Raw genomic sequence first — 57,671 nt, forward strand, 5'->3', positions numbered from 1 at the left:
TTACTACCGCGGCAAGCTCGCAGTAGCACAGGAAGAAACAGCTGAATAATCAGATTCTCAATTAAAAGGTCTGACGTTTAGAGCAAGAGGCAAAAATCATATTTAATACTGTCCTATTTCTCTATACGTCAGACCTTAAATTTTTTGTAATATCTCTATGGAAAAAATCAATGCTACAATCACCGGTGTCGGTGGCTATATTCCAGATTATATTCTAAACAACGACGAACTCTCGCGCATGGTTGATACCAACGATGAGTGGATTATGTCTCGCGTAGGTATTAAGGAACGTCATATTCTACAAGAAGAAGGGCTCGGTACGAGCTACATGGCTCGTAAAGCTGTCAAGCAGTTGCTCCAAAAGACAGGAACAGATCCGCTTGACGTGGAGGCCCTCATCGTGGCAACAACGACTCCAGACTACAAAGTACCTTCTACATCCTCTATTGTTATTGGTCGTACAGGCATGACAAATGCTTACGCTATCGACTTGCAGGCAGCTTGCTGTGGTTTCCTCTTTGCGATGGACCAGGCTGCATGTATGATTCAAAGTGGACGTTATAAGAAAGTGATTGTTTGTTGTGCTGAGAAAATGTCCAGCATTGTTGACTATACAGACCGATCCACTTGCGCTCTCTTTGGCGATGGTGCTGCAGCAGTATTGGTGGAGCCAACAACAGAAGAAGTAGGTTGGACAGATTCTATCCTCCGCACTGATGGTTTAGGGCTTCCTTTCCTTTGCATTAAGGCTGGTGGCTCTGTTTGTCCTCCTTCTCACTACTCCATTGACCGCCGCATGAACTATCTCCACCAAGAAGGTCGCACGGTATTTAAGTACGCCGTTACTTATATGAGTGACGTTAGTGCTCAGATAGCAGAACGAAACGGATTGAATAACGAAACATTGAATTGGGTGCTTCCCCATCAAGCTAATATCCGCATTATTGAAGCGGTAGCCAATCGTCTTGAGATTCCAATGGAGAAAGTTTTGGTAAACATTCAGCGTTATGGTAATACTTCTGCCGCCACTCTACCTTTAGCTTTGTGGGACTTTGAGAAACAATTAAAGAAAGGAGATTCCATCATCCTTACAGCCTTCGGAGCAGGCTTCACATATGGTGCAGCTCTACTCAAATGGGGCTATAACGCTAAATAAATCAAAGTTTTTAGCTCTTTTCCAAAGCCCTCTACAGCCTTTTTCTTCCCTAATAAAGGGCTGTAGGGGGCTTCTCTAAAAATTTATCGCGATATGAAAAGTGGTTTTGTAAACTTAGTGGGAAATCCAAACGTTGGTAAATCATCTTTGATGAATTTATTAACGGGAGAACGTATCTCCATTGCTACTTTCAAGGCCCAAACGACGCGTCACCGCATCATGGGAATTGTCAATACAGATGATGCTCAGATAGTTTTTTCTGACACACCTGGAGTGCTAAAGCCGAACTATAAGATGCAGGAAGCCATGCTTGCTTTCTCTGAATCCGCTCTGCAAGATGCAGACGTTCTGCTATATGTCACAGACGTGGTTGAGCGGGCAGATAAAAATGCAGATTTCTTGGCAAAAGTTCGAGAAATGTCTGTTCCCGTACTCCTTCTTATCAATAAGATAGACACTTCCAACCAACAAGACCTTGAGAGGCTCGTTAGCGAATGGCACGAACAACTGCCAAAAGCTGAGATTTTCCCCATATCAGCAAAGGCGAAATTTAATGTAGATACAGTCCTACGCCGTATCAAAGAATTACTACCTGACGCCCCACCGTATTTCGAACGCGATCAATGGACCGACAAGCCTGCCCGTTTTTTCGTTACAGAAATCATTCGAGAGAAGATCCTACTCTACTACGATAAAGAGATACCCTACGCTTGCGAGGTTTCTGTAGAACGTTTTAAGGAGCAAGAGAAGTCCATACATATCAACGCCATTATCTATGTGGAACGTGAGAGCCAAAAAGGCATCATTATCGGACACCAAGGAGTAGCGTTAAAAAAAGTATCTACAGAAGCACGCAAAGAGATGGAACGTTTTTTTCAAAAGAATATCTTTTTGGAGCTCTTTGTGAAAGTTGATAAAGATTGGCGCAATAATGACCGCCGTCTCAACGCTTACGGATACCATAATATCTAATTTTTTCATTTTTTATCAATTCAAAGCTTTCTCAGGTAGCTCCACAGGAGAAACTACCCCGTTCGTGAAGAACGAGTTGGAGAGAGCCGCTAACTAACTTTCTTATATATGAGCAAATTAGTAGCCATCGTAGGCCGCCCAAACGTAGGAAAATCTACCCTCTTTAACCGGTTAACGGGAACTCGTGCTGCCATCGTTAGTGAACATGCCGGTACCACACGTGACCGACAATACGGAAAATGCGAGTGGTGCAACCGTGAATTTTCTCTCGTTGACACTGGTGGATGGGTAGTAAATTCTGATGACATCTTTGAAGAAGAAATCCGCAAACAAGTACTTGTTGCCACAGAAGAGGCAGACTGTATCTTGTTTGTAGTAGATAACGACAATGGCATTACTGACCTCGATCAGCAAGTGGCCACCATCCTCCGACAAACCAAAGTCCCCGTCATTCTTTGTGCCAATAAGTGCGATGACAATAAGGATATTTACCAAAGTGCTGAATTCTACGGACTCGGTCTTGGCACCCCTTACTGCATCTCTGCGGCAACTGGTAGCGGCACGGGCGACTTGCTCGACCTCGTTCTTGAAAAGCTCGGTCCTGAAACTCGTCTGGAAGAGGAAGCACGTATTCCTCGCTTTGCCATCGTAGGCCGTCCAAATGCTGGCAAGAGCAGTCTTATCAATGCTTTTATTGGAGAAGATCGTCATATCGTTACGGACATTGCAGGAACCACGCGCGACAGCATTCTGACACGCTATGACAAGTTTGGCTTCGATTTCTATCTTGTCGACACGGCAGGTATTCGAAAGAAAAGTAAAGTAAGCGAAGACTTGGAGTTCTACTCTGTTATGCGCTCTATTCGCGCCATTGAAAATTCCGATGTCTGTATTTTGCTAATTGATGCCACACGCGGTATTGAGAGCCAAGATATGAACATTTTCCAGCTCATTCAGCGCAACCAAAAGAGCCTCGTTGTTGCCATCAATAAATGGGACCTCGTAGAAGACAAGAGCCAGCGCGCCATCGATCATTTCCAAGACACTATTCGCGAACGCATGGCTCCATTCGATGACTTTCCCATCATCTTCACGTCAGCACTCACTAAGCAGCGTATCTACAAACTTCTTGAGACAGCTAAGAATGTCTACATTCAGCGTCAGGCACGTATCACCACAGCCAAACTCAACGAAGAGATGCTACCGCTCATCGAGGCCTATCCACCACCTTCAATCAAAGGTAAATACATCAAAATCAAATATTGTATGCAGCTGCCCAACACGCAGATTCCTTCTTTCGTGTTCTATGCCAACTTGCCACAATATGTAAAAGAACCCTACAAGCGATTCTTAGAAAATAAGATACGCGAACGATGGAACTTCTCCGGCACACCTATCAACATCTTCATTCGTCAAAAATAATGCGTCCACTATTTGCTTTCTTCGCGGGCTTGCTGCTTCTTTCTTGTGGAAACAAGAGCAATACAAGCATAGAGAAAAATGGACCTAAGGAGGAAGAAATTCTTTCGCTCTATAAACTCTACACTTCGGGCAACTATAATGCGTATGTTGATGCCATGCAGTCCTGCGATGATAAGCCAGAAACTTATCGGCAAGAAATGAAGGATGCACTCAAGCAACACGCGCGTTATATTAATGAAGAACACAAAGGCGTAAAGCACGTAAAGCTAGAGCGTACGGAGGTTCACGATAAGGGGAATATGTCCAATGCTTTTCTCAATGTGTCTTATGGTGATGGAAGTACGGAAGAAATTATGATCCAACTAGTGCGCAATAAGAATCGTTGGCGAATCAGATAAGAATAGAATTCTTAGAATCAAAGTGAATGTTTATGAGTGCTACTCACTGAAGTAACCCCATAAACATTCGCTTTTTTAGACAATTTGTAAAAGGTATTCAATAGCAGTCAAGTCAAGGTCCTCCATCATTCTTTTCAGGTTACTCTTGAGTTCTTCGCGTTTTGAGCCCCATCTTCTTGTCATCGCCGAAAAGCTGGGCGAGCTTGCCGATGTTTTTCACACCATCAGCGCCGAGGTCTTCGCCCAGTGCCACATTGAGCTGGTCGGCCGCGGCCACGAAGTCGAGCACGTCTTTCTTCGACTGTATGCCCAAGCGTCCCGCGTCGGCTGCCAGTGCGTTGAGCTGTTCGCGCGGTGTGCGCGTTTCCATCTTTTTGAAACTCTCGTTTAGGCTTTCCACTTCGCTGCGTGCGAGGCCCGTGTATTTTATGACTTGCACCTCCGCCTCGTCCATCCGCGCAAAGGCATCCACAAATTGCATGGCGCGGGAGTAGGCCCCCGCCGCTGCGTCGCCTATGCCTCTGATGATGGTGGTGAGCGCTCCGAGTTTTACAATAGAGTTGGATTTTTCCTCTATTTTCCCCTCTTTTTCTATTTTCTGAATTTCGCTTTTTGTCGATTTGATGGCTTCTACAAGATTCTCCCAGTCTTTAGTATTCCTTTTGATGGCTCCTGAATCCATCAATCTTTCCAGGCTTTTCAGGTTGCCCTTGAGCTCTTTCATGCTCGACCCGCTGAGATTGTCGAGCACTCTTTTTATTTGGTCGGCGCTGTTGCCCCATCTCTTGAGCTGGCGTTCTCCTTTTCCGATGGTGGAGTTGAGTTCTCTCCACTGTTTTTCTTGTTCTTTCGTCCACGAGGAAGCATCTGGGGCATTTTTCAAAAACGCTTCTTTCTCTTTTCGTGCTTTTACAATGTTTTGCTGGATTTTCTTTAGTTCTCTTTCGGCGTAATCACCATTGACCTTGAGAACTATTTCTTTTACTGCTTCGCTATTCATAATAAAAAAAGGTGTTACTCTGTTTTTAGCAAAGTAACACCTTTATGTATGTGTATTAAAAGACTTAGAACTAATCACCCCATAAGGCTTTGTCTATAGATCTGTTTTCTCTCATTTTCCTTTTTTTTCGTTCCCATTCAGCATCCTTTAAGAAATTAGCAAATTCTTGTGGGTCACGAAAATGTTTCCACGCATAAATGAGACAGTATAGGTGAACTAAAAAGATGACGAGCATCAATACTCCGAAAAATATTCTAATTCCAAGATCCATTCCAGACATAATCAACATCCTTTAATTGTTTCTATATCGCAAACATACAGAAAGATTTTAGAACATACAAATAGTTGTAGTGTTTTTTTTGTTCTCATTTTATAACGGAAGTTTTTGGCCTTGGGCCTGTGAATCGTCCTCCTCGGGGATAGCTTCGGGGCTATCGTCCCCCTCGAGATTGATATGATAGAGTTTCTCCAGCTCATCATAATCGAAGATCCAGCAGCGCGTGCGACGGTATTTGTCGCGGCTGTGGCCGTTCTCCACGATTTGTTCTGGATAGCCCGCTTTGTTGAACACTTTCATGCGTGTCACATAGGAGCGCGAAAGGAAGTAGGGCTCGTTCTTGAGGTATTCGATGAGCGAGTCCTCTGGGAGAGGCGTGTTGCCCACGCTGAGCGCCGCTTTGCGGTAGAGCGTGAAAATGCGGTTGGTGGAGATGTAGAGCAAGCGGTGGGGTTTTGCATAGACCTTGTAGATGTCTTCTCCGCGGAACTCTTTCTTCAGGCGCAGGTAATAATCGCCACCGTAGAAGATTTGGCTGTCTTCGCGCAGGAACTCGACGGCGCGCCAGAACTGTGCCATCTCGTTGCCCGTGCCCGAGAGCGTGTAAGCTTTTAGGAACACTATCTGAATCTCGGAGTTTTTCCATTTACTCACCCTTTATGAAATATCAAAAAGAAAAAGAAAACAGTATTTTAAGGAAAAAAGAAACTTCATCTCATCTATAATCGACATTTTACTTAAAAAAATAAAATAAAGTTGCACTTAAGTTTATTCGTACTTATATTTGCAATATTATAACATCCGCATATTCTAGAATGCGAAATTAAAGCAAAATCCGAAAAGCTTATAGAGTAGGAAACGATTCAACCTAAAAAACTTATGAAACATTATTTCATTTCTTTTACACTGCTGACACTCGTTCTGATTAGTGGAATAGGGTGCAGCCAAAATGATGAGAGAGACAGTTTTAAAGACTCTACTAAAGAAGTCCTCACAAAACGAATTTCTTTGGCATTAGACCAAATCATCCAAAATGAGAGCGAAAAGTATAATGATGGAGGCTATATTGCATACGACGCAGGATTAGATAGCATCGTTATTTGTGACGAATTTGCGTATAATATGGGCAACATCGTATACGACCATCTACAGAAATCTACAGAAGTCAAGAGCTACGCCATAGGCACTCAGCATAAAATATCCAAGCCTATTTGGATTTACATTGGACAATGCAAAACTAAATGGGGGGCTTATAGACTAGCTAACACTCTCATGTATAAAATACCCAATAATGCTGATTTTGAGATTCATGTAGAACATCAAAAAGATGGATCTTGGAAAGTATGGTATAGGATTCTTCCCCCATCAAAGCCGAAATAATAGCATTTTTCTTGATCAGCTAAAAAGAACAAGCCGATAATAATTCATTAAGAACGGACTGCCTCATCTTCTCCTTAATAAAGGAAAAAGAGGCAGTCCGTTTTTAGTGATAAACTTACCAATAAGAAAGTAGCTCAGTTATTAGATAAGATACTGAGAAGAAATACTTTCGTTGTTTTCTACTCGACGAATAGTTTCAGCAAAAACTTCGCTCACGCTGAGCTGCTTCACTTTGGAACAAGTTCCGCGGTATGGAATACTATCCGTAAAGATGATTTCCTGCAATGGAGAATTAGCCACACGCTCATCAGCAGGACCAGACATGATACAGTGGCTTGCCATGGCACGAACAGAATGTGCTCCATTGTCGATCATCAGTTGAGCTGCTTTTGTGATAGTACCTGCCGTATCAACAATATCGTCAATTAGAATGACATCCATATCGCGCACATCACCAATAATCTGCATATCCGCTACCACATTAGCTTTCTTACGCGTTTTGTGGCAAAGAACGAGAGGCACATCAAGGAATTTAGCGTAAGCACTGGCACGCTTCGAACCACCAACATCAGGACTGGCCATGCAAAGGTTCTTCAAGTTCAAACTCTTAATGTAGGGCATGAACACCGTAGACGCATAGAGATGATCAACAGGAACATCGAAGAATCCCTGTTCTTGATCGGCATGGAGGTCCATTGTAAGCAAGCGGTCGATACCCGCTGCGCTGAGCATATCAGCTACAAGTTTTGCACCGATAGATACACGCGGCTTATCCTTGCGATCTTGTCGCGCCCAACCAAAGTAAGGGATCACTGCATTGATACTCTTAGCACTCGCGCGCTTTGCAGCATCAATCATCAGGAGCAGCTCCATCAGGTTGTCAGCACTGGGAAATGTGGACTGCACTAAGAAGACATCGCGGCCACGAATGGATTCCTCGAAGCTTACTACAAATTCGCCATCGGCGAAATACGTGATGACCAAATTGCCAAGCGGGCAGTTAAGGTCCTTACAGATTTTCTCGGCCAAATAGCGAGTCTTGGTGCCAGAGAATACCATGAATGAATCAGAGCTCATATTAGAAAGATATTTAACGAGTTACAAAGGGCTACGGACAACTGCCTCAAAGGCCAGAACACAAAAGGAGTAGCATCGTTCTTTTTAAGTTGACTACCATAGTTCACGCCTTGTATATTTTTAGTCTTGTCCATAATTATCATTTCAGCAATTTACGAAAATGTAGGATTAACTCCTGATAGTCTTGCTGAGAGTAGATATTAAACCTGTTCCAAATGTCGCCATAAACCACGACACCTCCAAAGCCCAAACTGCGCAAGCGAGGCAGATCGTCCAGCGTGATGCCCCCCGAAACATAGACCTTCTTGAGTTCTTTTTCCGACATCTGATGTGCAGCATCCTCCCAGAGTTCCCATGAAGTTTCGCGGGACTCAGGAACATTAAAATCCGTGGATTGTAGAAAGACATAGTCCATCTTCCTACGGCGCGCTTCGATTTCTTCTACCGTATAGCAGGAACAACTAATCGTTCCTTTGAAGCCATCCGGCAACTCTAGATTACGATCATTTAAGTGTACACCACGCAGTCCATATTCATTCTTCAAATAAAAATGGTCGTGAGTAACAATGCGTCGATGATAAGATTCGGGGATAAGTGATAAAAGGCGTTCAGAAAAAACCGGCTCAGTATCCGGTTTACGAAGATGAAGCAACTCAAGACCCTCATCGAAGAGTGCCGTTAGTATTTGGCTTTCCTCGACAAAGAAAAATGGCGTTGTCATCAATACGATTTTCATCAATTCGTAGAAGTTGTTGCTTTCTTCAAGTGCAAAGTTAAGACTATTTTTGCAGAATACAAAATAAGCTAAAGCTTGTAAAAGCTCACGAATGAAGGCAAATGAAGTACATGGACACTTTTTTCATTCCCTCTCTCTCTTTCTGAACAGTAAAATAGATTTGTAAAAAAATATCCTCAGGTATTCCTTCCTTCAGCCGTGACAACTGACAATCACAGTCTAGGTTTCAAAACAAGAATTTTCTTTACAACAGACTTCTCTAATCTAGAAGCAAAAATTATTGAGAAAAACTTAAAAAGGTTTGAAAGCAACGAAAAACGAATCTATCAGCTAAAAATGTCACTCCATAAATCGGTAAAAAACATAAGGGAAGCTATGATTTTTCATAGAATGAACGACAAAAATGCTTCAAAGAGCCAGTTTTTTCCTTATTCTATCAGTTTATACAATAAAGATGTCAGCCAACAGCCTTATTATTTTTGAAAATTGCAGTATTGTTTTTTCAACTCCTAGTATAGAAAATAAAATTCCTAGTAACCTTTTTCAAAATCCCCCTATTAGCGTAACAGCTCCTCCTTGCGTTATTTCCTCCCGAAGAATTTAAATTTGATTTTCAAGCTATTCTCAATGCAATAGAATACGAAAAATATTGACAATATGTAGCGTTTTTTTGATAATGACGCAATATACCAAAACATCTTTAAGCTTAGGAAAGGGATGGTGAAGATAGACAAGATTACCAACCTCAATGTAAATATCTGCCAAAATCTTTTAGTTTGAGCCGTACACTTACGAACTTTCCGCAACCACAGCTTCTTATTCAATAAATAATATATCCACGTTCATCCGCATCCATAAGTGTTTCCCCTATGGGAGTAAAATCATTAGTATAAGGATAAGTTGAATATTAACATCAAAAACACCTTCAATCAAATATCCCATATTGTAGCTAAAACTGAAAACTGCTCCTTCAAGACAACATTGGGTTACACCAACCAAATCTTAGAATTTCACCTACATGAAACAAAATTATTTAAAAGCTTATTTTTTTGCAAAAATCTCTTTAATAAATAATTCAAAGGACGTGTCTTTGTACTTGTTTTTGTGCTATTCTTGGAATTATGGCTTTCTCTTTGTAATTTTGCACATACAATAATATAAAGAAACAAAAAAATCACATGAACGTATTTGAACTAAGCGAACAGGAATTGGGTCGCCGTGAGGCCCTAAAGGAACTTCGACAAATGGGAATAGACCCCTACCCCGCAGCTGAATTCCCCGTTGATGCTTACAGTACAGACATCCGCAGCGAGTTCGACGAAAACGCTGAAACTCCTCGCCGCGTCTGCATCGCTGGCCGCTTAATGAGCCGCCGCGTGATGGGAAAAGCCAGCTTTGCTGAACTCCTTGATTCTAAAGGACGTATACAAGTATATATCACCCGTGACGACATTTGCCCTGGTGAAGATAAAGACATCTACAACAAATTCTTCAAAAAGTTGCTTGATTTGGGCGACTTTATCGGTGTTCGTGGCTTTGTATTCCGTACGCAGACTGGCGAAATCAGTGTACACGCTGAAGAAATCACACTACTCTCCAAGAGTCTCCGCCCCCTTCCTATCGTGAAGGAGAAAGATGGTGAAGTTTATGACGGTTTTTCCGATCCAGAAATGCGCTATCGTCAACGCTACGTTGATCTCATTGTTAATCCCAATGTGAAAGATACATTCTACAAGCGTTCTATCGTGCTGCGCACTCTCCGCAACGTGTTGGACAGTGCGGGCTACACAGAGGTAGAAACTCCTACACTACAGAATATTCCGGGTGGCGCAAGTGCACGTCCATTTATCACGCATTTCAATGCACTCGATCAGGATATGTATATGCGTATCGCTACCGAATTGTACTTGAAACGTCTCATCGTGGGCGGCTTTGAAGGCGTTTACGAAATAGGAAAGAACTTCCGCAATGAGGGCATGGATAAGAACCATAACCCTGAGTTCACTTGCATGGAGCTCTATGTGCAGTATAAAGATTACAACTGGATGATGTCGTTCACGGAGAAGATGCTCGAAACTATTTGCATTGCCGTGAATGGCAAGAGCGAATGCGTTATCGACGACAAGACAATCAGTTTTAAAGCTCCATTCCGCCGCCTGCCTATCCTTGAAGCTATCAAGGAAAAGACGGGTTACGACTTGGAGGGCAAGACAGAGGATGAAATCCGCGAGATTTGCAACAAGTTGAACATGGAGATTGATGAGACAATGGGCAAGGGCAAACTGATTGACGAACTCTTTGGCGAATTTTGCGAAGGTACCTACATCCAACCCACGTTCATCACGGACTATCCTGTAGAAATGTCACCACTCACTAAAATACATCGCTCCAAGCCAGGTCTTACAGAACGCTTCGAGTTGATGGTTAATGGTAAGGAATTGGCAAATGCTTATTCGGAGCTAAATGATCCTATAGACCAAGAAGAACGTTTCCGCGACCAAATGTCTTTGGCTGATAAGGGTGACGATGAAGCTATGGTTATAGACGCCGACTTCCTCCGCGCACTCCAATATGGTATGCCTCCCACTTCTGGTATCGGTATTGGTATTGACCGCCTTGTCATGCTTATGACAGGGAATCCTTTCATTCAGGAAGTTATCCTCTTCCCACAGATGAAGCCAGAAGCCAAAGCTCCTCGCGACAACGCTGAAGCTTACACGCGTATTGGTATTCCCGAGGATTTGGTTCCAGCTCTCCAAAAAATTGGCTACAATCTCGTTAGCGACCTCAAAGAGGTGAACCCGCAGAAAATCCTGCAACAGCTGAGCGAATTGCAGAAGAAATACCGAAACATTGTCGAGATACAAAAGCCATCACTAGAAGAAATCACTAAATGGGTTTCTGCCGACAAATAAACGGTCACTAAGAAAATATCTCCGTCTTTCTCATAAAGTAAAGAGACTTTATCTACGCTCTAAAAACATGAGAGAGAAGCAATAGCTCTATGAAGAAGACGGAGAATTTCTCCCATATCTTCAAAAATAAAATGGAAACAGGAAAGATAGCAATAATGGGTAGTGGCAGTTGGGCCACCGCTATTGCCAAAATGGTACTGGAGAAAGTCCCCAGCATCACGTGGTATATGCACAGAACGGACGCCATCGAAAGCTTTAAACGTCTCGAGCACAATCCCTCCTATCTCACCGGTGTCCACTTCGATACTCATCGCATCCACTTTACGGCCGATATCAACAAAGCTGTACGCGATAATGACACCTTAATTTTTGTCACCCCTTCTCCTTACCTAAAGAGCCATCTCCGCAAGCTCAAAGAGAAACTCTATGATAAATATATCGTTACGGCTATCAAAGGTATTGTTCCAGATGAGGACTACGTGGTCAGCGAATACTTTCGACAAGCTTACAATATTCCAGATGATCATTTAGCCGTTATTGGAGGTCCTTCTCATGCAGAAGAAGTAGCGCTCGACCGCCTCACCTATCTCACAATAGGTAGCGTGAGCCAAGAATATGCTCAAGCCTTTGCCTCTATGCTCGCTTCTTCGTATGTCAAAACTAAGACTTCAGATGACATCATCGGCATAGAATATGCCAGCGTATTGAAAAATGTCTATGCCATAGCAGCGGGTATCTGCAATGGATTGAAATATGGAGACAACTTTCAGTCGGTTCTTATGGCAAATGCTGTACAAGAAACCGACCGTTTTCTGCGTGCTGTTTATCCTATTCCACGCAATGTTTACGACAGTGTATATATTGGTGACCTCCTTGTGACGGGATATTCCAACTTTTCGCGTAACCGCGTCTTCGGCACGATGATTGGTAAAGGCTACAGTGTAAAGTCGGCACAAATCGAAATGGAGATGATCGCTGAAGGCTACTACGGCACAGCGTGCATGAAGCAACTCAACAAGCACTTTCATGTGAATATGCCTATCCTTGATGCTGTCTACAATATCCTCTATGAACGAATCTCTCCTGCCATCGAAATAAAACTTCTTACAGATTCATTTCGATAAATGGCCATTCATTACGTTTTTAACCATCGGCTCTAAAACGCAATAGGAGAATAAAAAAAGGCTCACAACATAAAGAAATATGTTGTGAGCTTTTTTACAAGATAGCAGAAAGATTAAAAAGACACATCTCTAAAGCTAGTTAACTTTCTTAAAATCTCACACTCATTCCTAATAAATATCTACAGCATTAGGCTCATTTGCCTCCGACTTCTTAGGCTTAGTAGCCGGAGCTACGTAATTACCATTTTTATCAAAGAGACCATATGTTGTACGAAGAACACGGAACTCTGTTCTACGATTCAAAGCATTGGCAATCTCTTGCTGAGCTGGACGTAACGAACTGATACGCTCTGCAGTGAGAGTATCACCAACAGCAAGGAATGGGTATTCGGTATGCAACTTTGTTGTAACAACTTTAGGACGGCGTTTTCCATATCCCATAGGTGTCAAACGATCACGCGCAATACCTTGCTTCACAAGATAAGCCACTACAGCCTCAGCGCGTTGCTGAGAAAGGTGGTCATTATAAGCATCTGTCCCTCGATAATCACAATGTGCTGCCAATTCTATGGTAACATTAGGATTCTCTTTCAATAATGTAACCAACCGATTGAGTGCAACGCTGCTGCTATCCGTAATAGCAGCTTTATCAAACTGGTAATAAATACCGCGGACTAAGACTGGGATACTAATATTAGGAAGAGGAAACTGCAAAACATATTGCGTAACATCTTTTCGAAGATTTTTATTTTGACGAGCTATTGCTCTCTCCACATCTGCTAGGGAAAGCGTATCAAGGCGCAACTGTTGCCGAACATTCAAATATCCATTGCACACAGCCATCAAGAGATAATTAACCCCAGGCTGCACAGGGGCTTCAAAAGAACCATTAGGTAGCACACTAATTTTTTGGTTCGTCCCGTCTGTACCTACAATATACACTTGGGCAGAAGGTAGCTCATAGCCATCTTGTTCGTAAACCCAACCTTTCACGGTCAGTAAGCGTTCAGGATAACTAAATTCAAATATCTTATCCCAGCCACGACCTCCCGTACTACGAGAGGAGGAAAAATAGCCGCGGTTATGAAGACCATCAAACGTAATACCAAAGTCATCCCCTTGACTATTCATAGGAGTAGGAAGATGATCTACAATAAGTTGTTGATAAAGAGTATCTACCAGCCCAGTCTGTTCCGCATCAAATAATACATCCTCTCCTCTAAAGCGTTTGGTAAACTGAGGAACACAATAAATATCTAATCCGCCCCAATTAGGCGTACGTCCATCTGAAGAAAAATAGAAATCGCCATTAGGGCGAAATGTAGGAAATTCTTCATTACCATCAGTATTGATTTCTGAACCAAGATTCTCAACACCTCCAGCTCCATGTTCACCTATACGTATGCGCCACAAATCGTATCCCCCAAAACCTCCCGGCATATTACTGGAAAAATAAAGCCATTTACCATCAGGAGAAACTGCTGGATGAGCATAGTCGGAAAGTGTATCTGCAGAAATCTTTACTTGTGTAGGTTTCGACCAAGTTGCATCAGAACGAGTAGATTGCCAAATCTCCGCCATACGAGGATATTTTGCATCAGTTCTACATACCGTGAAATACATCGTTGAGCCATCCGGAGAAAAACAACAAGCTCCTTCATCATCAGTAGTATTGATTCCTCCTTCTGCAGGTTCTACACGCTTCCAATTTCCCTTCTCGTCTTTGCGCGAATAGAAAATATCTCCCGCCTTCATTCCCGTAATGCCACTAATATCATTACCCTGTGTCTGACGGCGCGTTGTAGAGAAATAGATTTGATCATATTCTGTAGGAAGAAGAGCCGGAGAATAATCTGCGCGCGGAGAATTGAAAAGAACTGCTTGGCGAACTGTATAAGCAGAGACGTCTTTCTTATTTTCTATGGCTGCTTCACAATTAAGTAATCCCCTGTGAGCTATTTCAATATACTTTGAATCTACATTCTTAGTCTTCAGGGTTGAAGTAGCCACAGACAAAGTATCAGAATTTGTCGTCTCCTTCGTTTTTCTATTGCCACGTTTAGACTTACGAACACTTACCACTTTCTTAGAGGGTTGACTAAATATTGCTTTTGGGGGAGATAAACTTTCTGTTATAAAATTCTGATAAGACTTACTTGCTTCTCCATACTCCCCCATAGCTCTTTGCATATCTCCAAGGCGAAGCCAAGTGAGCGTATCAGTATAATAATAGCGAGCAGCATTTGCATAATTTCCAACAGCTTTTGCCACATTCCCATAACAACGATAAGCATCTCCCATTTTGTAACTGAGTCGGCCTCGTTGTTCTCGCTCTTTCGCAGGAGTTTGCCTATACGCTCTCTGATATAAAGCTGCAGCCTCTGCATATTCTCCAATAGCAAGCGCATTATCACCGCGACGGATAAGTCGATCAACAGGTGAGCAGGCACTCACACCTATAAATATAAGAAGGAGTAAAGATATATTCTTCAGCATAATTATTTTCAATCTGATAAACACGCAATGCGCAAGAAGTTTCAGCCACACATAAAGAGGCTTTCTACATCTATTCTATAACCGCAAAAACCCTCTCTTTATTGTATATAGTCAGAAGAAATGCTTACTTTTGCATAAGAATACTAAACCTATTGCTACAAATGAAACAGATATTTAATGGACGGATCCTCACTCCAGAAGGCTGGCTAGAAGGTGGCTCTGTGATTGTTGAGGGCAACAAAATTCTTGAAGTTTCAAATAGCGACCTCCCCATTGCTGGAGCTGAGCGCATAGATGCTAAGGGAGGCGACATCGTCCCTGGTGGAATAGAACAGCACTGCCATGGCGGTGGTGGCCGTGACTTCATGGAAGGTACCGAAGAAGCTTTTCGGGTTGCGATAGATGCGCACATGCAGCATGGCACCACGGCTATCTACCCCACTCTTTCGTCTTCAACGATGCCCATGATTTATGCGGCAGTAAGCACAACGGAGAAGATGATGAAAGAGGAAAATACGCCTGTCATGGGACTTCATCTTGAAGGACACTACCTTAATATAGATATGGCTGGTGGCCAAAACCCTGCAAATATTAAGGATCCAGATCCTGAAGAATATATTCCTCTCCTCGATAGCACTAATTGCATTAAGCGCTGGAGTGCTGCCCCTGAACTTCCGGGTGCTTTAGAATTTGGTAAATGCTGTCGTAAGCATGGAGTGCTCAATGCTATTGCGCACACAAAGGCTGACTTCGACCAAGTGAAGGCAGGTTTACAAGTAGGTTTCACACATGCCAATCACTTCTATAACGCCATGCGTGGTTTCTACAAAGTACGTGAATTTAAGCATGCTGGAACTGTTGAGGCCATCTATGATATGGATGAAATTACGGTAGAGATGATTGCGGATGGCATTCATGTCCCCCCCGTCATCCTCAATATGATTTACAAGTTCAAAGGCGTAGAAAGAACTAGCATGATTACCGACTCTTTAGCAGTTGCTGCCAGCGACACTACTAAGTGCTTCGATCCAGGAACTATTATTGAAGACGGTGTTTGCAAGTTAGCCGATCGCTCTGCCATAGCAGGATCTGTAGCTACAATGGATCGCCTCGTTCGCACTGCTGTTCAGCAAGCTCACATACCAATGGAAGATGCCATTCGCATGGTGAGCGAAACGCCTGCAAAAATCATGGGCATCTACGATCGCAAAGGCTCACTCCAAAAGGGGAAAGATGCAGACATTGTCATCTATGACAAGGAGCAACAACTCCACTTCGTTATGGCAATGGGGCGTATCGCTCGAAATGATTTATAATACTAAGAAAAACGGGAGACACAAGTGCTCCCGTTTACTTATCACTCTATTTCTCACATATTCATGAATTCTTTCCTTTACAGCCAACCAGTGCTCGACTTGATTACCATTGCGACAGAATATTGCAAGCAAGTGGAGCAGACAGAAGGAGAAGAACGCAACCACTTTATTGATGTGATGCGCGGTATTCTACCTATGATTTACCTCAAAATGTCTCTATTGGGAGATATTCCAGAAATTCCTGGTTTCAATGAAGGAAAACTAACCGAAGCGGACTACGATTATATCCGCCACAATGTCGCAGCTATTTTAGCTGAACGAGACGATTATTTGGATGTATTTGTAGAGGATTTCAAATACTCAGACCAACCAGTACTTTGTACTATCAGTGAGAATTTAGCAGATATTTATCAGGTTCTTAGAGAATTAGTCGAAACTTTCCGTGAAGGTTTCGAAGAACCTATGCAAGTAGCTCTCTTCGATGCAGTTGAAAAATTCAAACTTTACTGGGGACAGACGCTTCTTAATGCTCTTCGAGCTTTGCATGATGCTCAATTCGGAGGAAACTATCAAGAATGAAACAACTCTTCATTAAGACCGATAAAAAATTCATTGCAGGATTGCCGCGCTTCAAGTATGAAGGGCGCATCGTTGTCATTCAAAGTGAAGCAGAAGCAGAACGAGCTGTGGCTGCACTTGAGAAATCCAAGATTTTAGGAATAGATACTGAAACTCGCCCATCTTTCCGTAAAGGCGTGTTTCACCAAGTTGCACTGTTGCAAATTGCAACCGAAGACATTTGCTTTCTTTTTCGTCTCAACTCCTTTGGCTTTATTTCTTCATTGCGCAAATTATTAGCCAACAAAGAAATCTTAAAAGTTGGTCTTTCGTTAAAAGACGACATCCACATGCTAGCTCAACGACATGCCTTTGTTCCTGGCCAGTTTCTTGATTTGCAAGACTATGTAAAAGAAATGGGTATTCAAGACATGAGCCTTCAGAAAATCTTTGCAAATGTTTTTCATCAACGGATTTCAAAGAGCGCTCAACTTAGTAATTGGGAAGCTGATATTCTTAGCCCCGCGCAAAAAACATATGCAGCTACGGATGCGTATTCTTGTATCATGCTCTACAACGAACTTAAACATTTACGCGAAACAGGCTTTACACTGCTAAAACCTCAGCCTGCCGCAGAAACACTCCAATAAGCCTTTAATAACAGAAACGAAAGATAGGCAAAACAATTATTTTCGTTTCATCCTTCCTTTTGTAAACTATTCAAAAATATATGTATCCAACCATCCAATTACGTCACGGAAAAGCCGAAAGTCTTAAACGTTTCCATCCTTGGATATTCTCTGGTGCCATCCAAAGAATGCCCGACAATCTCACTGAAGGCCAGTTAGTAAGAGTCATTGACCACAAAGGAGATTTTTTAGCTATCGGACATTATCAAATTGGATCTATCGCTATACGCGTATTGTCCTTTGTTGAACGTAAAATCGATAATGAATTCTGGAAAGAACGTCTTTCCGAAGCGTTCAATATGCGTTGTTCAATTGGATTGGTAGGGCGTGAAGATAACAACACTCTTCGTCTTGTTCATGGAGAAGGTGACCAACTACCAGGTCTCATCATCGACTTATATGGTAAAACAGCTGTGATGCAAGCCCATTCCGTTGGTATGCACCTCTATCGTAAAGAAATAGCAGCTGCGCTCATTGACGTTTGCAAAGGAATTATCGAAAATGTCTACTATAAGTCCGAAACCACACTTCCCTTCAAGGCAGATCTACACGAGAAGGACGGTTTTATCATTGGGGGCAACGAGGATAACATAGCCATAGAATACGGACTCAAGTTCCATATCGATTGGCTTCGAGGGCAAAAAACAGGCTTCTTCATTGATCAGCGAGAGAATCGAAAGCTCTTGGAGCAGTACTCCATAGGAAAGAACGTGCTTAATATGTTTTGCTACACAGGCGGATTCAGTGTTTACGCACTCCGAGGTGGAGCCACACGCGTCACTAGTGTAGATAGTAGTGCTAAAGCTATAGATCTGACGCGAGCAAATGCAGAACTCAATTTCCCAGGTGACAGCCGACATGATGCTTATGCAGAAGACGCGTTCAAATTCCTTGAAAGGGCAGGCGACGATTACGAACTTATTGTCCTTGATCCTCCAGCATTCGCGAAACACAAGGGTGCGCTTCGCAATGCACTCAAAGGCTACACGCGCCTTAATGCTATTGCCATTTCTAAAATCCGTAAAGGCGGAATCATCTTTACTTTCAGCTGTTCGCAGGCCGTGAATAAAGACCAATTCCGCTTAGCAGTCTTTACAGCAGCAGCACAAGCTGGCCGCCATGTCCGCATCTTACATCAGCTGCATCAACCAGCCGACCATCCCATCAATATCTATCACCCTGAAGGGGAGTATCTAAAGGGACTTGTTTTAGAGGTAGAATAAGGGAAATTACATTTTTTTTGAAAAATCCTTGGTTGGTCGAAAACTTTATACTAACTTTGCACTCGCAAACGGGAGATAACATCCTGAATATCGCGGAGTGGAGCAGTTGGTAGCTCGCCAGGCTCATAACCTGGAGGTCGTTCGTTCGAGTCGAGCCTCCGCAACTTCAAAAGCATTCAACAGTTTTAAGTTGAATGCTTTTTCTTTTTATAGTTCTCCAAGCTTTTCTCAAAAACAAAAAGGAAAGAGGAAAATTACTCTCTATTTTTATAAATATTGAACTGTTCTATTGCCACAATCGTATCGAAACACAGATTAGGAAACAGACGCCAAAGGTCTCTGCATCCTTATTCTCTCTGAAAAATCAATAAGGATAGCAGCCAACAACCTTATTGTGATTAAAAATCCTCTTATTGTATTTCCAATCTCTATAATAGAAAAATAAATATCTCCTTTAAAGAGCTGAAGAAAAGAGTATTTCAGTAACATCTCATTGCTGCACTATCTCCACCCTCATACACTAATCTTGGATTTCAATGCATTCTCAGCTCCATAGAGTAAGAATTATTTCTACAAAAAAAAACAAGTCAAAAGATAGTATTTTACGCTGTGTCATCATCTTGCGTTCATCCTAGGCCTCATTGTAATTCCAGAAAAAAATAAAAAGCCGTGGTTGTAATAACCACGGCTATATTATGCTTTACAAAGTTCTTTACTGTGCGCCTTTACCAGCCATTAAGCGCTGAAGCTGCTGGTTGAGATTCTGGCACATTGATCCATTTCTCATCTCTTTGTAACGATTGATACGATACTGCAGCATTTCAATTAATTTTTTCTCTTTCATAATTTTCGTCTTTTTAGTGGTCTCCCGTATCGTTAGGAAGTCCTGTTTTTATGTCTATTTCTTTTCTCAGTGCAAAAATACTAAGATATTGCGAAGTATCAGATAGCAAAAGCATATAAACAGTTCTTTATTGGCTTTTTTAGCATTTAACTTTATGCTCTGGGAAGTCAAGTTTACAATTTTCCGATATAGTTATGCTCCATTTTAGAGTTTTTTCGTATGTTTGCACGGAAGGATGGAATTTGCACCTACTCAACTATCACATAAATATGGAATCTAAACATATCGAAATTCAATATAAAAGTGCTAAGGAAGAAGAACTTAGCGCAGAAGACTTTCAGCTAATAGAACAAGCTAAAAAAGCCACTCATACTAGTTATTCTCCTTTTTCTCATTTTAGCGTAGGTGCTGCAATTTTGCTTGATAATGGGGAAATCATTAAAGGAAGTAATCAGGAAAATGCAGCTTACACTACAGGAACTTGTGCTGAACGTTGCGCAATGTTTTATGCCAATGCTCAATTCCCCGAAGTTGGTATAAAAACTTTGGCAATTGCTGCAAGAGGAACAAACAAATCCTTTACACCCTCCCCTATCTCTCCATGTGGAGCATGCCGCCAAGTTTTAGCAGAAGTAGAACATAGATTTCATCCTTTTCGCGTTCTACTCTACGGAAAGGATAAAATCTATATTTTTGAATCTTTTGCAGATCTGCTTCCGTTTCAATTCAACGAAAGCTCACTATAAAAACCTTGGAATAATTCAAACTTGAGCACTTAATCCATGTGCATAACATCAATATTCCGCATCTGACGCTGAATCCAACGTTGCCGACTTCGCATAAAAGGTCCAGGATGTTTACTACTAAAACGTCTCGGATTTGGAAGAGTTGCTGCTATCAAAGCACAATCTGAGCGCGTCAGCTGATTGGCTTCACAATCAAAATTCTGAGCAGCCACTGCAGCTACTCCATATATCCCATCTCCCATTTCAATAGAATTGAGATATACTTCCATAATCCGTTCTTTTGACCAAAACAACTCAATTAATACAGTAAAGTAAGCTTCAAATCCTTTACGAATCCATGTTGAGCTAGGCCATAGGAAGACATTTTTTGCAGTCTGCTGACTGATAGTACTACCTCCTCTCCGGCGCTTACCTTCCATTTTTTCTTTTGCTGCGTCGACTATAGCATTCATATCAAATCCATGATGATGACGAAAGTTTTGATCTTCAGAAGCCATCACAGCAACCGGCATGTACACGGACATTTCATCTAAAGGTATCCAATGATGATAAAGCTTTGGCGATTCTCCATTCGCTACACTCTGCACACAACGAATCAGCATCAGAGGAGTAACATATACTGGAATCCAGCGATATGCTATTACTGCTATTATTGAAGAAATAAAGAAACTAGCAACAATCCAGCGTAAAACCTTCGCGATAAATTTGATTTTCATAACTCACAAGATAAAATAAGCGGATGAAACTGTACTTACGTCAGTTTCATCCGTATAGGAAATATCTTACTTTAAATTAGAAAGGCAGATCATCTACTTTGTCCTCACTAGCAGGAGCTACATCTGCTGTAGGAGCAGGAATATCTGTAGCAGGGGTTATAGGAGCTGCATCTACAACAGGAGGGACTGCATTTTCTGAGGCAGCAACTACACGCCACGCACGGATATTATTAAACCAACGTCCTTGATATTCATGAGCATCTACATCGAAAGAAACCGTAAGAGTCTGACCTACTTGAATGTTCATCTGCGAAATACGATCTTCACCAAACACATTGAACACCATGTGGCGAGGGAACTGGCTATTGCCGTCTACAAACTCAAGGACATAATCCTGAGAGGCCCAAGCATTTCCGCTACGACTAGAAGTACCACTACGTTTTTCAAGAACTTGAATAATTTTACCTGTAATTTCCATTTATATCTATGTTTTATTTTCTACGACCGCGAAATTACAATTAAAATCAGAGCTATAGGGATTTTAAGATTAAAAAAAAAGCATTTTCTTACTCATATTAGAATTTTATGTAACTTTGTCAGCACAATAAAATTAAGAAATACAAATCATAAACATACATGAAATTCGTACTCAATAGTTCATTGCTTTCACAGCGTCTACAACTTACCGGCCGCGTGATTACAGCAAAAAACAGTCTGCCTATTCTCAACAACTTTCTTTTTGAAATTGAGGAGCAGAAGCTCCGTATCACAGCCTCGGACAATGAATGTACACTAAAAACGACGATCGAACTCATCGAGAGCGAACAAGACATCCGCTTCACGGTGAACGCTAAGACTATCCAAGATGCAATGAAGGAAATTCCAGACCAACCATTGGAATTCTTCGTTGGTAGTAATCTCGATGTTACTATCCAATACCAAGGAGGTCACTATAACTTCATGGCACAACCTGCCGATGAATATCCCGTCACTCCTGAAATGCCTAGCGATGCCTCACGACTGACCGTAGGTGCAGAACTACTTTATGAAGCTCTAGGACGCGCTATCTTTGCAACAGCCAACGATCCTCTTCGTCCTGTAATGAATGGCGTATTCTTCGATATAGCTTCCAACAACGCTACCGTTGTTGCAACAGATGCACAAAAGCTGACGTGCAATAAAATATTGAATACTCAAGCTTCAAAGGAAGGAGCTTTCATTCTCCCTAAGAAACCTGCTGGACTCTTAAAGAATGTTTTACAAAAAGAGACGGGCGATGTTCGTATCCTCTTCAATGAGCGAAATGCTGATGTTTACACAGAAAACTTCGAAATGACATGCCGACTCATCGAGGGAAAATTTCCGAACTATAGTGCAGTCATCCCAAAGGATAATCCAAACATCGTAACTGTTAATCGCGATGCGCTGATGGCAACCCTCCGTCGTGTTTTGATTTTCTCTGGTGCAGCTAGCACACTTGTAAAACTTCAGCTATCACCTAGCAAGTTGACAATATCTTCTCAAGATATTGACTTTGCAATGTCAGCAGAAGAATCTCTACTCTGCGAGTACTCTGGTAATCCCATGAGCATTGGATTCAAAGGTCCGTCTCTCCTTGAGATTATCAATAATATTCAAGGCGAGGATGTGATTGTCCGATTGGCCGACGCAAGTCGTGCAGGGGTCATCATTCCTGCCGAGCAGAAAGAAAACGAAGAGGTTCAGATGATTCTGATGCCTCTCATGCTTCCAGATTGATACATATAACAGATAAAAGAATTATACATTGCGTTCAATTAGACTGTAATGTATAATTCTTTTCACCTAAAACAGAATGAAACTTCAACTTACACGTCCCATTATATTCTTCGACATTGAAGCCACAGGCCTTAAAATATCCAGTGACCGCATTGTCGAACTTTGTTTTATAAAGGTTTACCCAAATGGTAACGAGGAATCACAGGTCATTCGCTTTAATCCTGGGATTCACATATCAGCTGAGGCATCGGCCGTAAATGGTATCTATGATGCCGATGTTGCAGACTGCCCTTATTTCAAGGATAAAGCAGGAGAACTAGCAGCTATCTTTCAAGGGGCTGACTTAGCAGGATTTAATTCCAATAAGTTTGATGTTCCTCTCCTCGTAGAAGAATTTGCACGCGCTGGCGCCGACTTTGACATTTCCAAATGTCGCTTAGTAGACGTCCAAACTATCTACCACAAGATGGAACAGCGAAACCTTTCAGCTGCCTACAAATTCTATTGTAACCAAGACCTCACGAACGCTCACACGGCTTTGGCCGACACTAAAGCTACTTACGAAGTTCTTCAGGCTCAGCTCGACAAGTACGGAGAAGAGCTTCACAATAATATAGAGTGGCTTGCAGAATTTTCACGTCAGAACAGAAATGTAGACTTGGCTGGTCGCTTTGTCTACGATGAGCAAGGTACTCCGGTGTTTAACTTTGGAAAATATAAAGGACAGCCTGTTGCCGACGTTTTGCAACGAGATTCCGGCTATTTTGGCTGGATGATGCAAGGCGATTTCACACAAGACACTAAACAAACTCTTATGCGCTTACGTCTGAATACAGCTACACGATGAAAGGTAAGCACATCCTTCTCGGAATATCTGGCAGCATAGCTGCCTATAAAGCATGTACACTTATACGTCTGTTCATCAAAGCAGGAGCAGAAGTGCAAGTTGTCATCACACCTGCTGGCAAGGAGTTCATCACGCCTATCACCTTATCTGCTCTAACGTCTAAACCAGTGATCAGCGACTTCTTCTCACAGCGTGATGGCACTTGGCACAGCCATGTAGACCTCGGATTGTGGGCGGATGCAATGATTATTGCACCTGCAACAGCTGCTACACTTGGGAAAATGGCTCACGGCATTGCCGATAATATGCTCATCACAACATACTTGTCGATGAAGGCTCCAGTTTTTATAGCTCCAGCAATGGACCTGGATATGTTTGCCCATGCTTCTACACAAGAGAACCTCGAAATTCTGAAGCAACGTGGCAACTATATCATAGAACCCACACAAGGAGAATTAGCCAGTCATCTTGTAGGAAAAGGAAGAATGGAAGAGCCTGAAAAAATATACGAGACTCTCAAAGCTTTTTTCAACGGACAGCAACGCTTGACAGATAAAACAATTGTCATTACAGCAGGTCCCACCTACGAAAAGATTGATCCTGTACGCTTCATCGGCAACTACTCAAGTGGAAAAATGGGTTTTGCATTAGCAGAGGAATGTGCAGCACGAGGAGCAAAAGTTGAACTCATTGCTGGCCCTGTGAATCTTACTACGCATCACCCGAATATCTTTCGTACAGATGTTGAAAACGCACAGGAAATGTACGAAGCGACTACAGAGAAATTCAAAAAAGCAACTGCAGCAATTCTTTGTGCGGCAGTTGCAGATTTTACCATGGCACAAACAGCCAGTGAGAAGATAAAACGCAAGGGAGAGAATCTAACTCTCGAGCTAAAACCTACGCAAGATATTGCAGCAGCTCTTGGAGCAGCAAAAACTCCTTATCAAAAACTTGTGGGCTTTGCGCTTGAAACAACGGATGAACACAATAACGCTCGCCTGAAATTAAAGAAAAAGAATTTAGATTTTATTGTACTGAATTCTCTCAATGATAAAGGTGCGGGGTTCCAATACGACACAAATCAAATCACGATTCTAAATAATGACAAAGAGTATCCTTATCCACTGAAAAGTAAAACTGAAGTGGCGCGGGACATTGTCGATTTCTTATGCGGATTATTCGAATAATTCTTTTCTTCCTTGTGCTCTGTACACAAATGAAAGCTCAAGAACTTGAAGCTAAGGTTAGCGTTAATCATCAGAAGATAAACCAATCCTCAACAGCGGTATTTGATGATTTACAGCAACAACTGACGGAGTTTATCAATACTCGGCAGTGGACGAATATGCAATTTCGGAAAAACGAAAGAATTAGATGTACATTCAATATTATTGTCAATAAATACAATGAATCAGACAATTCATTCGAATGTACCCTTAGTGTGCAAAGTATCCGGCCTGTTTATAATTCAGCGTATACTACTACAGCCTTTAGCATTCAAGATCCTTCATTCAATTTCCGCTTCCAGCAGTACGATAAATTAGAATTTCGCCCTGACGTTATTGATAATGAACTGACGGCTCTTATTGCATACTATGCCTATTTAATTATAGGAATAGATAACGACACCATGTCACCTCTTGGAGGGACCGACGCATTGACAGTAGCGCAAAGCATTGTGAATAATGCTCAGAGTTTTCCTTCTAAAGGTTGGAAAGCTTTTGATGATTCCAAGAATCGATATGCCATTATCAATGACATGCTAGATAGCGGAATGGAACCCTTCCGCCGCATGCAATACAAATACTACAGAGAAGGACTTGATATTATGGCTGAAAATGCTGACCGCGGACGGGCAGCTATTACAGAAGCTATAGGACTTTTACAAAAGTCGCACGAAAACAAATCGTTATCTTCTCTCCCACAAGTTTTTACAGATATAAAAGCTGACGAATTGGTTAATATCTATAAAGGAAAAGGCACCACAGCAGAGAAAGAAAAGATTGTTGAGATACTATCCAATATCAATGCGTCAAAGAATTCATCTTGGCGACAAATGAAATAAAACAATGCTACAGCACTTACACATAAGCAATTATGCGCTCATTGAAAAGTTAGATATCAACTTTTCAAATGGTTTCTCTGTCATCACAGGCGAAACGGGTGCCGGAAAAAGTATAATTCTTGGAGCCTTAGGTCTCATCATGGGGCAGCGGGCTGATGCTAAGGTTATCAAAACAGGAGAAAGAAAATGCTATGTTGAAGCTATATTTCAAGTAGAGGGGCTTCAACTTGAGAAGTTATTAGAAGACCACGACATTGATTTTGATGAAAAGGAATGTATTGTACGCCGCGAAGTCACCGTACAAGGAAAAAGTCGTGCTTTCATCAACGACAGTCCCGTTCCTCTCTCTTTTCTAAAAGAAGTGAGTAGTCATCTAATAGATATACACTCACAACACCAAAACTTACTTTTGGGGCATGAACATTTTCTCATAGAAACTCTCGATACTATTGCTGCCAATCCTCAAGTCTTATTAAACTACACGACACAATACACTGCGTGGCAACGTGCTACCACAGAATTAACTAGACTCCAAGAACAAGCAGAAAAAGACAAGAATGATACAGATTTTTTCAATTTTCAATTACAACAACTTGAAGAAGCGCAACTCATAGAAGGCGAACAAGAGCAGCTAGAAGAAGAGTCCAATACTCTTTCGCATGCAGAAGAAATCAAGCAGAGTCTTTTCCAGGCGTCAGGACTTTTTTCTGTTGATGAGCACAATCCCGTCACGGAGCTGAAAAGCAGTAGTCAGATTCTATCCTCTATACAAAAAGTTTTCCCCATTGCTGGAACCTTATCCGAAAGAATAGACAGTGTAAGAATAGAACTTGAAGATATTGCAGATGAACTAGAGCAGCAGCTAGAATCTGTTGAGTTTGATCCCGCACGACAAGCGTTTGTCGATGACAGACTCAATACCATCTATTCGCTCGAAAAGAAACACAATGTTGAAACTGTTGCAGAGTTGCTAACAAAGCAGGAAGAACTTAAGAACTTCATCAATAAAATTGAAAATATTGATGAAGAAGTAGCTAAGAAAACTGTAGAAGTCAACAAAGCAGAACAAGCAATGTATGCCGCAGCTAAGGAGTTGACTGTCAGTCGCCAAAAAGCAGCAGAAAAAATTGAAAAAGAACTCATCACTCAACTGCAAGAATTAGGAATGCCTGGTGTTCGTCTCAATTTCTCTTTTGAACACCGCAATCAGCCAGATAGTAATGGTGCCGATAAAGTAACGTTCCTCTTCAGTGCAAATAAAAATACGGCTATGCAGGATGTGGCTCAAATTGCATCTGGTGGAGAGATCGCTCGCTTGATGCTTTCCTTAAAAGCCATTATCTCACAAAGCCGAAACTTACCGACAATTGTGTTTGACGAAATCGACACAGGTGTTTCAGGTACTATGGCAGAAAAGATGGCTGAAGTTATGAATCGTATGGCGAAAAATTGCCAGGTTCTCTGCATTACTCACCTCCCACAAATTGCAGCTATTGGTGTCTACCATTATCGTGTATTCAAAAAAGAAAATGAACATGGAACATCTAGCCATATAGATTTGTTGTCCACCGAAGAGCGCATACAAGAAATTGCCAATATGCTTTCAGGCGCACAAATGACCGAGGCAGCCATCAACAATGCGAAATCCTTACTAAAACTTCAATAAAACATGCGAAAACTATTATTATCCTTCATTTTAACTTTATCTACACTTTTTCCCTTTATAGGTATTGCAGGTCCGTCTGACGCAGTCTTCAACATATTTACGTATAAAGCCGATGGTACTATATTGGCAAATGGCTATGGCTTCTTTATTAACGGCCAAGGGGAAGGAGTTGTCTCCTTCAATCTTTTAAAAGGAGCTTACCGAGCAGAAATTATTGATGCCAAAGGAAAGAAATTCAATGTAGTCCGTATCCTAGGAGCAAATAGCGTCCTTGACTTAGCAAAATTTCGTACTGATTCACACAAAACTCCTTTTTTAGAACAGAGTACGGCAACACCCGAAAATGGAACACTTCTCAACTTAGCAACCTACAAGAGCACCGGAGTTGCCGCCATTATAACGAATGTATCTGATTTCAACCAATACAAATACTTTGACCTTAATGCTCAAAATGTTGACAAGAACTTTGGTTGTCCCCTTATCGACAATAATCGGCGTGTAGCTGCCATCGTACAAAAGAACTTCACAAACGGAGCCACTACAGCTTGTGCTCTTGATATAAAAGCCATCAATACGCTCAATATCACAGAGACAGGTTCACTCAATCCCGATTTGAAGGAAATCAAAATTCAGAAGGCACTTCCTAATGATGAGAAAGCAGCATTGGCTTATATTTATCTTATGAGCTCTGCTGATAGTACGGCCTACATAACAACACTCAATGATTTCATTGAGACCTACCCAGACAATGCCGAAGGTTTCGTTAATCGCGGCACGTTCTATGCCACAAAGAAGCTCTATTCTCTCGCAGAGAAAGACTTTAAGACAGCTCTATCAAAAAGTTCTGAAAAGTCAACCATTAAAGCTGATGGCATACACTTTACTCTTAGTAAACTCATGTACAACGTTGCACTACAGACTTCCAATAATTCAGATTGGACCCTTCCGCGCGCGTTAGAAGAAGCAGAACTCGCCTATCAAGCTAATCCAAGTCCGCTTTATCTCATGCAACAAGGCCACTGTCTGTATGCCAATAAGCAGTATGATAAAGCCTACGATGCTTATAATAAAGTAAATACCACGAACTTTGCCTCTCCAGAGTCATTCTATGCAGCTGCCAACGCACTCTCCTTTATGAAAGGCGACAGCACAAAAATACTTGCTCTTCTAGATAGTTGCGTAAACCGCCTCAATAAACCTTATAGTAAGAACGACGCAAACTATCTCTTCGTTCGTGCTCAATATCTGACACGCCTTGGTAAGTTTCGCCAAGCTGTTGCAGACTACAATGATTATGAAAGTGCAATGGGACCTGCATCCCTTACTGCAAAATTTTATTATATTCGCGAACAAGCCGAACGTTCATGCCGTATGTACAAACAAGCCATTGATGATATCCGCTATGCGCAGACTTTGTCTCAAAAACCTGAATACTTCGATTATCGTCTCGAAGAAGTTTCCTTATGGCTTATTGCAGGCGAGTTCCAAACGGCAATTGATGCAGGAGAAGCCCTGATAAAGGAACTTCCAGATAATGCTGATGCGTACCGCTTACTAGGAATTGCCTATGGAGAACTAAAAAACAAGACAAAGGCTATTAGCTATCTGAACAAAGCAAAGCAACTCGGCGACACCTCAGTTGAATCTTTCATGAAGAAATACCAATAAAATCACATCTTTCAACCTTCTAATCTTGAACCTATGAGACAGTTGAAGATTCTGCAGATGATTACCAACCGCGAAGGAGAATCCTTAGAGCGGTACCTGCAAGACATTAGTAAGGAACCTACCATCAGTGCTGACGAAGAGGTTGAACTCGCACGCCGTATCAAGACAGGCGACAATGAAGCTCTCAACAAACTCGCTAGTGCAAATCTCCGCTTTGTAGTTTCTGTTGCCAAACAGTATCAAGGTCAAGGATTGAGCTTAATAGATCTTATTAATGAGGGAAATCTTGGACTCATCACTGCTGCGAAACGTTTTGATGAAACCCGCGGCTTTAAGTTTATCTCCTATGCAGTATGGTGGATCAGACAATCTATATTACAAGCATTGGCAGAACAAAGTCGCATTGTACGCCTCCCTCAAAATCAAGTGGGTTATGCCAGTCGCGTGATGAGATTCTACAATGAGTTTGTACAAAAGAACGAACGTAAACCCTCGATCGAAGAGATTGCAGATGGAACAGGTCTAGAACTAGATAAAATCTCCACGGCTCTACACTCATCGGGGAAACATATTTCCTTCGATGCGCCACTCGTAGAAGATGAGGATAGCTGTCTGCTTGATTTACTTTACAATCCAGAAAATGCAGCTACAGACAGTCACCTCGCCAACGAATCTCTGAAAGAAGAAGTAGATCGAGCTCTTCATCAACTACCGGAAAGAGAACGCCAAATTGTACAAATGTTCTTTGGTATCGGCTACCCCGAACTCAGCCTAGAGGAAATCGGCGAAAAGATGAATCTGAGTCGCGAAAGAGTCCGGCAAATCAAAGAAAAAGGTATAAGCCTTTTGCGCAATGCCCACGAAAGTACGATTCTGAAAACATATCTCTAATTTTTGAGACGCTCAAATCTGCAAGCACTTTTAGGTTACTTGCAGATTTTTTTTATTTATACAATGACCTGTCACATTTATGCTCCACCTTTTGATAAGGTCTACTATCTGTAAATATGTAATTTCTCATAAAGAGAATGATTTTCGGTTCGTTATCCATTATATAAGGAAGTAAAACTTGCGATTCATAGTAAAACACTATCTTTGCAGAGAAATAACAAATGAGAATGAAAAGGATATTCCTAAGTTTTATCGCCATGCTCATGGCTATAGCCATGCAAGCTAAAGATGATGGCAAAATTTATGTTTTTGGAGTAAGCACAAGTTTCAATGACTCCATTGTTTATATCTCTTCTGTGCAAGATTTACAAGGGGCTTCCCTTCAAAAGAAGACAGGTTTTCTTGAGTATCGCAGTTTCTATTCTGCAGAGTTTCAACATTTTTTAGAATCTAAGTACCAAGGTAATCAAACTTGCGCTATTTTCTTTGCAACAGATCGCAATAAATTAGAGAAAAAATATTTGAAACTTCGCAAAAGACTGAGCAAGGGAAAACCTGATACTCTCAAAGAAATATCTGCCTCTGACTTCCAATTCAGTGTGCCTGCAGTTCAGAAAACTGAAGAACAATAATTTTATCAGACTTTCAAGAAATGAATAAGCAAGACCTTTCTTTCTGCATTGCTGGGGCCTACTTGCGCGTTCTCTTTTTAGACGACGTTGACGGCCGCCACTATCTAGAAACATACGCTCCATTTTACGTTAAAGAAACCAAGGAAAAGCTAATGTTTACAATGACTGTTGGCGATGGACTCGTTAATGATAAGCCTGAAGGTTCAGAGGTAGGACAATTTGACTGTGGAGGCAATAACCACGGCGTCTACTTATTACCCAATGGAGGCTATAAGATGATTATTTCCAACCTGAATGGCGAAAAAGCATGTGCTCTCCGGACCAATGCCAACTTTTCCGATTGTCAGATATCCCTCTTTGGCGAACTTCCCAACAGAGCTTTTGGTCTTAACAATGCAATGATGGTGGCCTTTGCCTTTGCTGGAGCGCACCATAATATATTGCTTATGCACTCCTCTGTGGCTCTACACGATGGCCGTGGCTACTTATTCTTAGGAAAGAGCGGTACAGGAAAGAGTACTCATAACGATTTATGGAATAAATATATTCCAGGAACAGAAATCCTAAACGACGATAACCCCGCAATACGTATTGTGGACGGAAAGCCATTTGTCTGTGGAACTCCGTGGAGTGGAAAACGTAATTTCTATCGTCAATTAAGTGTTCCCATAGGAGCTTATGTACGTTTAGAGCAGGCTCCAGAAAATATCATTGAGAAAGAACACAAACTACAGGGATTTGCCACAATTCTCTCTTCATGTTCCACCATGATTTGGGACAAACCCTCCTACAACGCTATCTGTGACACAGCCAGTGCGGTAGCCAGTGTGATTCCAGTATTTCATTTAAAAAATCGCCCAGACGAAGAAGCTGCAAAGATGAGCTTCGAAGCATGTACGGGCAAGAAATATGTTTTCAAAAACGCTGAAAAAGCATGAAAACAATCTCTCTACCTAACGACATATTTATCCCTCAAATCAAAGATTTAATAGACGAAGGACACACAGCTACGTTTCATGTCCGCGGCTTTAGCATGCGTATCTTTGTAGAAGATCGGCGCGACAAGGTATTGCTGGGCCCGTGTAACGAGAAGCCCAAAGTGGGCGATGTAATCCTTGCCAAAGCATGCCTCTGCGGAGCAACGCCAGACGAGATTATCAGTGCACCACACTATGTTCTCCATCGTATCATTCAGATTGAGGGCGACAAAATCATCCTCCGCGGGGATGGCAATATCATAGGAAGAGAAGTATGTGAACAGAAGGACATTGTGGGAATAACCTTAGGATTTTATCGCAAAGGCAGACAGAAGCCCGACTTAGTAACAGGACTAAAATGGCGCATCTATTCACGCATCTGGATATTTCTCACACCTGTTCGTCGGTGGATTTTAGCTGCATATCGGCACATTTGGCTTCGCCTTTTCCCCATTAAAATTGAACAATAAACAAAGAAAAAAAACATGCGAATAAAGAAAGGATTAGAACTCCGCGATGTATGCGGAGAAAAAGTTATCATCCCACAAGGAATTGAAAACCTCGACTTCAGTAAGATGATAAACCTCAATGAATCAGCAGCCTTCCTATGGGAAAAAGTGTGCAACGATGATTTTTCTGAAGAACAGCTTACAGCAGCTCTTTGCGAAGAATACGACGTCGATACTCAAACAGCTCAACAAGATGTTCACGCTCTCGTTGAGGAATGGAAAAAACTAGGAATAGTCGAAGCTTAATGTCTTCTCAGGAACTATTAAGCGCAACCAGATTTTTGTAACTCTTTCTGGTTGCGCTTCTTCTTTCCAAAAAATTCAATATCGACAATAAAGAGCAAACTAGGGGCGGCCTATTAAAGGCCGCCCCTATCATTGGATCAATCTTTAGATACTAGCGAATCTTGCTAACAGGATTTCCAACCTTAGCAAAGCTATGGAAGAAACTAGGATTACCTTTTACAGTAATAACTGGACCCTCAACTTGCTTTGTTGTAGGATTGTAGATATAAAATCCATTTGCTTTTTTATTGGCACTACCAAAAACAATCACATTCTTATGGCGTGCGATAGCAACCCCCTGAGGATTAGAAACTTCCATTCCAGGAATCACACTCATTGTTTTCTGCTTTAAGTCAATCTCTATAGGAACATTCGTCATGCTCACATAAGGATTCTCTGTTCCTTTGGGATCAAGAGCGAAGGAGGTGAGATAAGCATAAGCTTTGCCGTCACCTGCATAAAGGATTGTACTAAGAAAATCTGCATGTTTGGTAGACAAGCCTGCAACTTCTGTCTTATTAAGGTGAATACAATAGTTAGGATCAATATCTGTTGAACCATTCTTGATGCGCACGATTCCTCCAGGGAATTGTGGAATAAAGCCAAACGCACCAATACAATTGATATAGATATTCTTCTGTTCATCCATAAAGATAGAGCCAGCATCAATCGGTCGTGTTGCAAAACTCAATCCCAGAGTTGTATTGACAATGTGTTTTTCTATTTTATCTGTCTTCGTATCTATCAACGCCAACTCAATATTATTGCGCGCTGGCATATATTGTGCATTCATTTGGTTGAGACCGACAAATAGTTTACCATCGCGGATAATCATAGCAGCAGGCGAAACATTTGTTTCTGGCTGTTTGAGCGAATTAAGATCAATATCTGTTAGTTTCGTCATCGTTTTTGGATTGAAAGCCATAACGATTCCAAGTCTTTGCAAACTGACGTATGCTTTTTCGCTATTAAGTTCCACAATATTGGTAGCAGCAGCCCCCGCGGGGATTGGCAGAGCTCCCTGTTTCATCCATTTTCCGGCAGCATCCAAGCGATAGCGTACAATCTCTGCCTTTGTATTGCCCATATAGTCAGGAAAAGCATAGATATTTCCAGATTCTGTTACAATCGGAGTAGAGCCAAAGCCCACGGGAATGCTGTTTGAATTGTCGTAACTTCCTGGTATCAAGTCGGTAAGTGCCTGCATATAGACACTTCCACTATTCCCTTCAGGATTTGTAATACCTGTGGCAAAGACTACCCCTGAAAAAGTTTTTCCGCGAGGATTAGGAGTTGGGGTAGGAGAAGGATCATCCTTACTACAGCCACAAACAAGAGCTGCCACCATGGCAACTGCAAGCATTGATTTTAGATTTCTCATTAGTTATATTTTAGAATTAAAAATTATTGATTGCCTACTTAAATAAATATCTCACCTTAAAACTCACATAACGGCCTGGTAGAGGGCGATTCAGTTCAGAAACAACACGGCGGTCTGCCAAATTCTTCACTTTCAGTGTGAATGTCCAGCGATTATTCTTCAAGCTATGTTCCAAGGCTACATCCATCGTGAAAGAAGTGGGAATCTTGCGCTCTTGATAGCGACTCACCTCAAAATCATAGAAATACTGATGAATATAGGACGCATCGAAAATAAAGCGAGAATTTTGCCCCTTTCCTCCAAAGAGATTTTCTTTGTGAAATTCTGCTCCAAAATTGAATAGCAAGTAGGGCACATTTGGAATACGCTTGTTGTAAGTGGGATTCGCTACAGCCGTACCAGGGATATTCTGTCTAACATCGCGCAAGTCTTGATAAGTTCCGTTGGCATAAAGATAAAGCCATTGCAAAACATCTCCTTTCGCATCCAGTTCTACTCCTTTCGTACTCACACTACCAAAATTGCGATATCGCGCCATAGTTGGTATCATATCAGGAGTAAAGCGTATCATATCATTCAAATGATTATAGAAGGTATTCAGTTCCAATTCAATGAGACGCCCATCTTTTCTCACACGACGATAGAGCAAGCCAAGATTCATACCTGTTGTGCGCTCGGGTTTTAGAGCTGGCGAGGCTAGAATAGAAGAACCATTACCGATAAGCTCTTCGCTTGTTGGGATACGAACCTCAGAATTGAAGGAAGCTTTGAGCAGCAAGTTGGGTGTGAACTTGTAGCGCATAGCATCACTGAATCCTACATATTTTTTTGAGATATGGATAGGTTCTGGTGAAGTTACAGAGAATACGCTGATGCTGCGAGAATGGGACGAGAAATAAAAGTTTTTCAGCGTAAAGGCATTTTGAAATCGTCCGTCAAAAAGCGATAAATCATAGGAAAAGCCAACTGTAACGGTTGTCATTTTACTGGGAAAATTAGATTTAAAGCCTAGAGCCTTATCCATTAACGAATCGCTAGGATTCAACCGTGTGCGGTCGGCATAGATATTAAGATTGATAGAATGATGCTCATCGATCGTATAGCCCATATTAAATTTTGAGATAAATTCTTTTGATTTATTCTTTCCATCCGAAGGATAATTATTCTGTTCTCCACCAAAAGAAGACACAGGCGGCAATTCTCGCCCATCCCAATCGTAGCGATTTTTAGCCTTATCTTGCAAACCATACCAGCTCCAAACATATCCAGCACCAAAGTCGAAATCAAGACCATCAAGGAAGAAGTTCTTGCGTTTCAGTGAGAATGCTGTCACAAAACCGCAGGAGTGATTGAAGGCCTCTCTCACATCAAGGTCAATGCCTTGCACCTCTTGCCGCGTTTTCGTGAAAACAACCTCCAACTTCATTTCATCAAACCACCATTTTGTAGCTTTTATCGATCCTCCTCCTATGATCTTCTTGAAACTATCGTGATCTCTTTTCACGATACGATTGTCAAGATTTGCCAGCATCATCTTGTAGTTGTTCTTTGAAAAAGAAAATACACCTCCTAAGCCAAATTGCAAACCACTCTTACGGTTAGTCCACTTAAAAATGGGTGATGCTTGATGAGTATTGAACGAACCAGACTCGTAAGAAAAGTCCATATAAACAGGAGGATACTCTTTTAGAACCACATTTACGGCTCCTCCAAGTGCAGAACCTCCAAACTTATATGGTACTATACCTTTATATACTTCGATACGCTCAATCATATCTGTAGGAATATCGTTGAGCGCTACGAAATTGCCTAACTGAGACATTGGTGTTTCATCAATATACATTCCCATGCGTTTCCCCTCAAGTCCACGTACGGAAATGCGCGAAGCACTGCCCAAGCCCCCCGTATTCCTTACCGTAATGCCCACGGTGCGTGCCAAAACATCATTGATATTTGAAGCCGTCCCCTGCAACTGCCGTTGCCCGATAACGGAAATAGGCATAGCAGATTCTTTCAGCGCGCGAATTTCACTTCGTGCCACTACCGTAGCTTCGCCAAGAGTTTTTTCAGTGCTTTGCAATGAGATATTGTGAGACATACTATCCTTCACGATCAATTCCTGCTGCACGGACTTATAGCCCACACACCGCACGAGAAGCAACACACGTTTGTTCTCTGCCACAGCTAAGTGATAAGCACCTGTGGCATCCGTGGTCGTCTGCTTTTTTGCCTTAGCAATCGATAGTATAACCCCAGAAAGAGGTTCACCAGTTTTGGCATCGGAAACCTTCCCGTAAATCACAGATTCTTGTGCCAGAACAGAAAGTATTCCCCCAAAGGAAAGGCACACAAAAAGCAGAAATCCCCTACTCTTTACCTCCTTTATCCAGGAAAACAACTTAAAAAAAGGATTATTCGTGGTCATTATTTTTGTCATATAAGCCGAAATTTAGTTTTTTATTTAGAATAACGATATTCTTCGTTAGAGCTCTTCCACGTAAGGATAGGGATGCCAAACAAAAATAGCGATGACAAACCAGACTGCAACGATTCGTTTTCGCATGCAAAAGTAGAAAGAAAGCAAAAAAACTTCCATACCCTAAAAATAGTAAAACAAGAAGAAAATTCCTTCACATTTTAACGCTCTCTTATCGCACTTTAAACAGTCGTAGTTCAAGTCTTCAAATAGCAGTACAAGAGATTTCAAAACAAAAAGATTTGTAAAGAAAATTTACATTCCAAGCACCCGAGAATGGCTTAAAATCCAACTAAAAGGCCGCAGAATGAAAATAACGCAGTTTTGGCGCATCACTAAAATAGGCTTCTTTTCAATTTCTCAAGGAGAAATTTTATTTTCTATACTACAAATTTTATTTTCTCCTTGAGAAATTGAAAATACAATAAGGAGAATTTTGAACGCAATAATGATTTCAGCTGACATCTTTATTGCATTTTCAGACAGAATAAGGAAAAGAAAGCACTTTTTGAGAGAAAGAACCTGCAAGAAAGTAGGATTCTTCCCTCTTCTCGTGAGAATTCTACGCGTTTCTATACCATTTTCCGAAAAAGAATACAACTTTCCATGCTAGATTAGAAAAGTCAATTGTCAATAAAAAGGTCTGTAACAGAAAGAAAATTATTCAGCATTTCTCATTTCCTATTAAATTGGAAAGAAAATATGTTGAGAGATAAAAAAACAGCAATAATTTGTTTTTCTATCATTTCAAATTACTGTAATAATAGTACCACCAATAGGTATCACCATATAGGACAGCTAAGACATTGGCGCGTTCATACTCAGAGGGATAATTGTTGCGCTTATCTATGAAATCTTGATAATTAGCCTCCATCAATTCATTTTTATACTGAATCTGTCTGTTGGAACGAATACGCTGATAAAGTATTAGAGCTTCAGCGTAAGCACGAGGTATAGACAACGTATCGCTAAAAGCATGATATTTGCAAAACTCACTCACAAAACGATCTATTTGCTTGTTGAGCAAAAGTCCACAGAGATAATAATCGCGCCCTGGAGTGAACAGAGCATAAGGACGATACTTTGCTCCCCGCTCCAAATACTGAGAGGCAGATTCTCCTCGATGCGGCCAGACTCCAATTTGCCGAAAAATGGCGGAAGCTTGAAAGGGCGTACGTTTTGCATCATTGTGATGAAGAAGCAACACACTATCTCCAACATTTTGTAACGGATAGCGAAAGAGTTCATCTGCAATACTCTTTCCAGAACGGCTTTGAGCATAAGCTCGCATGGCTGTGATAACCGAAGTGCCTGGAGGATTTACGGAACAATCAAGCACGCTCCGATATTTTCCTTCAGAGATGAACCGCGCCATCTTGAGTTCTTGATGAAAATAAGTATCAGCATTTCCTGCCAATCCCATATAGGCAACAAGTGCTAAGAGCCACATACAATGCCATGTAAGGCGAGGCACCAAACGATAGCTCGCCCGTTTGCGATCCTTCTCCTGCCTGCGATAATCAATGCGATGCTGAAGAATCCAAAAGGCGAGACAAAACAATGTGACCAGCAAAGAGACCCAATTACAATACGGCACAAAAGATGTAAGCAGAACTGCAACAATGGCGGAGGGCAAAAAAGTGAGCGTATAATGGCGATCACGAAAATAGATAGTTTTACTGACCAATCGTTGCAAGAGCAGAAGCGAAAGAATGAGAAGCCATGGCCCAGCAGAAGTGTCGTAGAAATTATCTTTCCCTAATAGCTTGTCAAAAGTGAAGACAATAACATCTCGCTCATAGGAAAGGACATAGACCAAAGCAAAGAGCATAAAGAGTGCGCACAAGATTGCACGCACTCGCTTACGTCTGATATAATCTGCTATATTCATGTTCAGCTTTATCAGAAATTAAAATCTCCAGCTACATAAGTCTTACTTTTTCTCCACAGTTTTGCGCAAGACAAGACCAATACGAGCTGGAACATAGAGTCGCAACCAACCTTTACCATCCTTTTTGAGTAAAGGATCTGACATTGTCTCTATGCGCACACTATCGTCAATAAGACCATGCCCACCAAGAGAACAGGAGTCTGTATTCAGAACAATATCGTAAGAACCTTCTGGAACTTGGAAACCATAGTCGACGAAACTACGCTGAGGATCTAAGTTATAGACGAAGAGAAGATCACCACGACTATAAGCCAATATCTTATCACCATCATTGTGCCAGACCTCAACTACGGGCAATTTCTGGAAGTTGCGTTCCGATTTAAGAAGCTCGAGCATCAAACGGTCAAATTCTCCCAAATACTGATAGCACAGTTCTTTGTTGTCCACCAAGTTCCACTGACGGCGTGCGTACTTATAGCTCCATCCATTTCCTTCACGGGGGAAATCTATCCATTCGGGATGGCCAAATTCATTGCCCATAAAATTGAGGTAACCACCGTTGATGGTTGATGCCGTTAAAAGACGTATTATTTTATGTAGAGCAATACCGCGATCCACACCTGCGGTTTCATCGCCAATGCGGAAATGCCAATACATTTCAGAATCTATCAAGCGGAAGATAATCGTTTTGTCGCCCACAAGTGCTTGGTCATGGCTTTCACAATAGCTAATATTATGCTCATCTGCTCTACGGTTTGTAAGCTCCCAAAAGATAGAACTTGGCTTCCAGTCTTCATCGCGAAACTCTTTTATCAACTTAATCCAAAAGTCGGGTATATTCATGGCCATACGATAATCAAAGCCATACCCTCCATCTTTAAATGGTGCAGCAAGACCAGGCATTCCGCTCACCTCCTCAGCAATAGTAAAGGCTGAAGGCTTCACTTCATGAATCAGGAGATTAGCCAATGTTAGATATGTGATAGCGTTTCCGTCTTGATGACCATTGAAGTAATCGCCATAACCATTAAACGATTCTCCAAGTCCATGACTATAATAGAGCATCGAAGTGACTCCATCAAAGCGGAAGCCATCGAAATTAAATTCTGTCAGCCAATATTTGCAATTAGAGAGAAGAAAGTGGATAACTTCATTCTTTCCATAATCGAAACAAAGACTGTCCCATGCCGGATGTTCGCGACGCTCGCCAGCATAAAAGAACTGATGAGGGTCGCCACAAAGATTCCCAAGGCCTTCTACTTCATTCTTCACTGCATGACTTTGCACTAAATCCATAATAACGGCGATGCCATGTTTGTGGGCCTCATCAATGAGCTGCTTGAGTTCTTCTGGCGTACCAAACCTACTAGAAGCTGCAAAGAAACTACTGACATGGTAACCAAAGCTACCATAGTAGGGGTGCTCCTGAATAGCCATTATCTGGATACAGTTATAGCCATCCTTAATAATACGTGGAAGGATATTCTCGCGAAACTCATTGTAAGTGCCCACTTTCTCAGCATCCTGTGCCATACCGATGTGGCATTCATAAATAAGGAGGGGATTTCGCTTTGGGCGGAAGGTTTTCTTCTTAAAGACATATTTTCCAGCAGGGTCCCAAACTTGTGCGGAAAAAATCTTTGTGGTATCATCTTGTACTACTCGCTGACACCAAGCTGGGATACGTTCACCTGAGCCTCCATCCCAATAGACCTTCATTTTATAAAGATCACCATGCTTCATAGCAGACAAAGGAAGATTTATCTCCCAGTTGCCAAACGTACCTACAGGTTTTAGCTCAAATTCCTCTGATTCTTTCCAACCATTGAAGTCGCCAATGAGAAAAATTTTAGTAGCATTGGGTGCCCACTCACGGAAGATCCATTTTCGAGCCGTACGATGTAAGCCGAAATACAGATGCCCATCAGCAAAATCAGACAAACTGATTTTCCCTTCTTGAGTGAGTTGGTTGAGTTTCCATAACACGTGATCGTGGCGACCTTGAATGGCATCATTGTAAGGCTCTAACCATGAATCATTCTTCACGAGCTTCAAGAGTTTCTTTTTTTGTTTCATGATAATCAAATTACCCCTTTAGCACAAATGCTTATAGTGGAAAGATTGCGTTAAAAGGTTTTTAGTTAAAGTTTCTTATAGGAAAATATAAAAGAATGAGGAGAGATTATGACTTTCCTCCTCATCTAAATTTTAGTGTCATTGTTTGCGGCCGTGGCTATAGACTCCTTTTGAAGTTACATTACCATTACGATCATACTCTACATATTTCCCGTCCTTCTCATCATCCATGAAAGAACCATCGAAACGAGAACCGTCAGCATAAACTACAGTGAACTTTCCATTCTTTTTATTATTACGGAATGTGCCTTTATACTTTTCGCCTGACTGCATACGCAAAACTCCTTCGCCATCCATCATATTGTCCTTCCAATAGCCTTGATACTCATAGCTATTTTTAGATTTATAGGTGCCATATCCATTTCGCTTATTATTTTTCCACTGCCCCGTGTAGGACGCTTGTCCTTTCCAAGTATATGTGCCCTGCCCGCTCTGCTCTCCGTTAAGAAATTGTCCTACATAACGATCACCATTGGCATAAGTAAAGACACCCTCTCCCGTACGCTCTCCTTGAAGATACTGCCCTTCGTAGACATCACCATTCTTAAACTTATAGATGCCTTTCCCATCTTGCATATCATTTTTCCAATCACCTATATAGTAATCTCCATTGGCGTAGAAGAATGTACCACGACCATTGCGCAAGTTATCAGACCAATTCCCCTCATATTTGGAGCCATCTTTCCAATCAAAAATGCCAGATCCTTCCTTTTTGTCATCAGCCCACATCCCTTTGTAAAAAGCACCACTCTTATAGGTATAAGTACCTTGTCCCACACGTTTATCCTCTTTCCATGAACCATTATAGACATCTCCATTATAATAGTACATTATGCCTTGACCATCTTTGGTATTCTTAAACCAAAGTCCATCGTAACGATTATTATTCAAGGCATAATATATTCCACGGCCATGCTGTAAATCTTGGAACCATTGACCTTCATACTTCTCTCCCGTGGCATAAACCATCGTACCAGAACCTTGTCTTTTGCCTTTCAGATAACTTCCTTCGTATACGTCTCCATTTTTGAAAACAGTCTTACCATGCCCATTAGGTTTACCACTAAAGAGATCGCCTGTATAAACAGATCCATCACGAAAGACAAAAGAGCCAACTTGTATCTTTTGAGCTCCAACAGTGAGAGTAGAAAAGGACAGTAGAGATATTAAGATGCTATTGCGAATGTTCATAATTTACTGATTATTTGAAAGAAATATTTCGGCACGCTGCAAATCTTCAGGAGTATCAATGCCGATGGTCTCTATATTGGTCTCCTTCACCTTTATGGTAAGCCCTGCTTCCAACCAGCGAAGTTGTTCGAGCGATTCACTTTGTTCAAGAATTCCCTGAGGGAGTGATGTTATCTTGGCTAAAATGTCTACACGATAAGCATAAAGTCCGATATGTTTGTAAAAAGTGTGATGCTGTAACCACTTTTCTTGTGGAATGTTTCTCAGATATGGAATAACACTTCTACTAAAATAAAGAGCATTACCGTCATTGTTCATTACGACTTTAGGAGAATTGGGATTCAACAACTCAGAAAGAGGAGCATCAGAAGCAAAAGGTTTCACCAAAGTAGCTATTTCAGTGAAAGAAGTATTAAAACAATCTTTTATAGCCTCTAATTGAGACGCAGCAATGAAGGGTTCATCACCTTGAACGTTTACAACAACATCATATTTATTACCTTTAGCTTCCAGCTTCTGCAAAGCTTCGAAACAACGATCTGTTCCGCTCTTGTGATCAGTGCGTGTCATTACGGCCTTACCACCAAAACTCAAAACAACATCATAAATACGTTCGTCATCCGTAGCAACATAAGCATCAGAGAAGACTTGACTGACACGTTCATAAACGCGTTGAATAATATACTTTCCTCCTAAACAAGCTAACGGTTTGGCTGGAAAGCGTGTTGAGGCGTATCGTGCGGGAATTAAAGCTAAGAATTTCATATTTTAATCAAATAAATGTTCCCCCGTGACTTGAGACTTTCCATGAGAAGCTGGTGCAGATTTTTCTTTATTTGGCTCTTCCGCATTATTAGAAAAAGAATCGTCAGAACTTGATAAAGAAGAAGCTTTTGGTTTCCCACTAACTGACTTAGTTAGTTGCTCATAGGGAAATTTCTCATTCGGTGAATAGCCCAAAGCTGTATTACGATAAATCTTTGTAAGATAATATGCAAAAATAGGAAGAGCAGTTTCTGCACCTTGCCCCATCGCTGTAGAATTAAAATGAATATCGCGATCTTCGCCACCTACCCAACAAGCTGTCACTAATCGAGGAACAATTCCAACGAACCAGCCATCGGCATTATTATTCGTTGTACCAGTTTTACCTGCCAATGGGCCTTCAAGCTTAAATTTATAATGCAGACGTCCTGCTGTTCCACTATTAACAACTCCTTCAAGCATCTTTAGCATATTATAGCTGCTCTGCTCCGAGATGACCTCATTCATGCGCGGAGTAAACTCAGCCAAGACATTACCCTGGCTATCCTCAATGCGAGATACAAGTAATGGTGCACAACGAATACCCTTATTTACAAACATCGTGTAAGCACTTGCTAATTCGCCCACGGTAATTTCACATGGACCAAGACATAACACCATTGAAGGGTAAAGTTTATAAGTGGATATACCCACTTCACGCAAGAAATCAATCAATCGATGTCCTGAAGGATCTATTTGAGCCATTAAGTTTGCCGTTACCCAGTTGTTAGATTGGGCAAGTCCCCAACTTAGAGGAACATGTTGACCGTACCGACTGCGACTGCCATTTCTTGGAGTCCAACCGCCATAAGAACGTTGAACATTAGCCACTGTATAATTCGGACTAAGACCATCCTCCATTGCCATGGCATAAACGAAAGGTTTCATAGTAGAGCCAACTTGTCTACGCCCTACCATAGCCATATCATATTGGAAATGTGTAAAATCAAGTCCTCCGACATAGGCCTTCACATAACCAGATTGTGGTTCAATAGAAATCAAGCCTGCACGCAAGAATGATTTATAGTATTTGATTGAATCCAATGGGGTCATAACGGTATCTATCTCTCCATGATAGGAAAAGACTGTCATATCAGTTTTCGTATGAAAAGCCTTGCGAATTTCTTCTTCAGAAGCACCTGCTGCTTTCATCGCACGATAACGATCACTCTGTTGCTCAGAACGAGCTAAAATAGAACGTAATTGAGTCTGAGAAATTGAAGACGTATACGGGAAATTCGCACTTTCCTTTTTCTCTTTATTAAATTGTTTCTGCAAATAATTGGCAACATGCCCATAGACTGCTTCTTCTGCATCTTGCTGCATACGACTATCAATTGTCGTAATGATACGAAGTCCGTCAGTATAAATATTATAATTAGAACCATCACGTTTGGTATTTTTCTTACACCAACCATAAAGTGGATCTTTTTCCCAAGAAAGACTATCTTGATAGTATTGCTGTTCCTGCCAAGCCATATAATCCTTCCTATTGGGTTTCTCTGCCATCATGATACGTCGGAGATATTCACGCAAATAAGCTGCCTGACCATCTTTATGATCTATACGACGAAAATGAAGCCCCAAATCTGTCAGTTTTAGACTTTCCGACTCTGCAGCTGAGAGATATCCTCCTTTTACCATCAAATCAAGCACGACATTACGACGTTCTTGAACTCGCTCTGGCTCTCGTACGGGATTAAAGTAAGCAGGATTCTTACACATTCCCACAAGCATTGCACATTCAGACACAGACAAATCTTTGGGACTTTTATTAAAATAGACTTTTGCTGCTGTCTTTATACCGACAGCATTATGTAAGAAATCAAAATAATTAAGATACAACGTCATTATTTCCTCTTTGGTATAATGACGCTCAAGCTCTACAGCAATAACCCACTCTATAGGCTTTTGAAACAAACGCTGTAAAGTATTTGAAGCAGTAGAAGAATATAATTGCTTAGCAAGCTGCTGCGTGATTGTAGAGCCTCCTCCTGCACTGCGTTGCCCCATAAAGCCACGCTTTACAATGGCGCGTAACACGGCGCGGCCATCTATGCCACAATGGTCATAGAAACGCGAATCCTCTGTTGCAACTAAGGCTTCAAACATATGAGGCGAAATACTGTCTTTAGGGACAAAGATACGGTTTTCCTTTTGAGACCACGTCCCTAACATTTTTCCATCAGCAGAAAAAACTTGAGAGGCATATTTGTCAATAGGATCATTCAGTTCATCCAAGGGAGGCATATAACCAATCCATCCTTGCTTTATGGAAATTACACCTAGAACGCATATAGCGACAAGTGCGCCATAGACGTACCACATAATGCGTATTAACTTCTTCTTCATTCCGCAGTTTTCAACAAGGCTAAAGCCTATATTACCGCAGCAAAGTTAAATAAAAAGAAGCATTTTGACTACTTTCTCTCGCTCAAATCATATAAAATATCCTTACTCAGGAATTTCCACCACTAATTCATCATAAGCAAAAGAGACCGAGGGAGGCAAAAAAGCTTGACTCTCAGAATGACAGCCCGCATTATGACTCATATGAATCAAATATGTCCGACGCGGTGTAAGCCTTCTCACCAGAGCTAAAGCTTCTTGTATGTTTTCATGAGTGGGATGATTTCCATCTCGCTGCAAAGCATCAATAACCAAAGTATCTAAATCTTTAAGAAACGATAGATTTTCTTCAGGCAAGGTTTTTAAATCCGTGAGATAGGCCATTTGAGCAATGCGAAATCCTAAAATAGGCATTTTCCCATGCATCACTTGGATAGGAAGTATAGATAGCTCTTTAATTTTAAATGACTTCAATGGACGGACAGTAATTGTTTGAAAACGAGGAACGAATGTATTCTTTGATTCATGAAAACAATAAGGATACTTCTCTCGTATATAATCACATGTCTTTGCATCGGCATAAATTGGCATTGGACGAGCTATGCAGAAAGGTCTCAAGTCATCCAATCCCCCTACATGGTCGTAATGAAAATGCGTCACCAAAACACCATCTATCAACTGCGGAATACTGTTTCCATATTTTGCTCTTGATAAAAAATTACGAAAAGAGCTATCCACTGGAAGTGATGAAATCCAACGCAGCATTTGATAACGAAAGTCTGGGCCACAATCAATTAAGAGTCTAGTCCCTCGTTCTGTTTCCAATAAGGCTGAAGTGCGTAGGCGATGATCATGCGAATCGTCAGAAGAACAAACGCGACAATCACATCCAAGGGATGGATTGCCGCTACTTGTCCCTGTCCCTAAAAAGGTCAGTTTCATATCTATATGAATCTATCTCAAATAAAATTTACTTCAGGCTTTAGTTCTATTTGAAAATGCTGTTGAACATCATGTATAATTGCATCACTCAAATTCACAATATCTTGTCCATTCGCACCGCCCAGATTAATAAGCACCAAGGCTTGCTTGGGATAAACTCCCGCCCGACCAAGTGTTTTCCCTTTCCATCCCACTTGCTGAATAAGCCAACCAGCTGGAATCTTAACACCTGCAGGCATCTTATAATGAGGCATTTCAGGATAGATGTTCAACAACTCATGAAACTTTACTTCGCTGACAATGGGATTCATAAAAAATGAGCCAGCGCTTCCTATCTCCTTTGGATCTGGGAGTTTACTGCGACGCACTTCTACTACAATATCACGAACTTGATGCGCTGTGACATCTGCCTCGGTCAGTCCTCTTGATTCAACTTCTCTACGCAATGCGGCATAAGTCAAATTTAAATGAAAAGTTTTCTGAAGACGATAATACACATGAGTCACAATATATTGTCCACGCAACGCATTTTTAAAAATACTGCTACGATATGCGTATTCGCATTCTTCCTTCTGAAACACACGAGGTTCGCCAGTAGCTATACATACTGTTGCAACTTTTTCTATATATTGTTCAGCCTCCGTGCCATAAGCTCCTATATTTTGTACGGCACTTGCACCCACTTCACCGGGAATGAAAGAAAGATTTTCCAATCCATAAAAACCATGACTTAATGTCCAATCCACAAAATCATCCCAATCTTCGCCAGCTCCGACCTTGAGAAGGACAGAATCCGAAGTATTCTCAACAATCTCTTTACCTAATACACGAGAGTGGAGAATCGTGCCTTCAAAATTTTTCGTAAATAAGAGATTACTTCCCTCACCTATATGGAGCAATGGTTTAGGAAGATTTGTATCACAAAGCAATTCATACAATTCTTCTATAGAGTTGTATTCAACGAACATTCGGCAATGTGCATCAATACCAAATGTATTGTGCTTCAATAACGAGTAATTTTGTTGCTTAAACATTCTCAATTATTTTCCAAACGCGTCACCATCCATTGTCCGCGTACTTTTTTGAAGGTAATAATACTGGACATTGCGCCATCCGATGCTGCTACCATCAGTAGACGTTGCATCGAATTTGTATACTTTTGCCCATAATTTACATTAGTAATCACCCCCTTTGGAAGTTCTGGCGCGAAATCTTGCCACTGAACAGGCTCTCCTACACCAGAGATAGGCTTATATGTATCAGGATCTTGCAAAATCAGAGAAAAAGGACTCTGTATGTGCTTTATCTGATAAGAGCGATCGCTTGAAAATCTCTTATAAAAATTAAGGAAATCACTATTTTCATTTTCCTTAAGTTGTTCATCTATTAAAGAGGTCATCATCCAGCGACCATTTTTTTTGTCAAAAACATATTGTTTCACTCGATTTTTATTCAAGTAAATCCATTCTACCACAACATGAGCGAGATCAGGATCCTTCTGATTTTTTATTGATTTCTTTGAATCAAAAATCATCGTGTAAACCTCATTTTTAGAATAAAGCGGGTCAAACTTCCACTTTGCTTTTTCTATCTGTGTTTCTTTTCCATCTACAACATATTTAAGAGGAAAAGAAATTCTCTCCGATTGAAAACGGCGGTTTGACATAAAGTTGAAAGCAAAATCGTCGAAAACACCATCGGCCGCTGCAGGCGGTTCTGCTTCAGACAGTTTAGTTGAATCTGTCAATGTATCTTTTACTACAGTTGTGTCCTCCGTTTTTACTGTTTTTTGCTCTGAAGGTTTATTACCTCCACAAGAAAAAAGAAGGAGAAGAACTGAGAAAAGTCCTAAAAAGCATTTCATATACGAATTGAGTTACTTTATATAATGGCCGCGAAGATAATGATTTTATTTGGCACTTCTGATAGAATAAGTTAATTTTGCGCCTTAGAAAAAAAACAAAAGTAATGTTAGCAGAAAAAATACAAGAGCTCCTTGCACACGTTGAGGATTTAAAAGCGAAAAATGCTGAACAACTTGAACTTTTACGCATTAAATATTTAAGCAAAAAGGGTGTCATCAATGACTTGATGACTGAATTCCGCAATGTTCCCAATGAGCAGAAGCGCGAATTAGGCATGCGTATCAATGAAGTAAAAGCAGCCTTTCAAGATAAAATCAATTCTCTTCGACAAAGCTTAGCTACTCAAGAAGACGACCATAGCGATCTTGATTTAACGCGTACGCCCTACCCCATTGAAATAGGAACACGCCATCCAATCAGCCTCGTTCGTGATCGCTTGATTGATATTTTCAATCGGATGGGCTTCACAATGGCAGAAGGTCCTGAAGTTGAAGACGATTGGCATGTATTCTCTTCTATGAATTTTGCTGCTGACCATCCAGCACGAGACATGCAAGATACTTTTGTTGTAGAACAGCATCCCGACATTGTACTCCGTTCTCATACAAGCTCAGTCCAAGCTCGTGTTATGGAAGCAACAGAGCCTCCTATTCGCGTGATCTGTCCAGGACGTGTTTATCGCAATGAAGCAATAAGCAGTCGCGCCCATTGCTTCTTCCATCAGTTGGAGGGGCTTTATATTGACGAAAAAGTTTCGTTTGCAGATCTCATGCAAGTTATGTTGACATTCTCGCGTGAATTGTTCGGCCCTGAAACAAAAATACGTATGCGCCCAAGCTATTTCCCATTCACTGAACCCAGTGCAGAAATGGATATTAGTTGCCACATCTGTGGAGGTACTGGTCATAATGGTGACCATGATTGCGTTCTCTGTAAAGGTACTGGTTGGGTAGAGATTCTTGGTTGTGGAATGGTTGATCCGAATGTTCTTGAACTAAACGGCATTGACAGTAAGAAATACACCGGTTATGCTTTCGGCCTAGGCCTTGAACGCATTGCCAACTTGCTATATCGTGTTCGTGACCTCCGCTTGTTCTCTGAAAATGACAAACGATTCTTAGAAGAATTTATGGCTGCTCATTAAACTCTTCTTTCGGATAAAAAAATACAGAAAGCTCCAAGTTGAACTTGGAGCTTTTTCTATATCTTAAAATCAAGCACAAACAATACTTTTTCCCGAGGTCAATACTCTAACAGCCCATTTGATACATCTTCCAATCAAAATTTACAAAACTTCTAAAGTTCCACTATTAAAATGCCACTCTCCCAAAAACATATCCTACTAAAATTAAATACTCACACAATCAAAGAAAACATCTGAAGCGTATTTTTTTTGATAAAAGAGGAAGAAAAATACTATAAGGATGTTTGAAAACACTATAAGGATGTCAGCTGACAGAATAAGGCTATCAGTTGACTCCCTTATAGTATCTGCAAACAGATACTATAAGGGAGGAATGTCCCCTATTAGTAGCGTAACATAAGAAAAGAAATATAAAAATTGTTTGGGATATATAAAGAAAGTACTTAGATTTGCAGCCATCATTATAAAATCCAAATAATGATTAAAGATTCTTAGTATTCACCAAACAAAAAACCTATGAAAACGAATCTAATGAAATGGATGTTGCTCATGAGTGTAATTCTCATGGGGATTGTATCGTGCAGTGATGAAACAGAGAAGCCAACTTTGGCAACTCCTCAAATTGTACAACATGAGCAAACGGACGACAACCCTATCAAGTTGAGTTTCTCTTGGACAGAAGTAAAAAATGCAACTGCTTATGTCTATGAACTTTCAACAAACATAGATGGAGTGAATACCACAATTGCCAAGGGCGAAACTGCCACTACAAGCGTAGAAATCACTGAGAGCAAAGAACTTCTCCTCTCCTACGACACGAAGTACACTTTCAGTCTTATAGCAAAATCTCCACAACTAGAATCTAAATCAGTTAGTGCAGAAGTAACAACGTCGCCCTCACCTTTCAAAATGGAAGTAACAGAATTAAGCTATCGTGGCGCAACTTTTAATGTTACTCCTACTGATCCTAACATGCCTTATCAAACAGCTCAGACAGAATGGGATAAATACGCTAAATACGAATCAGACTCTATCTTTATCGCTAATTATGAGTTTTCCTACTATAAGGCAGTACCTCCTCCTTTCGTTCCTTGGTATGTTAAGATGGAAAGTGCGTGTCAAAAAGGAAATCACTCTTGGAAAACTAGAATTCTGAGTCCGGGGAAAACATACATGTTCTATTCTTACGGATGTAAATTCCAATACAAAGAAAACCCCAAGAATCCAGTTGTACTTTCCACTCCATTTGTAAAAGTAAAATTTACTACTCCTGAATGGAAGGCAACCAGCAAGATGACTTTCAATGTGACGTCTGTTAGTCAAACGCTCAAAGATGGTAAGGTAGTATCCGTTGTTAAAGTTGTACCTTCCTCTAACACAGAGAAATATTTTGTAACCTTTGTAGAGGATGAGTACGTAGAGAAGAACTATGGTGGCAAAGACTTTGAACTCCTAATGGGACGTATGGGTGATGCTGAAAAAATGGGTGTAGTAAGAAACTACAACTGGGGAGCTTCCAATCTGCTCCGTTCTGGAGAACAGACTATCTCTAATGCAGAAACAGGAATCAGTGTTGATCAAAATATCACAGCTGGTAAAAAGTATCATGTAATAGTCATCGGTATGAGTGATGATGGACTTCAAACAACAGAGATTAAGCGTTTAGATTTGACCGCTCCTTCCAAATAAAAAAACATAAACAACGCCGTTCCAATGCAAGAAAGTATATTCTAGAACTTTCAAGGCTTTGGAACGGCTCTAACTTTTATATCATATGAAAGCCAAGATTAGTTGGGTGCTTGCAATATCTAGCATCTTTTTGCTAGTAGCTTGTTCATCGGAAAATAATGGTAGCGAATCATCTCCCTTTACGGTGACAACACCAGAATCTTCCTTAAAATTAGGAGTTGAGAAGAATAGTAAAAAAGAAGTCAGTTTCTCCTGCCCTGAATCTTGGAAGGCAAGTGTAAACGTGGACTGGGCAACTGTATCGCCCATGACAGGTACTGCAGGTAAGCAGGAAGTAAAAATTATTGCAAAAACATATAATAACACAGGAAAAGTTCGCGAAGGCATATTACTCCTAACCTCCACAGCAGGAAGTAGTCAGCTTAAATTTTCTCAAGAAATGGCCGATGTTGTTAATTTTAATCAGCAGATTTACAATGTTGACATCAAAGGTGGAGATTTAAGCGTGAAATTTTCTTCAAACATACGCGGATATAAACTTTTATTCGTTTCGCAATCTGCAAAACCAACTTGGATTAAGGCAAAGAAAGATGCTAACGTAGGAAGCAAAACAAGCGAAACAAATGAAGGATTGGAAGAGAGTGAATATCAATTCACCGTTGCTCCTAACGACACACATGAGAAGAGAAGTGCATCTTTCTACATTCGCATTGTAAATCCTAACGATCACAATAAAGTTTACATTACCTCTGGACTATTCAGCATCGTACAAGAAGGTTTACCCGTTGAAACTTCCACGGATTATTCTCGCAATAATTCCGTAAAACAATTACAGAAACATACCAAAGGGGCTGGTATTCCTCTTGTTCTCATGGGAGATGGTTTCGTGGACCAAGAAATTAACTCAGGTCGTTACGATGAGATTATGAATCAATCAATGGAGAACCTCTTCACTGAAGAACCCGTAAAATCACTCCGCGAATACTTCGATGTATGGCAAGTAACTCTTGTCTCTCAAAACAATGCATTCGGTGAAAAATACAAAACAGCACTCGACTGTGAAATTAAAGGAAATGGAAGTTCACTTATAACTGGTAATTTCGACAAGGTTCTGGCAGCCGTAAAGAACATTGAAGAGTTCAAAGCAGAAAGTCGCCTACACGAAGTAGTTACCGCCGTTATTCTTAATAGCCCACAGTATGCAGGAATAACAAACTTTGGTATTTCTTTCGATGGAAAGATGAGCAATTTTGCTATTGCGTATGTGCCACTCGTCAATAATGATGCTAAAAGCGAGGCCTATAGAGCTGTTCTATGTCATGAGACTTTGGGACACGGGTTGGCTAAATTACTTGACGAATATGCCTATGAATCAAACAATACAAGCATTCCTCTTGATCAAGTGAACAAATACAGCGAATTACAGAAAAAATATGGATGGGCACATAACATTTCTTTTTCTGCTACAGGAACTCCTTGGAATCATATCTTAGCTAATAAGAACTACCAATCACGAGATTTCTTCGGAGAGAAGCTTGGTATCTACGAAGGTGCTTTAGGCTATCTTCATGGAGGATGGCGCCCTACAGATGATAGCATGATGTTTCACAATCGACATGGGTTCAATGCACCATCACGAGAGGCTATATACAAACGTATAATGTCTACAGCTTTTGGCGAATCATGGACCTACAACTTTGATGAATTTGTAAGATTTGATCAAGCACACTTACCAAGACCAACATCTGTGCAAGCATCAACAAGGAACCACTTCGAAAAGGAAGCATTCTCCATTATTGGTGAGCAACCTCAACTCCTTGCTCCGCCCGTTATTGGGCGCTAAGAGAGACTAAAGAACTTCTTCTATAAAATCATTGCTGTCTGGCAGACGAAGAAACAGAATTTCACCGTTCTACCAGACAGCAATTCATTTATAAAAGATACAAAACCGCTTCCTGCATCAGAGTATCAGAGCGTGAGAATAAAATCTTCAGCCTCCTTTAGCGTATTTTGTTTACCTACATCAAGCAAGCGGAGATTTGAAGAAAAAACTCCTCGAAACGACAGTTTGTCGCAGGTCTGCAAATAGAAATCCATAATAGGAAAAACCCTTGGAAACTCTTCTAAAAAAGAGAGCAAACGAGGAGATACTAAATGGATGCCACTAAAAGCATATCGGCGTAAAGGAATTATATCCAGATTCGGAAAAGGCGTACGTACTTCTCCTGTCTGAATATTGGTCCAAGCGCGCAAATAATTATTCTCATCAAAAAGAAGATAACGATTTGTCATACGTTCACTAACCATCAAGGCTGCATCAGCATCTTTATTTGACTCATAAAACTCACGCAAAGGAGCATTACTAAGAATATCCACATTATGAATCAATATGGGATTATCATTAGGTGTGAAAAGTTTCATAGCTTGACGCAGCCCGCCCCCCGTATCGAGAAGTTCTCCGCGTTCATCACTCACATGAATAGGTATTCCAAAATCATGCTTATTCAAATAGCTAATGATTTGTTCAGCAAAGTGATGTACATTTACAATAACCTCTGTGGCTCCTGCCTCACGCAGACGGGTCAGTGTATGCCATAAAAGAGGTTTTCCAGCAACAGGTACTAAAGCTTTTGGCATTGTATCTGTCAGAGGTTTCAAGCGAGTTCCACGTCCCGCAGCAAAGAGTAGTGCTTTCATTTATTGCGATGAAAAAGCCTTCTCAAAAGAGAAGGCTGTAGTCTTATTTTTCGAATTTTGTATAAACAACAGAAATTGACAGATTATTACCTGTTGGGCCTCCTTGTAATTTAACGCTCGACAGGCCTAATTCGTTTCGAACTCGAAGAAGTTGGCGAGTAGTTTCTCCCGTCAGGTTATTTTTCACTGTCGTATATTCTGAACTCACAGGTAGAAGTGCTACTTTATTCCAATTAGGATTAACTGATTCCCAAGCAGCATATTTTGCGCGCCGACTTGCTTCAGATTCACCAACGACAACACCAGCACCTTTATCTCTGGCGCGTTTCATTGCCGAAAGTAACTGACCTATATTATTAAAAACGTATGCGTTATAGTCTGAGTTATAATCAGCCGTATAACTTGTTAGATTATCTGGTAATGTCTTTGTTTCAAAGAATGAATACATCTCTGATTTCGGTAACAGAATAAGTGTTGAAGGTTTCGTCAGAGTATAATTTCCAGAAATGGTATTATTCAAACAACGGAAAGTTATTTTTGCTTGATTGATAGAATCAGTATAGTGGTTTCCTCCTACAATATCATCAACTGGCAATGCTACCTCTGTATAGATACCGACGGGAGATTTCACATAAGAATACTGGTTCGTGGCACTAAGCATTCCGGTGGGCAATTGATTATCAACGTGCGTATTTTGAATAACCTCTTCCGTAGCAGCCATAGATTCTTGTCCACTACAGATACTATCTCTCCCTGTAGCTGTCTTCTGAAGGTAGCGGAAATACAGATTCAAATAGCTTGTTTCTACTTTCAGCATAGAGCCAACTCCGTCACTCGTCTTAAAATAAAAGCCTGGACAGACATGATGAATAAAGCTATAAGAATTTTTAAAGTATGCAGGATTTTCGTAATACTTATTGACAATGTATTGTGCGTACTCTTTTGGCAGTCTCACTACAACACTCCCTTTAAAAGAGTCTGCACTTGTGCGCAAGTCACGTCCTGTCAAATCACGAACACTATAAGTTATCGTCTTCTGGTAAGGACTCGTGGTACTCACGTACTGTGCAGGATTTATCGTAGTATAATAGTGTGCTCCTTCCTTCATTATTTTGTTCGTATCCAATTCCTGTACATAGAGCTTCATCGTTGTCAGAGAGTCGCCATAATAGGTCTTAAAATAGAGACGAATATCACAAGAATCCACACTTACCATACGATTCTTGGCAGGAAACGAGTAATTCTCTCGCATATGATATTGAGCCAAAAAATTGCAAGAAGTTGTAGCATGACTTTCTGGATCTACGATTGAACCCAAATAACAAGTACTCGTATTGGCCAAAACAGAATCCATCTTAATTGAACGTGATGTCACACTATAGGTAGCCTGAGACGTGGCAATCTTATCAAATCCAGGCAAAACACCTGTTCCCAGTGTTGCTGTATCATCGCTGCAAGACGCAAGAGCTCCGACAAGAGCAAAAGCAAATAAGGGGGCAGTATACTTCATTGATATGTATTTAGCTATTTAGACTGCAGATTCTGTGCTCAGCACAATAATAAAATCTGCTCTATATTATTCGCGAAGATAAAGAATTCAAATAAATCAACAAGATTTGTTTAACGAAATATCACGAATTTAGCGAATTTTGTCTGAGAAAGGGAAAGAGCTTCTTGACATAAATTCGCTAAACTCGTACTATCTAATTGTCAATCCAATTAAAGCGTTTCGTAGAAAGCAGTATAGGCATCGCTCGTAGGTTCGCCAGGATACTCAAGGATAGGCTTTCCTATTTTACGAGCAAAGTCTAGTGTTTCTACTGCCACACCTTCTTCCGTCTGAATTAGTCCATCACTGAAGGTCACTGCTAATTGTGCCAAAGCATCTGGACTAGAAAAATCAATGTTTGTGTTATCCAATAATTGATCATCAATGTTACGGAACTTCAAGCATTCGCGAAAATTAGCAGCAGGATTATTCTTTGGAGTTTCACCATACACCGAGAATACTACTTTTGTATCTTGGAAAGCAGGCTCATTATGATAAGCTGTTTTTATCAATAAAGGGGCAACGGCAGAAATCCATCCATGACAATGAATGACATCTGGAATCCAACGTAATTTTTTAACAGTTTCAAGCACGCCTCGAGCATAGAATATTGCACGTTCGATGTTGTCAGGATATTCCGTTCCTTCCTCATCTGCTAACATACCGCGATTTTGGAAATAGTCATCGTTGTCGATAAAGTAGACTTGCATACGTGCCTGTTGAATAGAGGCAACTTTTATCACAAGCGTATGATCTGTATCATCGATTATGATATTCATTCCCGAAAGGCGGATCACCTCGTGCAACATATTGCGACGCTCGTTGATATTCCCCCACCTCGGCATAAATGTTCGAATCTGACGGCCCGACTCTTGTACTAATTGAGGGAGCTTTCGTCCCATTCTTGCCATTGGAGTCTCTGGGACATACGGGATTATCTCTTGGGTGATAAATAAAACTTTATCTGCTTTCATTTAGTTTTGTAATATGAAAGAACATATCTCTGAAATAAAGGAGTATGTCCTAGCCTTCAACTTAATTCCAGTGCAAAGATACAAAAAAAACCGAAAAAATGAGCACTCCAAATCGCAAATTCTATGTTTCTCACCACTCTGAGTATGTTTAGAATAAGGGAATTTGTTTTTTCTATCAGTTTACCGTAATTTTACGCCTCGAAAATTTAGGGTGTTTTTCAAAGAATGCCACAACTCAAAACACAAACTAAAGATGTATATTGCAAAAACCGTAAAGGAACTTACGGATCTCCTAGAACAGGAGCGCACAGCAGGCAAGACCATTGGTCTTGTTCCCACAATGGGTGCTTTACATACAGGACATGCCTCTCTTGTATCTCGCTCTGTTAAGGAAAACGACATTACCGTTGTTAGTGTTTTTGTTAATCCCACACAATTCAACGATAAAAACGATTTAGCTAACTATCCCCGCACTCTGGAAGCTGATGCACAACTATTGGAAAGCATCGGAGCGGATTATGTCTTCGCACCCAATGCAGAAGAAATTTACCCAGAACCAGACACTCGCCATTTCGATTATCCCCCTATTACAAGCGTAATGGAAGGTCCTCGCCGCCCAGGCCATTTCAATGGTGTGTGTCAGATAGTAAGTAAGCTATTTGATATGGTAAAACCTCATCGTGCTTATTTTGGAGAAAAAGACTTCCAGCAAATAGCAGTTGTTCGTGCAATGATTGAAGATCTACATATCCCCGTAGAACTTTGCCCTTGCCCTATTGTTCGTGAAGAAAGTGGATTAGCCCTAAGCAGTCGTAATACTTTATTGACAGAAAAAGAACGAAAGCTGGCAGTAAACATATCTAGGGTTCTCTTTATCAGCGTTGACTATGCACAAAACCATTGTGTAGGAGAAACACACGACTTTGTTGTTAATACTCTTAATGAGTTAGACGGACTGAATGTGGAATACTTCGAAATCGTCAATGCGCATACGCTACAAAATGTACAAACATGGACTGATGCTACTGAAATTCAAGGATGCATCACTGTATATTGTGGTAAGAAACCAATCCGGCTCATTGATAACATCAAATATAAAGGATAAATTTTATGGTTCTAGATCTTCTGAAAGCAAAGATACATTGTGCCACAGTTACAGAGGCCAATCTGCACTATATGGGTAGTATAACCATCGATGAAGATTTGATGGATGCGACAGGTATTCTGCCAAACGAACATGTGCATGTCGTCAACAACAATAATGGAGAGCGCATTGAAACATACGTTATCCCTGGTCCACGCAAAAGTGGCTGTATCTGTCTGAATGGAGCTGCCGCCCGCAAGTTTCAAGTAGGCGACGCTGTCATTATCATGTGCTATGCTGGCTTTACTCCCGAAGAAGCTAAATCCCACAAACCAATTGTTATTTTCCCTGATGAAAATAACCAACTCTTGAAATAAACAGAAGCTTCATTATAAGACAAAAGCACTACCCACAATCAGTGAGTAGTGCTTTTATTTTATCCATATATAAAAAGGATAGATGTTAAACTATCTCTTCCTCTTGCTCCAATAGATCCATATCTTCACGCTCTGAAGGTATAGGGCGATTCGGATTCTCTTTCGCACCGAGAGCTTTCAGTTCGTTGCCTTTTCGAACAACACTCTGTCGGCCTGAGAAAACTTTTTTCTCTGCATCTTCGTATGCTTTCAGCGAATTGCGCAAAGCATCTCCAAGCTTCTGATAACGCTTCAAGAAATCACCCAATCTATCCAACAACTCCTCTGCGATATGAAAAACTCGCTGCTGATTCTCCGCTTGCTGATATTGCCGCCAAACAATCTGAATGATACGCAATATCGCCATCAGATTCAACTCACCAGCAATCAACACTTTATGGTCGAAAGCATCATACCATAGTTTGGAGTCAGCAGTCAAAGCCAGCTGTAGCGCACTCTCATTTGGAACAAACATCACCACAAATTCTATTGACTTGCGGGGAGCCTGAACATAACTACTATAATCTTTCTTCGATAAACGCTGATACTGATCACGTATGCTCCTCACATGGGCCGCCAATGCAGCTGTACGTTCTTCTTCGCTCTGTGCATTCACATAATCGTCATAAGCTTTGAGCGAAACTTTTGCATCTATAATAACATCTTGCTCATGGGGATAATGCAAAATCGCATCGGGTTGCATCGATGCACCTGTATCGATATTTTTTAGATCTTGT

At 41.0% G+C, this 57,671-nt stretch carries 51 protein-coding genes and 1 tRNA gene (2 of these 52 cut by a window edge); 30 read left to right on the top strand and 22 right to left on the bottom strand.

The annotated features are described in order from the left end of the window. The 5 genes from rpmF to ACO4R2_RS02555 all read left to right on the top strand — a co-directional run. Positions 1 to 49, top strand: the 3' portion of a protein-coding gene (gene rpmF / locus ACO4R2_RS02535) for a 50S ribosomal protein L32 (RefSeq protein ID WP_009346725.1). Its footprint begins 140 nt before the window's first position; the window shows 49 of its 189 coding nt (coding positions 141-189); its start codon lies off the left edge, out of view; the stop codon is at positions 47 to 49. Positions 50 to 157: 108 nt separating this feature from the next. Continuing rightward, entirely contained in the window at positions 158 to 1,156 is a 999-nt protein-coding gene (locus tag ACO4R2_RS02540) for a beta-ketoacyl-ACP synthase III (RefSeq protein ID WP_484769048.1), read from the top strand. A 93-nt stretch (positions 1,157 to 1,249) separates the two neighbouring features. Continuing rightward, positions 1,250 to 2,128: a GTPase Era gene (era, locus tag ACO4R2_RS02545; protein ID WP_311491084.1), complete on the top strand. Its 879-nt coding sequence runs from the start codon at positions 1,250 to 1,252 to the stop codon at positions 2,126 to 2,128. Between the two features lie 108 nt (positions 2,129 to 2,236). Beyond that, the gene (gene der, locus ACO4R2_RS02550) at positions 2,237 to 3,550 is read left to right on the top strand and encodes a ribosome biogenesis GTPase Der (RefSeq protein WP_484769049.1); all 1,314 of its coding nucleotides are present in this window, start codon (positions 2,237 to 2,239) and stop codon (positions 3,548 to 3,550) included. Next, on the top strand, positions 3,550 to 3,948 hold the full coding sequence (locus ACO4R2_RS02555; protein WP_484769050.1) for a hypothetical protein: 399 nt from the start codon (positions 3,550 to 3,552) through the stop codon (positions 3,946 to 3,948). The genes der and ACO4R2_RS02555 overlap by 1 nt, the downstream gene beginning before the upstream one ends. 139 nt (positions 3,949 to 4,087) lie before the next feature. On the opposite strand, the gene ACO4R2_RS02560 is transcribed toward ACO4R2_RS02555, so the two are convergent. Continuing rightward, on the bottom strand, positions 4,088 to 4,948 hold the full coding sequence (locus tag ACO4R2_RS02560; RefSeq protein WP_484769051.1) for a hypothetical protein: 861 nt from the start codon (positions 4,946 to 4,948) through the stop codon (positions 4,088 to 4,090). A gap of 370 nt (positions 4,949 to 5,318) precedes the next feature. Further along, positions 5,319 to 5,879, bottom strand: a complete 561-nt coding sequence (locus tag ACO4R2_RS02565) for a hypothetical protein (RefSeq protein WP_484769052.1) — start codon at positions 5,877 to 5,879, stop codon at positions 5,319 to 5,321. 354 nt (positions 5,880 to 6,233) lie between these two features. Here ACO4R2_RS02565 and ACO4R2_RS02570 point away from each other — a divergent pair, with 354 nt between their 5' ends. Then, complete coding sequence (locus tag ACO4R2_RS02570; RefSeq protein ID WP_484769053.1) at positions 6,234 to 6,605, top strand: hypothetical protein; 372 nt, start codon at positions 6,234 to 6,236, stop codon at positions 6,603 to 6,605. Between the two features lie 141 nt (positions 6,606 to 6,746). Here ACO4R2_RS02570 and ACO4R2_RS02575 read toward each other — a convergent pair whose 3' ends face one another. Together ACO4R2_RS02575 and ACO4R2_RS02580 are read right to left on the bottom strand one after the other, a co-directional pair. Beyond that, a complete protein-coding gene (locus ACO4R2_RS02575) occupies positions 6,747 to 7,682 on the bottom strand; it encodes a ribose-phosphate pyrophosphokinase (protein WP_311490326.1) in 936 nt (311 codons plus the stop codon). 139 nt (positions 7,683 to 7,821) lie between these two features. Continuing rightward, positions 7,822 to 8,418, bottom strand: coding sequence for a thiamine phosphate synthase (locus ACO4R2_RS02580; RefSeq protein WP_484769093.1), 597 nt, complete (start codon positions 8,416 to 8,418; stop codon positions 7,822 to 7,824). Between the two features lie 1,178 nt (positions 8,419 to 9,596). On the opposite strand from ACO4R2_RS02580, the gene lysS reads away from it, so the two are divergent. Beyond that, positions 9,597 to 11,333, top strand: a complete 1,737-nt coding sequence (lysS, locus tag ACO4R2_RS02585) for a lysine--tRNA ligase (RefSeq protein WP_484769054.1) — start codon at positions 9,597 to 9,599, stop codon at positions 11,331 to 11,333. A gap of 131 nt (positions 11,334 to 11,464) precedes the next feature. Beyond that, a complete protein-coding gene (locus tag ACO4R2_RS02590; protein WP_484769094.1) occupies positions 11,465 to 12,457 on the top strand; it encodes an NAD(P)H-dependent glycerol-3-phosphate dehydrogenase in 993 nt (330 codons plus the stop codon). Between the two features lie 168 nt (positions 12,458 to 12,625). Here ACO4R2_RS02590 and porE read toward each other — a convergent pair whose 3' ends face one another. Then, positions 12,626 to 14,953 (bottom strand): PorE family type IX secretion system protein, encoded by a 2,328-nt coding sequence (gene porE, locus ACO4R2_RS02595; RefSeq protein ID WP_484769055.1) that lies wholly within the window; start codon positions 14,951 to 14,953, stop codon positions 12,626 to 12,628. Between the two features lie 161 nt (positions 14,954 to 15,114). Between porE and nagA the strand changes: the two genes are divergently transcribed. The 5 genes from nagA to ACO4R2_RS02620 all read left to right on the top strand — a co-directional run bounded on the left by nagA (position 15,115) and on the right by ACO4R2_RS02620 (position 18,903). Further along, positions 15,115 to 16,269, top strand: coding sequence for an N-acetylglucosamine-6-phosphate deacetylase (nagA, locus tag ACO4R2_RS02600; RefSeq protein WP_347719256.1), 1,155 nt, complete (start codon positions 15,115 to 15,117; stop codon positions 16,267 to 16,269). A 63-nt stretch (positions 16,270 to 16,332) separates the two neighbouring features. Continuing rightward, the gene (locus tag ACO4R2_RS02605; RefSeq protein WP_484769056.1) at positions 16,333 to 16,848 is read left to right on the top strand and encodes a DUF5063 domain-containing protein; all 516 of its coding nucleotides are present in this window, start codon (positions 16,333 to 16,335) and stop codon (positions 16,846 to 16,848) included. Then, positions 16,845 to 17,477: a 3'-5' exonuclease gene (locus ACO4R2_RS02610; protein WP_484769057.1), complete on the top strand. Its 633-nt coding sequence runs from the start codon at positions 16,845 to 16,847 to the stop codon at positions 17,475 to 17,477. The genes ACO4R2_RS02605 and ACO4R2_RS02610 overlap by 4 nt, the downstream gene beginning before the upstream one ends. An 80-nt stretch (positions 17,478 to 17,557) precedes the next feature. Then, complete coding sequence (locus tag ACO4R2_RS02615; protein ID WP_484769058.1) at positions 17,558 to 18,739, top strand: class I SAM-dependent rRNA methyltransferase; 1,182 nt, start codon at positions 17,558 to 17,560, stop codon at positions 18,737 to 18,739. A 91-nt stretch (positions 18,740 to 18,830) separates the two neighbouring features. After that, positions 18,831 to 18,903: transfer RNA gene (locus tag ACO4R2_RS02620), tRNA-Met, on the top strand. 548 nt (positions 18,904 to 19,451) lie between these two features. Here ACO4R2_RS02620 and ACO4R2_RS02625 read toward each other — a convergent pair. Beyond that, positions 19,452 to 19,583, bottom strand: a complete 132-nt coding sequence (locus ACO4R2_RS02625; protein ID WP_311490318.1) for a hypothetical protein — start codon at positions 19,581 to 19,583, stop codon at positions 19,452 to 19,454. Positions 19,584 to 19,852: 269 nt separating this feature from the next. Here ACO4R2_RS02625 and cdd point away from each other — a divergent pair, with 269 nt between their 5' ends. Next, complete coding sequence (cdd, locus tag ACO4R2_RS02630; RefSeq protein WP_311490317.1) at positions 19,853 to 20,329, top strand: cytidine deaminase; 477 nt, start codon at positions 19,853 to 19,855, stop codon at positions 20,327 to 20,329. A gap of 29 nt (positions 20,330 to 20,358) precedes the next feature. Here cdd and mtgA read toward each other — a convergent pair whose 3' ends face one another. Both mtgA and ACO4R2_RS02640 read right to left on the bottom strand, forming a co-directional pair. Further along, complete coding sequence (gene mtgA / locus ACO4R2_RS02635; RefSeq protein ID WP_311490316.1) at positions 20,359 to 21,045, bottom strand: monofunctional biosynthetic peptidoglycan transglycosylase; 687 nt, start codon at positions 21,043 to 21,045, stop codon at positions 20,359 to 20,361. A 76-nt stretch (positions 21,046 to 21,121) separates the two neighbouring features. After that, positions 21,122 to 21,523 carry a DUF3127 domain-containing protein gene (locus ACO4R2_RS02640; protein ID WP_311490315.1) on the bottom strand — a complete coding sequence of 134 codons (402 nt, stop codon included), beginning with the start codon at positions 21,521 to 21,523 and terminating at the stop codon, positions 21,122 to 21,124. Positions 21,524 to 21,681: 158 nt separating this feature from the next. Between ACO4R2_RS02640 and dnaN the strand changes: the two genes are divergently transcribed. From dnaN to ACO4R2_RS02695, 11 genes are all read left to right on the top strand, one after another. Beyond that, positions 21,682 to 22,803: a DNA polymerase III subunit beta gene (dnaN, locus tag ACO4R2_RS02645; RefSeq protein ID WP_484769059.1), complete on the top strand. Its 1,122-nt coding sequence runs from the start codon at positions 21,682 to 21,684 to the stop codon at positions 22,801 to 22,803. A 76-nt stretch (positions 22,804 to 22,879) separates the two neighbouring features. Then, positions 22,880 to 23,650 carry an exonuclease domain-containing protein gene (locus tag ACO4R2_RS02650; RefSeq protein ID WP_347719250.1) on the top strand — a complete coding sequence of 257 codons (771 nt, stop codon included), beginning with the start codon at positions 22,880 to 22,882 and terminating at the stop codon, positions 23,648 to 23,650. Beyond that, a complete protein-coding gene (gene coaBC / locus ACO4R2_RS02655; protein WP_484769060.1) occupies positions 23,647 to 24,840 on the top strand; it encodes a bifunctional phosphopantothenoylcysteine decarboxylase/phosphopantothenate--cysteine ligase CoaBC in 1,194 nt (397 codons plus the stop codon). Before ACO4R2_RS02650 ends, coaBC begins: the two co-directional genes overlap by 4 nt. Continuing rightward, positions 24,822 to 25,718: a type IX secretion system protein PorD gene (gene porD / locus ACO4R2_RS02660; RefSeq protein ID WP_347719248.1), complete on the top strand. Its 897-nt coding sequence runs from the start codon at positions 24,822 to 24,824 to the stop codon at positions 25,716 to 25,718. Before coaBC ends, porD begins: the two co-directional genes overlap by 19 nt. Before the next feature lie 4 nt (positions 25,719 to 25,722). Then, positions 25,723 to 27,384: a DNA repair protein RecN gene (recN, locus tag ACO4R2_RS02665; protein ID WP_484769061.1), complete on the top strand. Its 1,662-nt coding sequence runs from the start codon at positions 25,723 to 25,725 to the stop codon at positions 27,382 to 27,384. Positions 27,385 to 27,387: 3 nt separating this feature from the next. Further along, positions 27,388 to 29,052: a tetratricopeptide repeat protein gene (locus ACO4R2_RS02670; RefSeq protein ID WP_484769062.1), complete on the top strand. Its 1,665-nt coding sequence runs from the start codon at positions 27,388 to 27,390 to the stop codon at positions 29,050 to 29,052. A 33-nt stretch (positions 29,053 to 29,085) separates the two neighbouring features. Further along, positions 29,086 to 29,943, top strand: coding sequence for a sigma-70 family RNA polymerase sigma factor (locus tag ACO4R2_RS02675; protein ID WP_311490308.1), 858 nt, complete (start codon positions 29,086 to 29,088; stop codon positions 29,941 to 29,943). Between the two features lie 227 nt (positions 29,944 to 30,170). Then, the gene (locus ACO4R2_RS02680) at positions 30,171 to 30,575 is read left to right on the top strand and encodes a hypothetical protein (RefSeq protein WP_484769063.1); all 405 of its coding nucleotides are present in this window, start codon (positions 30,171 to 30,173) and stop codon (positions 30,573 to 30,575) included. Positions 30,576 to 30,595: 20 nt separating this feature from the next. Further along, the gene (locus tag ACO4R2_RS02685) at positions 30,596 to 31,513 is read left to right on the top strand and encodes a hypothetical protein (RefSeq protein ID WP_484769064.1); all 918 of its coding nucleotides are present in this window, start codon (positions 30,596 to 30,598) and stop codon (positions 31,511 to 31,513) included. Next, on the top strand, positions 31,510 to 32,022 hold the full coding sequence (locus ACO4R2_RS02690) for a peptidase S41 (RefSeq protein ID WP_484769065.1): 513 nt from the start codon (positions 31,510 to 31,512) through the stop codon (positions 32,020 to 32,022). Before ACO4R2_RS02685 ends, ACO4R2_RS02690 begins: the two co-directional genes overlap by 4 nt. Positions 32,023 to 32,037: 15 nt before the next feature. Continuing rightward, entirely contained in the window at positions 32,038 to 32,307 is a 270-nt protein-coding gene (locus tag ACO4R2_RS02695; protein ID WP_311490304.1) for a PqqD family protein, read from the top strand. 151 nt (positions 32,308 to 32,458) lie between these two features. On the opposite strand, the gene ACO4R2_RS02700 is transcribed toward ACO4R2_RS02695, so the two are convergent. The 10 genes from ACO4R2_RS02700 to ACO4R2_RS02745 all read right to left on the bottom strand — a co-directional run bounded on the left by ACO4R2_RS02700 (position 32,459) and on the right by ACO4R2_RS02745 (position 47,380). Continuing rightward, the gene (locus tag ACO4R2_RS02700) at positions 32,459 to 33,727 is read right to left on the bottom strand and encodes a hypothetical protein (protein WP_484769066.1); all 1,269 of its coding nucleotides are present in this window, start codon (positions 33,725 to 33,727) and stop codon (positions 32,459 to 32,461) included. A gap of 34 nt (positions 33,728 to 33,761) precedes the next feature. Beyond that, complete coding sequence (locus tag ACO4R2_RS02705; protein WP_484769067.1) at positions 33,762 to 36,029, bottom strand: TonB-dependent receptor; 2,268 nt, start codon at positions 36,027 to 36,029, stop codon at positions 33,762 to 33,764. A gap of 916 nt (positions 36,030 to 36,945) precedes the next feature. Continuing rightward, entirely contained in the window at positions 36,946 to 38,094 is a 1,149-nt protein-coding gene (locus ACO4R2_RS02710; protein WP_484769068.1) for a DUF6057 family protein, read from the bottom strand. A 42-nt stretch (positions 38,095 to 38,136) separates the two neighbouring features. Beyond that, complete coding sequence (locus ACO4R2_RS02715) at positions 38,137 to 40,170, bottom strand: alpha-amylase family glycosyl hydrolase (protein WP_484769069.1); 2,034 nt, start codon at positions 40,168 to 40,170, stop codon at positions 38,137 to 38,139. A 138-nt stretch (positions 40,171 to 40,308) separates the two neighbouring features. Next, positions 40,309 to 41,421, bottom strand: coding sequence for a phosphatidylinositol-4-phosphate 5-kinase (locus ACO4R2_RS02720; RefSeq protein ID WP_311490299.1), 1,113 nt, complete (start codon positions 41,419 to 41,421; stop codon positions 40,309 to 40,311). 3 nt (positions 41,422 to 41,424) lie between these two features. After that, positions 41,425 to 42,186 carry a 3-deoxy-manno-octulosonate cytidylyltransferase gene (gene kdsB, locus ACO4R2_RS02725; protein ID WP_311490298.1) on the bottom strand — a complete coding sequence of 254 codons (762 nt, stop codon included), beginning with the start codon at positions 42,184 to 42,186 and terminating at the stop codon, positions 41,425 to 41,427. 3 nt (positions 42,187 to 42,189) lie between these two features. Further along, positions 42,190 to 44,577: a transglycosylase domain-containing protein gene (locus ACO4R2_RS02730; RefSeq protein WP_484769070.1), complete on the bottom strand. Its 2,388-nt coding sequence runs from the start codon at positions 44,575 to 44,577 to the stop codon at positions 42,190 to 42,192. Positions 44,578 to 44,679: 102 nt separating this feature from the next. Continuing rightward, entirely contained in the window at positions 44,680 to 45,516 is an 837-nt protein-coding gene (locus tag ACO4R2_RS02735) for an MBL fold metallo-hydrolase (RefSeq protein WP_484769071.1), read from the bottom strand. Between the two features lie 17 nt (positions 45,517 to 45,533). Beyond that, positions 45,534 to 46,550 carry a UDP-N-acetylmuramate dehydrogenase gene (murB, locus tag ACO4R2_RS02740; protein ID WP_484769072.1) on the bottom strand — a complete coding sequence of 339 codons (1,017 nt, stop codon included), beginning with the start codon at positions 46,548 to 46,550 and terminating at the stop codon, positions 45,534 to 45,536. A 2-nt stretch (positions 46,551 to 46,552) separates the two neighbouring features. Beyond that, positions 46,553 to 47,380, bottom strand: coding sequence for a DUF4348 domain-containing protein (locus tag ACO4R2_RS02745; RefSeq protein WP_311490294.1), 828 nt, complete (start codon positions 47,378 to 47,380; stop codon positions 46,553 to 46,555). Between the two features lie 104 nt (positions 47,381 to 47,484). Here ACO4R2_RS02745 and pheS point away from each other — a divergent pair, with 104 nt between their 5' ends. From pheS to ACO4R2_RS02760, 3 genes are all read left to right on the top strand, one after another. After that, on the top strand, positions 47,485 to 48,525 hold the full coding sequence (gene pheS, locus ACO4R2_RS02750; RefSeq protein WP_311490293.1) for a phenylalanine--tRNA ligase subunit alpha: 1,041 nt from the start codon (positions 47,485 to 47,487) through the stop codon (positions 48,523 to 48,525). Positions 48,526 to 49,041: 516 nt separating this feature from the next. Further along, the gene (locus ACO4R2_RS02755; protein WP_484769073.1) at positions 49,042 to 50,214 is read left to right on the top strand and encodes a hypothetical protein; all 1,173 of its coding nucleotides are present in this window, start codon (positions 49,042 to 49,044) and stop codon (positions 50,212 to 50,214) included. Between the two features lie 85 nt (positions 50,215 to 50,299). Next, positions 50,300 to 52,057, top strand: a complete 1,758-nt coding sequence (locus tag ACO4R2_RS02760) for a M64 family metallopeptidase (RefSeq protein ID WP_484769074.1) — start codon at positions 50,300 to 50,302, stop codon at positions 52,055 to 52,057. Between the two features lie 125 nt (positions 52,058 to 52,182). On the opposite strand, the gene ACO4R2_RS02765 is transcribed toward ACO4R2_RS02760, so the two are convergent. The 3 genes from ACO4R2_RS02765 to ACO4R2_RS02775 form a co-directional block, all read right to left on the bottom strand. After that, entirely contained in the window at positions 52,183 to 52,911 is a 729-nt protein-coding gene (locus ACO4R2_RS02765) for a nucleotidyltransferase family protein (protein WP_484769075.1), read from the bottom strand. A gap of 43 nt (positions 52,912 to 52,954) precedes the next feature. Further along, complete coding sequence (locus ACO4R2_RS02770) at positions 52,955 to 54,421, bottom strand: DUF4270 domain-containing protein (RefSeq protein ID WP_484769076.1); 1,467 nt, start codon at positions 54,419 to 54,421, stop codon at positions 52,955 to 52,957. Positions 54,422 to 54,630: 209 nt separating this feature from the next. After that, entirely contained in the window at positions 54,631 to 55,434 is an 804-nt protein-coding gene (locus ACO4R2_RS02775; protein WP_311490288.1) for a glycogen/starch synthase, read from the bottom strand. 253 nt (positions 55,435 to 55,687) lie between these two features. Between ACO4R2_RS02775 and panC the strand changes: the two genes are divergently transcribed. Beyond that, positions 55,688 to 56,539: a pantoate--beta-alanine ligase gene (panC, locus tag ACO4R2_RS02780; protein ID WP_484769077.1), complete on the top strand. Its 852-nt coding sequence runs from the start codon at positions 55,688 to 55,690 to the stop codon at positions 56,537 to 56,539. 5 nt (positions 56,540 to 56,544) lie between these two features. Continuing rightward, a complete protein-coding gene (panD, locus tag ACO4R2_RS02785; protein ID WP_315090155.1) occupies positions 56,545 to 56,895 on the top strand; it encodes an aspartate 1-decarboxylase in 351 nt (116 codons plus the stop codon). A gap of 85 nt (positions 56,896 to 56,980) precedes the next feature. On the opposite strand, the gene ACO4R2_RS02790 is transcribed toward panD, so the two are convergent. Beyond that, positions 56,981 to 57,671, bottom strand: partial view of a DNA recombination protein RmuC gene (locus tag ACO4R2_RS02790; protein WP_484769078.1) — the 3' portion only. It continues 569 nt past the right edge of the window; only the last 691 of its 1,260 coding nucleotides appear in the window; its start codon lies off the right edge, out of view; the stop codon is at positions 56,981 to 56,983.

The sequence above is a fragment of the Alloprevotella sp. genome (genome assembly GCF_057240785.1).

Coding starts and splice junctions, on each gene's coding strand:
- ACO4R2_RS02760 (WP_484769074.1), top strand. CDS start 50,300: ATGAAAGCCAAGATTAGTTGGGTGCTTGCAATATCTAGCATCTTTTTG.
- der (WP_484769049.1), top strand. CDS start 2,237: ATGAGCAAATTAGTAGCCATCGTAGGCCGCCCAAACGTAGGAAAATCT.
- recN (WP_484769061.1), top strand. CDS start 25,723: ATGCTACAGCACTTACACATAAGCAATTATGCGCTCATTGAAAAGTTA.
- ACO4R2_RS02730 (WP_484769070.1), bottom strand. CDS start 44,577: ATGAAGAAGAAGTTAATACGCATTATGTGGTACGTCTATGGCGCACTT.
- ACO4R2_RS02735 (WP_484769071.1), bottom strand. CDS start 45,516: ATGAAACTGACCTTTTTAGGGACAGGGACAAGTAGCGGCAATCCATCC.
- era (WP_311491084.1), top strand. CDS start 1,250: ATGAAAAGTGGTTTTGTAAACTTAGTGGGAAATCCAAACGTTGGTAAA.
- ACO4R2_RS02695 (WP_311490304.1), top strand. CDS start 32,038: ATGCGAATAAAGAAAGGATTAGAACTCCGCGATGTATGCGGAGAAAAA.
- ACO4R2_RS02700 (WP_484769066.1), bottom strand. CDS start 33,727: ATGAGAAATCTAAAATCAATGCTTGCAGTTGCCATGGTGGCAGCTCTT.
- ACO4R2_RS02580 (WP_484769093.1), bottom strand. CDS start 8,418: ATGAAAATCGTATTGATGACAACGCCATTTTTCTTTGTCGAGGAAAGC.
- ACO4R2_RS02625 (WP_311490318.1), bottom strand. CDS start 19,583: ATGAAAGAGAAAAAATTAATTGAAATGCTGCAGTATCGTATCAATCGT.
- porD (WP_347719248.1), top strand. CDS start 24,822: ATGCGGATTATTCGAATAATTCTTTTCTTCCTTGTGCTCTGTACACAA.
- ACO4R2_RS02590 (WP_484769094.1), top strand. CDS start 11,465: ATGGAAACAGGAAAGATAGCAATAATGGGTAGTGGCAGTTGGGCCACC.
- cdd (WP_311490317.1), top strand. CDS start 19,853: ATGGAATCTAAACATATCGAAATTCAATATAAAAGTGCTAAGGAAGAA.
- ACO4R2_RS02775 (WP_311490288.1), bottom strand. CDS start 55,434: ATGAAAGCAGATAAAGTTTTATTTATCACCCAAGAGATAATCCCGTAT.
- nagA (WP_347719256.1), top strand. CDS start 15,115: ATGAAACAGATATTTAATGGACGGATCCTCACTCCAGAAGGCTGGCTA.
- coaBC (WP_484769060.1), top strand. CDS start 23,647: ATGAAAGGTAAGCACATCCTTCTCGGAATATCTGGCAGCATAGCTGCC.
- pheS (WP_311490293.1), top strand. CDS start 47,485: ATGTTAGCAGAAAAAATACAAGAGCTCCTTGCACACGTTGAGGATTTA.
- lysS (WP_484769054.1), top strand. CDS start 9,597: ATGAACGTATTTGAACTAAGCGAACAGGAATTGGGTCGCCGTGAGGCC.
- ACO4R2_RS02715 (WP_484769069.1), bottom strand. CDS start 40,170: ATGAAACAAAAAAAGAAACTCTTGAAGCTCGTGAAGAATGATTCATGG.
- panD (WP_315090155.1), top strand. CDS start 56,545: ATGGTTCTAGATCTTCTGAAAGCAAAGATACATTGTGCCACAGTTACA.
- ACO4R2_RS02560 (WP_484769051.1), bottom strand. CDS start 4,948: ATGAATAGCGAAGCAGTAAAAGAAATAGTTCTCAAGGTCAATGGTGAT.
- ACO4R2_RS02670 (WP_484769062.1), top strand. CDS start 27,388: ATGCGAAAACTATTATTATCCTTCATTTTAACTTTATCTACACTTTTT.
- porE (WP_484769055.1), bottom strand. CDS start 14,953: ATGCTGAAGAATATATCTTTACTCCTTCTTATATTTATAGGTGTGAGT.
- ACO4R2_RS02765 (WP_484769075.1), bottom strand. CDS start 52,911: ATGAAAGCACTACTCTTTGCTGCGGGACGTGGAACTCGCTTGAAACCT.
- ACO4R2_RS02685 (WP_484769064.1), top strand. CDS start 30,596: ATGAATAAGCAAGACCTTTCTTTCTGCATTGCTGGGGCCTACTTGCGC.
- ACO4R2_RS02540 (WP_484769048.1), top strand. CDS start 158: ATGGAAAAAATCAATGCTACAATCACCGGTGTCGGTGGCTATATTCCA.
- ACO4R2_RS02680 (WP_484769063.1), top strand. CDS start 30,171: ATGAAAAGGATATTCCTAAGTTTTATCGCCATGCTCATGGCTATAGCC.
- ACO4R2_RS02770 (WP_484769076.1), bottom strand. CDS start 54,421: ATGAAGTATACTGCCCCCTTATTTGCTTTTGCTCTTGTCGGAGCTCTT.
- ACO4R2_RS02610 (WP_484769057.1), top strand. CDS start 16,845: ATGAAACAACTCTTCATTAAGACCGATAAAAAATTCATTGCAGGATTG.
- murB (WP_484769072.1), bottom strand. CDS start 46,550: ATGTTTAAGCAACAAAATTACTCGTTATTGAAGCACAATACATTTGGT.
- ACO4R2_RS02690 (WP_484769065.1), top strand. CDS start 31,510: ATGAAAACAATCTCTCTACCTAACGACATATTTATCCCTCAAATCAAA.
- kdsB (WP_311490298.1), bottom strand. CDS start 42,186: ATGAAATTCTTAGCTTTAATTCCCGCACGATACGCCTCAACACGCTTT.
- ACO4R2_RS02755 (WP_484769073.1), top strand. CDS start 49,042: ATGAAAACGAATCTAATGAAATGGATGTTGCTCATGAGTGTAATTCTC.
- mtgA (WP_311490316.1), bottom strand. CDS start 21,045: ATGAAAATCAAATTTATCGCGAAGGTTTTACGCTGGATTGTTGCTAGT.
- ACO4R2_RS02605 (WP_484769056.1), top strand. CDS start 16,333: ATGAATTCTTTCCTTTACAGCCAACCAGTGCTCGACTTGATTACCATT.
- dnaN (WP_484769059.1), top strand. CDS start 21,682: ATGAAATTCGTACTCAATAGTTCATTGCTTTCACAGCGTCTACAACTT.
- ACO4R2_RS02720 (WP_311490299.1), bottom strand. CDS start 41,421: ATGAACATTCGCAATAGCATCTTAATATCTCTACTGTCCTTTTCTACT.
- ACO4R2_RS02675 (WP_311490308.1), top strand. CDS start 29,086: ATGAGACAGTTGAAGATTCTGCAGATGATTACCAACCGCGAAGGAGAA.
- ACO4R2_RS02710 (WP_484769068.1), bottom strand. CDS start 38,094: ATGAATATAGCAGATTATATCAGACGTAAGCGAGTGCGTGCAATCTTG.
- ACO4R2_RS02555 (WP_484769050.1), top strand. CDS start 3,550: ATGCGTCCACTATTTGCTTTCTTCGCGGGCTTGCTGCTTCTTTCTTGT.
- ACO4R2_RS02575 (WP_311490326.1), bottom strand. CDS start 7,682: ATGAGCTCTGATTCATTCATGGTATTCTCTGGCACCAAGACTCGCTAT.
- ACO4R2_RS02650 (WP_347719250.1), top strand. CDS start 22,880: ATGAAACTTCAACTTACACGTCCCATTATATTCTTCGACATTGAAGCC.
- ACO4R2_RS02615 (WP_484769058.1), top strand. CDS start 17,558: ATGTATCCAACCATCCAATTACGTCACGGAAAAGCCGAAAGTCTTAAA.
- panC (WP_484769077.1), top strand. CDS start 55,688: ATGTATATTGCAAAAACCGTAAAGGAACTTACGGATCTCCTAGAACAG.
- ACO4R2_RS02640 (WP_311490315.1), bottom strand. CDS start 21,523: ATGGAAATTACAGGTAAAATTATTCAAGTTCTTGAAAAACGTAGTGGT.
- ACO4R2_RS02745 (WP_311490294.1), bottom strand. CDS start 47,380: ATGAAATGCTTTTTAGGACTTTTCTCAGTTCTTCTCCTTCTTTTTTCT.